Annotated in this window: 61 protein-coding genes and 1 pseudogene (2 of these 62 only partly in view); 21 read left to right on the top strand and 41 right to left on the bottom strand. The window is 64.3% G+C overall.

Annotation, left to right across the window (positions count from 1 at the left end; all coding sequences use genetic code 11):
• Together AB4118_RS21770 and AB4118_RS21765 are read right to left on the bottom strand one after the other, a co-directional pair.
• Nucleotides 1–225, bottom strand: the 5' end (the start) of a protein-coding gene (locus tag AB4118_RS21770) for a sensor histidine kinase (protein WP_441491747.1). It extends 1,134 nt beyond the left edge of the window; only the first 225 of its 1,359 coding nucleotides appear in the window; the start codon lies at nt 223–225; its stop codon lies beyond the left edge, outside the window.
• Nucleotides 222–902, bottom strand: coding sequence for a response regulator transcription factor (locus tag AB4118_RS21765; RefSeq protein WP_441491702.1), 681 nt, complete (start codon nt 900–902; stop codon nt 222–224). The genes AB4118_RS21770 and AB4118_RS21765 overlap by 4 nt, the downstream gene beginning before the upstream one ends.
• A gap of 341 nt (nt 903–1,243) precedes the next feature.
• On the opposite strand from AB4118_RS21765, the gene AB4118_RS21760 reads away from it, so the two are divergent.
• Nucleotides 1,244–1,834 carry a class I SAM-dependent methyltransferase gene (locus AB4118_RS21760; RefSeq protein WP_441491701.1) on the top strand — a complete coding sequence of 197 codons (591 nt, stop codon included), beginning with the start codon at nt 1,244–1,246 and terminating at the stop codon, nt 1,832–1,834.
• 76 nt (nt 1,835–1,910) lie between these two features.
• Here the strand turns inward: AB4118_RS21760 and AB4118_RS21755 are convergent, their stop codons facing one another.
• From AB4118_RS21755 to kdpF, 18 genes are all read right to left on the bottom strand, one after another.
• Nucleotides 1,911–2,783, bottom strand: a complete 873-nt coding sequence (locus AB4118_RS21755; protein WP_441491700.1) for a sulfurtransferase — start codon at nt 2,781–2,783, stop codon at nt 1,911–1,913.
• Nucleotides 2,780–3,217, bottom strand: a complete 438-nt coding sequence (locus tag AB4118_RS21750; RefSeq protein WP_441491699.1) for an OsmC family protein — start codon at nt 3,215–3,217, stop codon at nt 2,780–2,782. Before AB4118_RS21750 ends, AB4118_RS21755 begins: the two co-directional genes overlap by 4 nt.
• Nucleotides 3,218–3,287: 70 nt before the next feature.
• On the bottom strand, nt 3,288–4,334 hold the full coding sequence (locus AB4118_RS21745) for a sulfate/molybdate ABC transporter ATP-binding protein (protein ID WP_441491698.1): 1,047 nt from the start codon (nt 4,332–4,334) through the stop codon (nt 3,288–3,290).
• Nucleotides 4,335–4,346: 12 nt separating this feature from the next.
• Complete coding sequence (gene cysW, locus AB4118_RS21740) at nt 4,347–5,222, bottom strand: sulfate ABC transporter permease subunit CysW (protein ID WP_441491697.1); 876 nt, start codon at nt 5,220–5,222, stop codon at nt 4,347–4,349.
• Nucleotides 5,215–6,105, bottom strand: a complete 891-nt coding sequence (cysT, locus tag AB4118_RS21735; protein WP_441491696.1) for a sulfate ABC transporter permease subunit CysT — start codon at nt 6,103–6,105, stop codon at nt 5,215–5,217. Before cysT ends, cysW begins: the two co-directional genes overlap by 8 nt.
• Nucleotides 6,065–7,099, bottom strand: a complete 1,035-nt coding sequence (locus AB4118_RS21730) for a sulfate ABC transporter substrate-binding protein (RefSeq protein WP_441491695.1) — start codon at nt 7,097–7,099, stop codon at nt 6,065–6,067. The genes cysT and AB4118_RS21730 overlap by 41 nt, the downstream gene beginning before the upstream one ends.
• A gap of 251 nt (nt 7,100–7,350) precedes the next feature.
• Nucleotides 7,351–8,811 (bottom strand): siroheme synthase CysG, encoded by a 1,461-nt coding sequence (cysG, locus tag AB4118_RS21725; RefSeq protein WP_441491694.1) that lies wholly within the window; start codon nt 8,809–8,811, stop codon nt 7,351–7,353.
• Entirely contained in the window at nt 8,808–8,975 is a 168-nt protein-coding gene (locus AB4118_RS21720) for a hypothetical protein (RefSeq protein ID WP_176733396.1), read from the bottom strand. The genes cysG and AB4118_RS21720 overlap by 4 nt, the downstream gene beginning before the upstream one ends.
• A 75-nt stretch (nt 8,976–9,050) precedes the next feature.
• A complete protein-coding gene (locus AB4118_RS21715) occupies nt 9,051–9,560 on the bottom strand; it encodes a DUF934 domain-containing protein (RefSeq protein WP_441491693.1) in 510 nt (169 codons plus the stop codon).
• Nucleotides 9,547–11,217, bottom strand: coding sequence for a nitrite/sulfite reductase (locus AB4118_RS21710; RefSeq protein ID WP_441491692.1), 1,671 nt, complete (start codon nt 11,215–11,217; stop codon nt 9,547–9,549). The genes AB4118_RS21715 and AB4118_RS21710 overlap by 14 nt, the downstream gene beginning before the upstream one ends.
• Before the next feature lie 3 nt (nt 11,218–11,220).
• A complete protein-coding gene (locus AB4118_RS21705) occupies nt 11,221–11,577 on the bottom strand; it encodes a DUF2849 domain-containing protein (protein WP_441491691.1) in 357 nt (118 codons plus the stop codon).
• A complete protein-coding gene (locus AB4118_RS21700; RefSeq protein ID WP_441491690.1) occupies nt 11,577–11,891 on the bottom strand; it encodes a 2Fe-2S iron-sulfur cluster-binding protein in 315 nt (104 codons plus the stop codon). The genes AB4118_RS21705 and AB4118_RS21700 overlap by 1 nt, the downstream gene beginning before the upstream one ends.
• A gap of 178 nt (nt 11,892–12,069) precedes the next feature.
• On the bottom strand, nt 12,070–12,765 hold the full coding sequence (locus tag AB4118_RS21695) for a response regulator (RefSeq protein WP_441491689.1): 696 nt from the start codon (nt 12,763–12,765) through the stop codon (nt 12,070–12,072).
• Nucleotides 12,762–15,476, bottom strand: coding sequence for a DUF4118 domain-containing protein (locus AB4118_RS21690; RefSeq protein WP_441491688.1), 2,715 nt, complete (start codon nt 15,474–15,476; stop codon nt 12,762–12,764). The genes AB4118_RS21695 and AB4118_RS21690 overlap by 4 nt, the downstream gene beginning before the upstream one ends.
• A gap of 10 nt (nt 15,477–15,486) precedes the next feature.
• On the bottom strand, nt 15,487–16,080 hold the full coding sequence (kdpC, locus tag AB4118_RS21685; RefSeq protein WP_441491687.1) for a potassium-transporting ATPase subunit KdpC: 594 nt from the start codon (nt 16,078–16,080) through the stop codon (nt 15,487–15,489).
• 23 nt (nt 16,081–16,103) lie between these two features.
• On the bottom strand, nt 16,104–18,140 hold the full coding sequence (kdpB, locus tag AB4118_RS21680; RefSeq protein ID WP_441491686.1) for a potassium-transporting ATPase subunit KdpB: 2,037 nt from the start codon (nt 18,138–18,140) through the stop codon (nt 16,104–16,106).
• A gap of 20 nt (nt 18,141–18,160) precedes the next feature.
• A complete protein-coding gene (gene kdpA, locus AB4118_RS21675) occupies nt 18,161–19,870 on the bottom strand; it encodes a potassium-transporting ATPase subunit KdpA (RefSeq protein ID WP_441491685.1) in 1,710 nt (569 codons plus the stop codon).
• Between the two features lie 26 nt (nt 19,871–19,896).
• Nucleotides 19,897–19,983, bottom strand: coding sequence for a K(+)-transporting ATPase subunit F (kdpF, locus tag AB4118_RS21670; protein ID WP_069880828.1), 87 nt, complete (start codon nt 19,981–19,983; stop codon nt 19,897–19,899).
• A 261-nt stretch (nt 19,984–20,244) separates the two neighbouring features.
• Here kdpF and AB4118_RS21665 point away from each other — a divergent pair, with 261 nt between their 5' ends.
• Nucleotides 20,245–20,796, top strand: coding sequence for a flavin reductase family protein (locus AB4118_RS21665; protein ID WP_441491746.1), 552 nt, complete (start codon nt 20,245–20,247; stop codon nt 20,794–20,796).
• Nucleotides 20,797–20,842: 46 nt separating this feature from the next.
• Here the strand turns inward: AB4118_RS21665 and AB4118_RS21660 are convergent, their stop codons facing one another.
• From AB4118_RS21660 to AB4118_RS21605, 12 genes and pseudogenes are all read right to left on the bottom strand, one after another.
• A complete protein-coding gene (locus AB4118_RS21660) occupies nt 20,843–21,103 on the bottom strand; it encodes a hypothetical protein (protein ID WP_441491684.1) in 261 nt (86 codons plus the stop codon).
• Between the two features lie 115 nt (nt 21,104–21,218).
• Nucleotides 21,219–21,407 (bottom strand): annotated as a pseudogene (locus AB4118_RS21655) (helix-turn-helix domain-containing protein); the annotation flags it as partial.
• A 304-nt stretch (nt 21,408–21,711) separates the two neighbouring features.
• Entirely contained in the window at nt 21,712–22,191 is a 480-nt protein-coding gene (locus tag AB4118_RS21650) for a hypothetical protein (protein ID WP_441491683.1), read from the bottom strand.
• A 174-nt stretch (nt 22,192–22,365) separates the two neighbouring features.
• Nucleotides 22,366–23,199: a GNAT family N-acetyltransferase gene (locus AB4118_RS21645; RefSeq protein WP_441491682.1), complete on the bottom strand. Its 834-nt coding sequence runs from the start codon at nt 23,197–23,199 to the stop codon at nt 22,366–22,368.
• A gap of 110 nt (nt 23,200–23,309) precedes the next feature.
• A complete protein-coding gene (locus AB4118_RS21640) occupies nt 23,310–23,954 on the bottom strand; it encodes an amino acid ABC transporter permease (RefSeq protein WP_441491745.1) in 645 nt (214 codons plus the stop codon).
• The gene (locus AB4118_RS21635) at nt 23,951–24,619 is read right to left on the bottom strand and encodes an amino acid ABC transporter permease (RefSeq protein WP_441491681.1); all 669 of its coding nucleotides are present in this window, start codon (nt 24,617–24,619) and stop codon (nt 23,951–23,953) included. The genes AB4118_RS21640 and AB4118_RS21635 overlap by 4 nt, the downstream gene beginning before the upstream one ends.
• Before the next feature lie 3 nt (nt 24,620–24,622).
• Nucleotides 24,623–25,420, bottom strand: a complete 798-nt coding sequence (locus tag AB4118_RS21630; RefSeq protein ID WP_441491680.1) for a transporter substrate-binding domain-containing protein — start codon at nt 25,418–25,420, stop codon at nt 24,623–24,625.
• A gap of 24 nt (nt 25,421–25,444) precedes the next feature.
• Nucleotides 25,445–26,548 carry an ABC transporter ATP-binding protein gene (locus AB4118_RS21625; protein ID WP_441491679.1) on the bottom strand — a complete coding sequence of 368 codons (1,104 nt, stop codon included), beginning with the start codon at nt 26,546–26,548 and terminating at the stop codon, nt 25,445–25,447.
• A gap of 10 nt (nt 26,549–26,558) precedes the next feature.
• The gene (locus AB4118_RS21620) at nt 26,559–27,392 is read right to left on the bottom strand and encodes an ABC transporter permease (RefSeq protein ID WP_441491678.1); all 834 of its coding nucleotides are present in this window, start codon (nt 27,390–27,392) and stop codon (nt 26,559–26,561) included.
• Nucleotides 27,389–28,279, bottom strand: a complete 891-nt coding sequence (locus tag AB4118_RS21615; RefSeq protein WP_441491677.1) for an ABC transporter permease — start codon at nt 28,277–28,279, stop codon at nt 27,389–27,391. Before AB4118_RS21615 ends, AB4118_RS21620 begins: the two co-directional genes overlap by 4 nt.
• Nucleotides 28,280–28,284: 5 nt before the next feature.
• Nucleotides 28,285–29,352 (bottom strand): ABC transporter substrate-binding protein, encoded by a 1,068-nt coding sequence (locus tag AB4118_RS21610; RefSeq protein WP_441491676.1) that lies wholly within the window; start codon nt 29,350–29,352, stop codon nt 28,285–28,287.
• Nucleotides 29,353–29,522: 170 nt separating this feature from the next.
• Nucleotides 29,523–30,380 (bottom strand): LysR substrate-binding domain-containing protein, encoded by an 858-nt coding sequence (locus AB4118_RS21605; RefSeq protein ID WP_441491675.1) that lies wholly within the window; start codon nt 30,378–30,380, stop codon nt 29,523–29,525.
• A gap of 212 nt (nt 30,381–30,592) precedes the next feature.
• Between AB4118_RS21605 and speB the strand changes: the two genes are divergently transcribed.
• From speB to AB4118_RS21585, 4 genes are all read left to right on the top strand, one after another.
• Nucleotides 30,593–31,633, top strand: a complete 1,041-nt coding sequence (speB, locus tag AB4118_RS21600; RefSeq protein WP_441491674.1) for an agmatinase — start codon at nt 30,593–30,595, stop codon at nt 31,631–31,633.
• A gap of 339 nt (nt 31,634–31,972) precedes the next feature.
• Entirely contained in the window at nt 31,973–34,648 is a 2,676-nt protein-coding gene (gene acnA / locus AB4118_RS21595; protein ID WP_441491673.1) for an aconitate hydratase AcnA, read from the top strand.
• 44 nt (nt 34,649–34,692) lie between these two features.
• A complete protein-coding gene (locus AB4118_RS21590; RefSeq protein WP_441491672.1) occupies nt 34,693–35,661 on the top strand; it encodes a Bug family tripartite tricarboxylate transporter substrate binding protein in 969 nt (322 codons plus the stop codon).
• A 72-nt stretch (nt 35,662–35,733) separates the two neighbouring features.
• Entirely contained in the window at nt 35,734–36,636 is a 903-nt protein-coding gene (locus tag AB4118_RS21585) for a GntR family transcriptional regulator (RefSeq protein ID WP_441491671.1), read from the top strand.
• 50 nt (nt 36,637–36,686) lie between these two features.
• On the opposite strand, the gene AB4118_RS21580 is transcribed toward AB4118_RS21585, so the two are convergent.
• The 8 genes from AB4118_RS21580 to AB4118_RS21545 all read right to left on the bottom strand — a co-directional run bounded on the left by AB4118_RS21580 (nt 36,687) and on the right by AB4118_RS21545 (nt 44,156).
• Nucleotides 36,687–37,700 carry a Gfo/Idh/MocA family protein gene (locus tag AB4118_RS21580; RefSeq protein ID WP_441491670.1) on the bottom strand — a complete coding sequence of 338 codons (1,014 nt, stop codon included), beginning with the start codon at nt 37,698–37,700 and terminating at the stop codon, nt 36,687–36,689.
• Nucleotides 37,697–38,584: a sugar phosphate isomerase/epimerase family protein gene (locus AB4118_RS21575; protein WP_441491669.1), complete on the bottom strand. Its 888-nt coding sequence runs from the start codon at nt 38,582–38,584 to the stop codon at nt 37,697–37,699. Before AB4118_RS21575 ends, AB4118_RS21580 begins: the two co-directional genes overlap by 4 nt.
• Nucleotides 38,581–39,417 (bottom strand): carbohydrate ABC transporter permease, encoded by an 837-nt coding sequence (locus AB4118_RS21570; protein ID WP_441491668.1) that lies wholly within the window; start codon nt 39,415–39,417, stop codon nt 38,581–38,583. Before AB4118_RS21570 ends, AB4118_RS21575 begins: the two co-directional genes overlap by 4 nt.
• Nucleotides 39,414–40,319, bottom strand: coding sequence for a carbohydrate ABC transporter permease (locus AB4118_RS21565; RefSeq protein WP_441491667.1), 906 nt, complete (start codon nt 40,317–40,319; stop codon nt 39,414–39,416). The genes AB4118_RS21570 and AB4118_RS21565 overlap by 4 nt, the downstream gene beginning before the upstream one ends.
• 64 nt (nt 40,320–40,383) lie before the next feature.
• Nucleotides 40,384–41,604: an ABC transporter substrate-binding protein gene (locus AB4118_RS21560; RefSeq protein ID WP_441491666.1), complete on the bottom strand. Its 1,221-nt coding sequence runs from the start codon at nt 41,602–41,604 to the stop codon at nt 40,384–40,386.
• A complete protein-coding gene (locus AB4118_RS21555) occupies nt 41,577–42,563 on the bottom strand; it encodes an alpha/beta hydrolase (RefSeq protein ID WP_441491665.1) in 987 nt (328 codons plus the stop codon). Before AB4118_RS21555 ends, AB4118_RS21560 begins: the two co-directional genes overlap by 28 nt.
• A 14-nt stretch (nt 42,564–42,577) precedes the next feature.
• A complete protein-coding gene (locus AB4118_RS21550; protein WP_441491664.1) occupies nt 42,578–43,228 on the bottom strand; it encodes a GntR family transcriptional regulator in 651 nt (216 codons plus the stop codon).
• Nucleotides 43,229–43,499: 271 nt separating this feature from the next.
• Nucleotides 43,500–44,156 carry an NUDIX hydrolase gene (locus tag AB4118_RS21545; protein ID WP_441491663.1) on the bottom strand — a complete coding sequence of 219 codons (657 nt, stop codon included), beginning with the start codon at nt 44,154–44,156 and terminating at the stop codon, nt 43,500–43,502.
• A 355-nt stretch (nt 44,157–44,511) separates the two neighbouring features.
• Here AB4118_RS21545 and AB4118_RS21540 point away from each other — a divergent pair, with 355 nt between their 5' ends.
• The 7 genes from AB4118_RS21540 (at nt 44,512) to AB4118_RS21510 (ending at nt 49,179) form a co-directional block, all read left to right on the top strand.
• On the top strand, nt 44,512–45,858 hold the full coding sequence (locus AB4118_RS21540) for a tyrosine-type recombinase/integrase (protein WP_441491662.1): 1,347 nt from the start codon (nt 44,512–44,514) through the stop codon (nt 45,856–45,858).
• 496 nt (nt 45,859–46,354) lie between these two features.
• Nucleotides 46,355–46,570 carry a MerR family transcriptional regulator gene (locus AB4118_RS21535; RefSeq protein ID WP_441491661.1) on the top strand — a complete coding sequence of 72 codons (216 nt, stop codon included), beginning with the start codon at nt 46,355–46,357 and terminating at the stop codon, nt 46,568–46,570.
• 12 nt (nt 46,571–46,582) lie between these two features.
• Entirely contained in the window at nt 46,583–47,638 is a 1,056-nt protein-coding gene (locus tag AB4118_RS21530; RefSeq protein ID WP_441491660.1) for a hypothetical protein, read from the top strand.
• On the top strand, nt 47,635–47,841 hold the full coding sequence (locus AB4118_RS21525) for a hypothetical protein (protein WP_441491659.1): 207 nt from the start codon (nt 47,635–47,637) through the stop codon (nt 47,839–47,841). Before AB4118_RS21530 ends, AB4118_RS21525 begins: the two co-directional genes overlap by 4 nt.
• Complete coding sequence (locus AB4118_RS21520) at nt 47,838–48,503, top strand: hypothetical protein (protein WP_441491658.1); 666 nt, start codon at nt 47,838–47,840, stop codon at nt 48,501–48,503. Before AB4118_RS21525 ends, AB4118_RS21520 begins: the two co-directional genes overlap by 4 nt.
• A 54-nt stretch (nt 48,504–48,557) precedes the next feature.
• Complete coding sequence (locus AB4118_RS21515; protein WP_441491657.1) at nt 48,558–48,839, top strand: hypothetical protein; 282 nt, start codon at nt 48,558–48,560, stop codon at nt 48,837–48,839.
• 7 nt (nt 48,840–48,846) lie between these two features.
• Nucleotides 48,847–49,179 carry a hypothetical protein gene (locus AB4118_RS21510; protein WP_441491656.1) on the top strand — a complete coding sequence of 111 codons (333 nt, stop codon included), beginning with the start codon at nt 48,847–48,849 and terminating at the stop codon, nt 49,177–49,179.
• Nucleotides 49,180–49,453: 274 nt separating this feature from the next.
• Here AB4118_RS21510 and AB4118_RS21505 read toward each other — a convergent pair whose 3' ends face one another.
• A complete protein-coding gene (locus tag AB4118_RS21505) occupies nt 49,454–49,729 on the bottom strand; it encodes a hypothetical protein (RefSeq protein WP_441491655.1) in 276 nt (91 codons plus the stop codon).
• A gap of 943 nt (nt 49,730–50,672) precedes the next feature.
• Between AB4118_RS21505 and AB4118_RS21500 the strand changes: the two genes are divergently transcribed.
• The 8 genes from AB4118_RS21500 to AB4118_RS21465 form a co-directional block, all read left to right on the top strand.
• Nucleotides 50,673–50,975 (top strand): hypothetical protein, encoded by a 303-nt coding sequence (locus AB4118_RS21500; RefSeq protein WP_441491654.1) that lies wholly within the window; start codon nt 50,673–50,675, stop codon nt 50,973–50,975.
• A gap of 312 nt (nt 50,976–51,287) precedes the next feature.
• On the top strand, nt 51,288–51,593 hold the full coding sequence (locus tag AB4118_RS21495) for a hypothetical protein (RefSeq protein WP_441491653.1): 306 nt from the start codon (nt 51,288–51,290) through the stop codon (nt 51,591–51,593).
• Between the two features lie 62 nt (nt 51,594–51,655).
• Nucleotides 51,656–51,916: a hypothetical protein gene (locus AB4118_RS21490; RefSeq protein ID WP_441491652.1), complete on the top strand. Its 261-nt coding sequence runs from the start codon at nt 51,656–51,658 to the stop codon at nt 51,914–51,916.
• Nucleotides 51,917–51,949: 33 nt separating this feature from the next.
• Nucleotides 51,950–53,095, top strand: a complete 1,146-nt coding sequence (locus AB4118_RS21485; RefSeq protein ID WP_441491651.1) for a hypothetical protein — start codon at nt 51,950–51,952, stop codon at nt 53,093–53,095.
• A gap of 102 nt (nt 53,096–53,197) precedes the next feature.
• A complete protein-coding gene (locus AB4118_RS21480) occupies nt 53,198–53,407 on the top strand; it encodes a helix-turn-helix transcriptional regulator (protein WP_441491650.1) in 210 nt (69 codons plus the stop codon).
• 107 nt (nt 53,408–53,514) lie between these two features.
• Entirely contained in the window at nt 53,515–53,898 is a 384-nt protein-coding gene (locus tag AB4118_RS21475; protein WP_441491649.1) for a hypothetical protein, read from the top strand.
• Entirely contained in the window at nt 53,898–54,377 is a 480-nt protein-coding gene (locus AB4118_RS21470) for a hypothetical protein (protein ID WP_441491648.1), read from the top strand. The genes AB4118_RS21475 and AB4118_RS21470 overlap by 1 nt, the downstream gene beginning before the upstream one ends.
• Nucleotides 54,377–55,129, top strand: the 5' portion of a protein-coding gene (locus AB4118_RS21465; RefSeq protein ID WP_441491647.1) for a transglycosylase SLT domain-containing protein. The gene runs 2,640 nt beyond the window's last position; only the first 753 of its 3,393 coding nucleotides appear in the window; the start codon lies at nt 54,377–54,379; its stop codon lies off the right edge, out of view. The genes AB4118_RS21470 and AB4118_RS21465 overlap by 1 nt, the downstream gene beginning before the upstream one ends.

The raw sequence follows: 55,129 nt of genomic DNA, 5'->3' as shown, positions 1-55,129 counted from the left end.
CCGCATCCGGGTCAATTGGCGCGTGGGCCGCAGCACCAGCTTGCCAGTCGGCCCGCGCGCCACCGCGCCTCGCAGGGTCTCAATGGTGCTCTCGACCGATGAGAAGTCGAACAACGCCCCTGTGGCGAACAAGCCAGCGACGATCAGCATGATGGCGGCAGCCTGGAACGCCATGAGCCGCCCGATCAGCCGGCGCTTGAGGGAATACCCGCCATCCATCGTCAGGCGGTTTCGCGGATGAGGTAACCGACTCCGCGAATCCCATCGATCGTCGCGCCGGCATCGGCTTCCGCAAGCTTGCGGCGCAGGCGAGAGACATGGGTATCGAGCGCATTGGACTGGATCTCGTCATCCAGACCGAACACGGCCTCCATCAGGAAGGTTCGCAAGACCATTCGCCCCATCCGGCGCATCAGGGCTTCAAGCACCAGCAATTCGCGCCGCGGCATGGCGAGCATCTGGCCTGCCACACGGGTCTCGCGGTGCACGAAATCGAAGGAAAGGCGACCGATCCGCACCGTATCGGAGCGCATGCCGGCAGGCCGGCGCAGGAGTGCGCGCAGGCGCGCCAGAAGTTCCTCGAAGGCGAAGGGCTTGCCGAGATAGTCATCGGCTCCATGGTCAAGACCCGCGACCCGGTCGTTCAGGTCCCCACGCGCCGTCAGCATGAGGACCGGCACCGTGTCGCCCTTTGCCCGCAGCCTTCGGACCAGGTCCAGGCCGTCGCCATCGGGCAACTGGCGGTCAAGCAGCACTGCATCATAGATGCCGCAGCTTTCGCTCAGCATTGCCTCTGCATCCGCTCTGGTCGGCAGATGGTCCACGACCATGTCCTGACGGGTCAGCGCAGTGCGCAGGGCTGAAGCCATTGCCGGCTCATCCTCGACCAACAAGATGCGCAAGGCGGAATCTCCCGCTCCTCAGGGGTAACCGCCTATCGACTGCGGATTGCGCCAACCTTGCATGGAACGTCGGTCCCGACGTCGCCGGCGAGAGCTCATTCCGGCCTCATCGAGCCCCGCACGCCCCTGCGCCTCCGCATGACAGGCTGGCTCAACCCAGTCGTGGCATCGATGCCGACGGCGCCGCGAAACAGAGCGGTGCACTCATGGAAGCTCCGGGCCCGCTCAACCGTTGCGGTGACCGCCACTGGGATGGACTGCACATGTCATCGAGAATGCCACCCCGCGCCGGGCGAAGCCTCCGCGTTGCGCCTGAAGTCGCCTTCGGACGGAGGACCGGCATGCTGGCCTCCGACAACTGGTCTTTCTTCCGCGCCTGGATCGGCGCGCCGTTGCGTGTCGCTTCGGTGACGCCGTCGGGCACCGCCCTGGCGGATCTGATGACACAGGAGGTCACGCCGGAAACCGGGCCTGTCATTGAACTTGGACCTGGAACCGGCGCATTTACCCAGGCGCTCATCAGGCGAGGCGTGCCCGAGCACGACCTGACCCTCATCGAGTTCGGGCCCGATTTTGCGCGGCTGCTCGAAATGCGCTTTCCCGAGGCCCGTGTGCGCTGGATGGACGCTTCACGCCTTCGCGAAGCCGCTCTTTACGAAGCAGGAGGGGTTGGCGCCGTGATCAGCGGCCTTCCCGTGCTTTCCATGCCGCCACGAAAGGTCATCGCCATTCTCAGGGGCGCGTTTGGCTATTTGCGGCCGGGCGGCGCCTTCTATCAGGTCACCTATACGACGCGCTGCCCCATCCCGAAGCCAATCCTGGATCGCCTCGGCCTTCGTGCAACACGGATCGGCTCGACATTGCGCAACATCCCGCCGGCAGCAGTTTACCGGATTGCCCGGCATCGCCCCTCGCGGTCGAGTCTGGTCTGAAAAGGTCGAGCGACAACTGGCTTCAGGCAGGGCGCGAGCGGAGGCGCGCGTTAACGCGCGCCTCCGCTCTGCGTCATCAGGCCGCCTGACTATCCCTCGTTGCAACCGGGCGTTCGAGATCCTGCGTCCAGTCGGTCATCGAGCCGTCATAGAGCGACACCTCGTCGTTCCCCAGAAGTTCGGAAAGCACGAACCAGTTCAGCGCTGCAGTGTGGCCGGTGTTGCAATAGGAAATCGCAGGTCCGTTCGGCACGCTGGAAAACAGGGCCGACAGGTCGCCTGCAGGTTTCAGGCGACCGGTCGAGAGATCGAAGGCCTCTGCGTAGTCACGCGAAATCGCGCCTGGAATATGCCCGGCGCGCGTCGCTTCCGCAGCCTTCTCGCGGCCCTCGAAATAGCTCGCCGAACGGGCGTCGACCAGGGTCGCGAGCCTGCTCTTCGAGGCGACGAGGGCGGCATCGGCGGTGCTGCGCAGCCGCTGCTGCACGACGACGGGATAAGGCTCGGCCGGTCTTGGCGCGGATGGACCGGCTTCGATCGGTCGCGACGGGTCGGCGCTCCACGCCCGGAATCCGCCATCGAGAATGGCCTGCTGGCCATGGCCGATCAGCTTCAAGGTCCAGTAGACCCGCGCGGCTGCGGCGAAGTCGGTCGCGCTGACGCCTGCCGGTACGATGACGACATCGTCATGCGGCTTGATGCCGAGGCTGCCGACCAGCCCGGCCAGATGATCGAGCGGCGGCAGCATGCCCGGTGCATTGCCGACCTTGGCGCGCCAGCCGTCGGCGACGTAATTGGTGTGCACGGAGCCTGGGATATGTCCCGCCTCATAGGCCGCCTTTCCGCCACCATCGACCGATGAGCGGATGTCGAGAACGACGAGGTTGCTGTCGGCCAGGCGCGGGGCCAGGGCCTCAGGCGTGATCAGTCCGGAGAAGGTATCGCTCATTCCGCCGCCACCTGCTGCAGTTCATCGACAACTTCGAGCGCGTAGCTCATCTCGGCCGTCGCCCCGAGCATGATCGAGGCGGAGCAGTATTTTTCCTTCGACAATGTGACGGCGCGCTCGACCTTGGCTTGCGCCAGCCCGCGGCCGGTCACGCGATAAGAGAGATGGATCTTGGTGAAGACCTTCGGATCCTCAGTCGCGCGCTCGGCCTCGACTTCGACCTCGCACCCCGTGACGGCTTCGCGGCCCTTCTTGAGGATCGAGACGACATCGAAGCCGGTGCAGCCCGCGAGACCGATCAGCAGCATCTCCATCGGCCGGATGCCGATATTGCGCCCGCCATATTCCGGAGCGCCGTCCATGATGATGGCGTGGCCGCTGCCGGCCTCACCCATGAAGGCCATGCCCTCGACCCAGCTTGCCCGTGCTTTCATCGTCGTGTCCTCTCAAAGCCTGACTCGGCGAAAGACTTAAACGGTCGGCGGCGATGAGGCGAGGGTGGTGTCACGCCGCGGCGAACAGGCTGCCATGGGTGATCCGCAAGCGCACCCGTTCGCCGATGGCCGGTGCGACCTGGCTTGCGAGATCGACATCGATCCGCCGGATCAGGCCTTCAACGGCAATCTCGGCGCGCCGCAGCGGCCCGTTGCGGCGCAAATCCTCGACCACGCCGGGGAGGGCGAGCGGGGTATCGTCAACGATGCGCATATGCTGCGGCCGGACATAGAGCGAGGCCGCCCCGCCCTGGTTCTGCTGCAGTCCGCCGAGGACCGGCCGGTTGCCGAAGAAAGCCTGGCCGCCGACGACCTCGACAGGGAGCTTGTTGGCCTCGCCCAGGAATTCGCAGACGAAGGGCGTCGCTGGATGGTCATAGACGTCATCGGGCGAACCGACCTGCTCCAGCCGCCCGTCGTTCAGGATCGCGACGCGGTCTGCCAGCTCGAGGGCCTCTTCCTGGTCATGGGTGACGAAGAGGGTGGTGTGGCCGGTGCGCCTGTGAAGGTCGCGCAGCCAGCCGCGCAAATCCTTGCGGACCTTGGCATCGAGCGCTCCAAAGGGTTCGTCGAGCAGCAGCACGCGCGGCTCGATGGCGAGCGCGCGGGCAAGTGCGACGCGCTGGCGCTGTCCACCGGATAGTTGCGTCGGGAAGCGCCGCTCAAGCCCGCCGAGCTGGACGAGTTCGAGCAGTTCGCTGACGCGCCTGGAGATTTCGCTCGCGCTCGGCCTCTCGCTCCGCGGGCGGGCCTTGAGGCCGAAGGCAATGTTGGACGCGACATCCATATGCCTGAACAGCGCGTAGTGCTGGAAGACAAAGCCGATCCGCCGCTCGCGCAGGCTGAGCCGGCGCGTATCGGTTTCGTCGAACAGCACGCGGCCATCATCGGCCTGTTCGAGCCCTGCGATCAGCCGCAGCAGCGTGGTCTTGCCCGAGCCCGATGGGCCGAGCAGCGCGACGAGTTCGCCGGGCTGCACGTCGAGCGAAACGCCGCGGAGGGCGGCAAAATTCGAGAAGCTCTTCTGGACGCTCTCGATGGTTACGGCAACGGACATTGGTAGCCTCCGTCAATGGCGCGACTTGGCGGAGATCGCATCCGCGAAGTGCCATTCGAGATAGGTCTTGAGGGCGAGCGTCACCAGTGCCAGCCCGGCCAGCAACGAGGCGACGGCGAAGGCAGCGACGCTGTTGTATTCATTGTAGAGAATCTCGACATGCAGCGGCATCGTCGTGGTCAGCCCCCTGATCCGGCCGGACACGACCGTGACGGCGCCGAACTCGCCCATGGCGCGGGCGTTGCAGAGCAGCACGCCGTAGAACAGGCTCCACTTCACATTCGGCAGCGTGATGGTGAGGAAGGTGCGCCAGGGCGAGGCGCCCAGCGTCAGGGCCGCCTCTTCGTCGCTGGAGCCGAGCGCCTGCATGTGCGGAATCAACTCGCGCGCAACGAAGGGGAACGTGACGAAGATCGTCGCCAGCACCAGCCCGGGCAGCGCGAAGATGATCTCGATATCATGGGCCTTGAGCCAGGGCCCGAGAAAGCCCTGCGCGCCGAAGAGCAGAACATAGACGAGGCCCGAGATCACCGGAGAGACTGAGAAGGGCAGGTCGATGAAGCTGATCAGCAGGCTCTTTCCCCGGAACTCGAACTTGGCGATGGCCCAGGCGGCGGCGACGCCGACGACCAGATTGAAGGGCACCGCGATGGCGGCGACCCGCAGGGTCAGGCGAACGGCGCTCAGGGCATCCGGCTCCGTAATGCTCTCCAGGAAGAGCCCATATCCCTTCGCAAAGGCTTCGATGAAGACCGCGATCAGCGGCAGGAAGAGGAACAGCAGCAGAAAACCCAGTGCCAGGGTCAACAGCAGGGCGCGGATCCACAAGCCGTCGCGCAGCGCGCGGTCGGTCCTGTAGATGGCGGCCGGCAGCGGCGTGTCAGACATGACCCAGTCTCCCGCGGCTCCAGGACTGGATTCCATTGATCGCCAGGATCAGCGCGAAGGAGACGATCAGCATGATCGTCGCGACCACGGAGGCCCCGGCATAGTCGAACTGTTCCAGCCGGATCACGATCAGGAGCGGGGCGATCTCGGAGAACATCGGCACGTTGCCCGCGATGAAGATCACCGAGCCGTATTCGCCGACGGCACGGGCGAAGGCGAGGACGAAGCCGGTCAGCAACGCTGGCACGATACCGGGAAGGATGACCCTGAAAATGGTGCGCAACCGGCTGGCGCCGAGCAGTGCGGCGGCCTCCTCGATATCCGCATCGGCTTCCTCCAGCACTGGCTGCACGGTCCGCACCACGAAGGGCAGGCCGATGAAGACGAGCGCCACCATGACGCCGAGCGGGGTGTAGGCGACCTTGATGTTGTAGGGAGCCAGCAGGGCACCGATCCAGCCGTTCGGAGCGTAGATCGAGGCGAGGGCGATGCCTGCGACAGCGGTCGGCAGCGCGAAGGGCAGGTCGACCGCGGCATCGAGCAGCCGCCGGCCGGGGAAGCGGTAGCGCACCAGAACCCAGGCGATGATCAGCCCGAAGATGGCGTTGAGGATCGCGGAAAACAGGGCAGCGCCAAAGGACAGCTTCAAGGCAGCCTGGGTGCGGGCCGAGGTGATGATCGCCCAGATATCAGCGGGGCCAGCGCTTGCCGCCTTGAGGAAGAGTGCCGCGAGGGGGATGAGCACGATCAGCGACAAGGCGCTGATCGTGATGCCGAGCGACAACCCGAAACCGGGAAGGATGCTAGGCTGCCGCCAGGAGCTGGCCGTTACCGCCACGCGGTCACCGCGCCGGCTTGTAAAGCTGATCGAAGGTTCCGCCATCGGCGAAATGATCCTTCTGTGCCTTGGTCCAGCCACCGAAAACGGTGTCGATGGTGATCAGCTCAAGCTTGGGGAAACGCGCGAGGTCCTCAGCTGCCGCGGCCTCCGTATTGCGCGGCCGGTAGAAGTTCTTCGCGATGATGGCCTGTGCAGCCGGCGTATAGAGGAATTCGAGATAGGCCTGGGCTGCGGCACGCGTTCCCTTGGCATCGACATTGCCGTCGACGATCGTCACCGGCGGCTCTGCCAGGATCGAAAGCGAGGGCACGACGATGTCGAACTTGTCGGCGCCGAATTCCTGCAGCACGAGGAAGGCCTCGTTTTCCCATGACAGGAAGACGTCACCCTGGCCGCGCTGGGCGAAGGTCGTGGTCGAGCCGCGCGCGCCCGTGTCGAGCACCGGCACGTTCTTCAGCACGGCGGCGATATAGTCACGCACCTTCGCCTCGTCCTTGCCATAGGCCTTCTCGGCCCAGGCCCAGGCCGCGAGATAGTTCCAGCGTGCGCCACCCGAAGTCTTGGGGTTCGGGGTGATGACGCTGATGCCGGGCTTGGCGAGGTCGCCCCAGTCCTTGACGGCCTTGGGGTTGCCCTTGCGGGTCAGGAACACGATCGTCGAGGTGTAGGGAGAGGAGTTCTGGGGCAGGCGCTTTTGCCAGTCGAGCGGGATCTTCTTCGAGCGCTCGGCAACGGCGTCGATATCGCCCGCCAGCGCCAATGTCAGCACGTCGGCATTGAGCCCGTCGATCACGGTGCGGGCCTGGGCGCCCGAACCACCATGCGACTGGCGGATCGTCAGCTTCTGCCCCGTCTTCTTCTGCCACTCGGCGGTGAAGGCGGTGTTGATGGCGCGGTAGAGTTCGCGGGTCGGATCATAGGAGACGTTGAGCAACTCGCTCTGGGCGCGAGCGCCGCTGACGATACCGAAGCAGATGGAAAAGGCGCCGACGATCAGGGCTGCCTGGATTATCCGGCGAATGCGCTCTTGCGTCATGTCAGTGCTCCGTCGAAATCAATGCCGTCAGCTCATATGAGCGGGCAACCGTTCTGAATAACAAACAAAGCGTACTGAATTGGCGGTATTTCCTCAACCTACCGGTGCAGGTAGCCCCTTCCAAACTTTGCCCCGTCCGGAGAAAACGTCTCTCCTTTCAAGGCGTTCCAAGGCAGATGCGGCAATCGCGTCGTTCAGGCGAGGCCGGACACAAACCCGCATATCGGGCGTCCGCCGATTCGATCGGCCGGTCAGGCGCTGCGCAGAGTCTGCAGATCGAGCGCCTCGGCTGCAACACCTTCGAGCGCGCGTCCGATCAGCACAAGCAGCGGCCCTTTGGGCGGCAGCTCGCCAAGCCGCTCCGGCAGGGTGGCGATCGTTGCGCGCAAACGCGCTTCGCCGGGCTGCGTCGCGGCGACCACTGCGATCGCCGGCGTCTCGGGGGCGAGACCAGCGGCAATCGCCTGCTCGCGGAAGGCGGCCAGGGTGTTCCGCGCCATATAGATCACGGTCGTCGCATGAGGATCGGCAAGAGCTCGCCAGTCGAGATCCTCGGGCAGCGTCCCCGTGCGGGCATGGCCGGTCACGAACTGCAACCGCCTGGCATGGTCGCGGTGGGTCAGGGAGAGGCCGAGTGATGCCGCCGCCCCCTGAGCCGCCGAGATGCCGGGCACCATGACGACGGGAATACCGGCCCGGGCGCAGGCTTCGATCTCCTCGCCGGCGCGGCCGAAAATGCCGGGATCGCCGCCCTTCAGCCGCACGACATGCTTGCCGTGGCTCGCGAGCGAAACGATCAGCGTGTTGATGTCGTCCTGCTTGACGGAGGGACCATAGCCGGTCTTGCCGACCAGCATGCGTTTGGCCTCCCGGCGGGCGAATTCCAGCACGCCCGCGGAGACGAGGTCGTCATAGAGGATGATGTCGGCGCTCTGCAGCGCGCGGATCGCCTTCAGGGTCAGCAATTCCGGATCGCCGGGGCCAGCGCCGACGAGCGTGACCCTGCCGATGCCCTGATGGCCGCTCTCGAGACGGTCGAGTTCGGTAAAGAGCTCCGCTTCGTCGTGGGATTGCGGCGCGCGTTCCGGTTCCGCCATGGCGCGGCGGGTGAATTTCTCCCAGAAGGCACGACGCAGCGCGAAGGGCAGGTCGCGGGCCTGAACTGCAGGCCGCCACTCCTTGGCGGCCTGCGCCCAGTCCTTGAGACCGGCGGGAAGCAGGGCTTCGATCTTGGTACGGATGGTCTGGCCAAAAACGGGCGAGGCGCCGTCGGTCGAGATCGCGACGATCAGCGGGGACCGATTCACGACCGACCCAAAGGCGAAGTCACAGAATTCCGGCTTGTCGACGACGTTGACCGGCACGCCGGCCTGCCGTGCGGCGGCCGCGAAGGCGTGTGCCTCCTCGTCCTCTTCGATCTCGCCGATGGCCAGCGCCGCGCCATCGAAGTCGCCCGGCTGCCAGTGGCGGCTGTACAGGGTGATCCCGGCAGCAGGCGGGTCAGCGACGAGACTGTCGAACAGGTCCGTCTCCACACCCGCAAGAATGAGGAGATCGGCTCCAGACGCCGCGAGCAGCTCGGCCTTCCAGAGCGCACCTTCGCCCGTGCCCGCCAGCAAGACCTTGCGCCCGTCCAGCTTGTGGAACAGCGGCAACGTTGCCAGCCGCTCGATGCGGCGCGCAGTCGTCGGTTCGGGCGCTCTTTGCGTCATCGCGTGGTTTCTGCCGCCTTCAGGTCGACCGGCCGATCCGGTGCGCCAGCCGGCGGCATCAACAACCAGAATCCGGCAAGCGCAAGGATGATAAGCCGAAAGCAAATATCGAACCAGCGTTCATAGGGGCGAGGCGGAATCGCGCGCAACAGGTCGCCGTCCATGCAGTCCTCCCTCAAATCCTCACCCTCGCGGGCGCGCTGGCAGCCTGCCTCGCTCTGCGAGAACCTGGCCATGAATCAACCTGCCGCAGCGCGGGCCGCGCGCCGCTGGTCGAGAATGTTGCGGCCGTCGCCGTAGCCGCGCTGATAGCCATGGCTGATCCGGCCGGCCGCGCTCAGCCATTGATCGACCGGCTGGCGCGCTGCACTGGTCTCCGGCAGTTCGATCTCGTCGAAGCCGCATGAGAGCGCATAGGCGAACTGGTCGGCGATCAAGGGGCCGCTGGCGCGCAGGGTTCCGGTGAAGCCGTGGTTGCGAATGAGCTTGGCCAGGCTGAAGCCGCGCCCGTCCGAGAAGGCCGGGAAGGCAACGCTCACCAGCGAGAGCTGCCGGAGGACAAGCTTGAGTTCGGCGATCCGGATATGATTGGGCACGCTCACGCCGATGCGCTGGTCACGGGCTTTCTGCCGCAGCGCGTCCGGCAAAGCCTCCCAGTCGACGAGGGCATGCGAGAGGTTGTCGATGGCAGCCCCTTCGCTGCGCGTCCAGACATCCGTCTTGGTGCCGGAGCGATCAAGCAACAGCATGGGCGGTCTCCTGGAAAGCGGCTTTGAAAGGTCCAAGGCCGAGCCGGCGGACGGCATCGATAAAGCTCTCGTTCGCCTGGCGCGTCTCGACATAGACATTGACGATGCGTTCGATCGCATCGGGCACGTCCTCGGCGGCAAGGCCTGGGCCCAGAATCTCGCCGATGGCCGCGTTCTCGGTTGCGTCGCCACCGAGCGTGATCTGGTAGGATTCGATGCCGCGCTTCTCCAGGCCGAGAATGCCGATATGGCCGACATGGTGGTGGCCGCAGGCATTGATGCAGCCGGAGATCTTGATGTTCAGCTCTCCGATCTGGCGCTGACGCTCGGCATCCGCGAAGCGATGCTGGATGGCCTGGGCGATCGGGATCGAGCGCGCTGTCGCCAGCGCGCAATAATCGAGCCCGGGGCAGGAGATGATGTCGGTGATCATCCCGACATTGGCGGAGGCCAGGCCCGCTTCGCCGAGTTTCTGCCAGATCGCAAAGAGATCGCGTTGGCGCACATGCGGCAGGACGAGGTTCTGCGCATGGGTGACGCGCAGTTCGTCATGCGAATACTGCTCGGCCAGGTCGGCGACGAGCCGCATCTGCTTAGAGGTCGCGTCGCCCGGCGCCTGGCCTATCGGCTTCAGCGAAATGGTCAGCGCTGCATAGCCAGGGGCCTTGTGCGGAGCTGTGTTGACCTCCACCCAGCGCGCGAAGGCCGGATTGGTGGCCTTGGTCGCTTCCAGCACGCGGCTGACGGCGGGCAGGGCCTCGTAGGTTGGCGGAGCGAAATAGGCGGCGATGCGTGCGACTTCCGCCGGGTCGGCATTGACGGAGGGACCGTCGAGCCGTGCGAACTCCTCCTCGACGCGCCGCGTGAATTCCTCGGCGCCAATCTCGTGGACCAGGATCTTGACCCGAGCCTTGTACTTGTTGTCGCGGCGGCCTTCGAGATTATAGACCCGCATGATCGCCTCGAGATAGGCGAGGAGGTCGGCCTTGGGCAGATAGTCGCGCACCACCTTGCCGATCATCGGCGTGCGGCCGAGACCGCCGCCGACACTGACCTCATAGGAGATGGCATTGGTGTCCGGGTGCCGCCGCAGGCGCAGGCCGATGTCATGCGCCTTGATCACGGCCCGGTCATGCTCGGCCCCTGTCACCGCGATCTTGAACTTGCGCGGCAGGTAGCTGAACTCGGGATGCAGGCTCGACCATTGCCGGATCAGTTCGGCGGTCGGGCGCGGGTCCTCGATCTCGTCCTGCGCGACGCCGGCGAAATGATCGGCCGTGACATTGCGGATGCAGTTGCCCGAGGTCTGGATGCAATGCATCTCGACCTCGGCAAGGAGATCCAGGATCTCCGGGATGTCACGCAGTTTCGGCCAGTTGAACTGCAGGTTCTGGCGCGTGGTGAAATGGCCATAGCCGCGGTCATAGCGTTCGCCGATCAGGGCGAGCTGGCGCAATTGGCGCGAAGACAGCGTGCCGTAAGGCACCGCAATGCGCAGCATATAGGCGTGGAGCTGCAGGTAGACACCGTTCTTCAGCCGCAGCGGCTTGAACTCGTCCTCGGTCAGCGAACCATTGAGCCGGCGGCCGACCTGATCCCGGAACTGGGCGACCCGCTCGCGGACGAAGCGCGCATCGAATTCATCGTAGCGATACATGTCTCAGGCCCTCCGCTCGGCTGCGATACCGTCCCCGGCCTGCTTGCCGAGATCGGGACGGTTGCTCGGTCCGAGCGTCTTCATGCGTTCGCGATAATGCCGTGGCACCGGCCCGCCGGCCTCGATCGCGACATCGACGAGGTAGGCATCGACGACATGCTGGGCTGCGAATTCGCTGACGGCATAGGCCTCCAGCCGCGCCGCTGCCGCATCGTCGGCTGCGACCAGCGCAAGCGCGGGATCGCGCGTCCAGGCGAGCGCACCGGCGGCAGCAACCGAAGCGAAAACGACATCGCCATCAAGCAGATCATTGGCGAGAAGGATTGCCGGAAGAGGCGGGCGCTTGGGGGCAGCGGCCATCACGCAGCCTCCGCCAGGGTCAGCGTCAGGCCGTCGAGATCATCGGACCAGATGATCTGGCACGAGAGCCGGGAGGTCCGTTCAATCAGCGGCAGCGTATCGAGTGCGTCGATCTCGTCCTCGCGCGGCTCGGGCAGGCGCTCGGCCCATTCCGGCGAGACGATGACATGGCAGGTGGCGCAATCGCAGGAACCGCCGCAGACGCCTTCGATCCCGACGCGATAGTCGCGCAGGATTTCCATGACCCGCCAGCCTTCGACGGCCTCGAGTTCATGCGGCTGACCCTGCCGGTCGATGACGTTGAGAATGGCCACCTTCAGCGCTCACCTTGTTCGCTATTCCGAACATCTCAAATACGGCAGCGCAGCGGTGGGTTCAATTCACGTCTGGTAGCGTGTTTTTTCTTATTCCCGTTGAAAAGGAGGATATTTGTCTTTGCCGCAGCTGCAGAAGGGGCGGGGGCGAAATAATCCTCTCACCGCCAAGATGACGCTAGACCAGTCCGCCGAGCCGGTAACCGACGCCGGGTTCGGTCTCGATCAGCTTCGGGCTCGTCGGGTCCTGCTCGAGCTTCTGGCGGAGCTGACCGACGAAGACGCGGAGATACTGCACATCGTGCTCATGTGCCGGCCCCCAGACGGCAGTGAGGATCTGGCGATGGGTCAGTACCCGGCCATTGCCGCCGGCGAGCGAGGCGAGCAGGTCATATTCCTTTGGTGACAGCTTCACATGCGTACCGTCGCGGCTGACGCGTCGATTGACGAGATCGATCTCGACGGCGCCCGAGCGGATCACCGCGTCCGCACCCTGACGCTCGATGCGGTGACGCAGCGCCACGCGCAGCCGTGCCAGCAATTCGCCGACCCCGAACGGCTTTTCGACATAGTCATCGGCACCGGCATCGAGCGCATCGATCTTCTCGGTCTCGCGATCCCGCGCCGAGAGGATGATCACCGGGCCGTCATAAAAGGCCCGCGCCTTGGCCAGCGCCTCCTTGCCGTCCATGTCGGGCAGACCGAGATCGAGCACCACCGCATCCGGCGGCTTTCGTGCAAGCTCGCGCAGGCCGGCTGCGGCGTCATCGGCGCGAACCGGCTCGTAACCGGCGGCATCGAGCGCCGGAGCCAGGAAGCGATGGATCTGAGGTTCGTCGTCGATGACGAGGATACGAGGGCGAAAGGCTGTCATGTCGTGACTCCGGGCGCGCTGTCCTTGCGCAAGCTGATCAGGATGCGGGTGCCGCCGGGTGTTCCGTCCGGACGGTCCTGGATCGGGCTCGCGGCTGCGATCCGCCCGCCCATCGCCTCGACGAAGCCCTTGGAGATGGCGAGGCCGAGGCCGGCGCCCTTGCCGCGTTCCCCGCCACGGTCGGTCGATTCCTCGAGCCTGCGGAACTTCTCGAAGACGCGTTCCAGCTCGGCAGTGGGGATACCGCGACCTTCATCCTCGATCGAGATCACGACATTGCCCCTGTCCTCATAGGCCGCCGTCTCGATCAGCGAACCGTCCTCGCTATAGGTGATGGCATTTTCCAGGATGTTGACCAGAGCCTGCTCGAGCAGGCCGGGGTCGGCCCGTACGGCCGAAAGCGCAGCGGGAAAATCGCGCTGGACGCGGCGGTGATCGAGGCGGCGCGAGACGCGCTCGATCGCAGCCGCGATCACGTCGCGCACATCCGTCCAGTCGCGGCGCGTCACCAGCGCTCCGCCTTCCAGCCGCGACATGTCGAGCAGATCGCCGACATAACGATTGAGCCTTTCGGCCTCCTCGCGGATCGAGAGCAGCAGGTCGTCGCGCACCGCGGGCTCGACCGTCTTGCCGAAGTCGATCAGCGTCGTCGCCGATCCGAGCACCGTCGCCAGCGGCGTGCGCAGATCATGGCTGACGGAGTTGAGCAGCGCCGAGCGCAGCCGATCACTGCGGCGGAGCGCCTCGGCATCGACGGCCGCGGCGGCCAGTTCGGCCCGCTCCAGCGCGATAGCCCCCTGATCGAGCAGCGCCAGCGCGAAGCGTTCGTTCTCGGCATCGAGCAGCGCTTGCGGTTCGAATCCGACGACGCCCGAGCGCGAGCGCACGCCCTGCAGCGCGCGGAATGTCCAGGCAGCATTGGGCAAGGTGCCGGTGCCGGCGCCGGCAGGCTCGCCGCGCGTCCAGGTCCAGCGCGCCGCGGTCATGTCTGCTGTGCTGAGCGCCTCGAGCGCAGGCGCTCCGGCCGCCGCGGCGATTTCCTCGCCATGCGGCAGGAAGACGACGATTTTGCCGGACGTCGCGGCCGAAAGCTGCTCGGCCAGGATCGTGGCTGCATCCTCCTTGCGCGCGGCTCCCGACAGCCGCCGGCTCGCGGCGAGCAATGCGGTGATCGCCGAGGCTCGTCGCGCCGTCGCCCTGGCCTGATCCCGGACCCGCCCCGTCAGGCCACCCGTCGTCATCGCCACCGCGAAGAAGACGAGGAATGTCAGGACATCCGCTGGATGGCCGATCCAGAAGCTCAGCAGCGGCTCGAGGAAGAAGAAATTATAGGCAACCGCGGCGAAGGCTGCGGCCGTGACGGCTGGCCAGAGACCGAATGCGAGTCCCGATATCAGCACGCTGACCATGAACAGCATGGCGAGATTGGCATTCTCGACACGGTTCTGGATCATCTCCCCGATAAGGATCGTGCCACCGACCAGCGCAGCGGAGGCGAGGTGGCCGCCCCATTGCAGCGCGCGCTTCGGAACTGGGGACGACGGGACGGCAGGCCCGGACGCGCTCTCGGTGATGATGTGCAGCGCCGCGCCGTTCTGTGCCTCGAGCAGGGCTGGCGCCAGCGACCGGTGGAACCAGGCGCGCCAGCCCCGGCGGTGCGACTTGCCGACGACGATCTGGGTGACGTTGTTGCGCCTGGCATAGTCCAGCACGGTGGCGACGAGATCGTCGCCTGTCAGCACGACATTGGCTGCGCCGAGCTGTTCTGCGAGCTTGAGCGCTTCCGACAGGCTGCGGCCGCGAGCGGAATCCGGCTCGACGCGGTTCGGCCGCTCGACATGCGCCACCGTCCAGGGCGCGTCCATCATCATGTCGGAGAGGCGCCGTCCCGCGCGCACCAGCGAACTCGCCATGGCGTCCGGCCCGATCAGGACCAGGATGCGCTCGCCGGCCGCCCAAGGGCCTTCGACGCCGGCACGCTTCATCGCCTGGCTGAGCTGGTCGTCGACGGTCTGGGCGGCCCGGCGCAAGGCCAGTTCGCGCAGCGCCGTCAGGTTCTCGGGCTTGAAGAAATTGTCGGCGGCGAGCCGCGCCGTCTCGGGCAGATAGACTTTGCCCTCTGCCATGCGCTGGCGCAGTTCGGTCGGGGTGATATCGATCAGCTCGATCTCGTCCGCCCGGCTGAGGACGCTGTCCGGCACCGTTTCACGCTGGCGCACGCCGGTGATCTTCCAGACCACGTCGACGAGGCTCTCCAGATGCTGGACGTTCAGCGTCGTCCAGATGTCGATACCGGATTCGAGCAGTTCCTCGACATCCTGCCAGCGTTTCGGGTGGCGGCTGCCGGGAGCGTTGGAATGGGCATATTCGTCGACGAGCAGGAGGCGCGGTTTGACGGCCAGCGCCGCATCGAGGTCGAACTCCAGCAATGTCCGGCCGCGATGCTCGATCGGTCGGCGCGCCATGACCTCGAGCCCGTCGAGCAGGGCCTCGGTCTCCCGCCTCCCATGGGTCTCGACCACGCCGACAAGGACCTCGCCATGCTCGGCCTGGGCGCGGCGGCCCTGGGACAGCATCTCGTAGGTCTTGCCGACGCCTGGAGCCATGCCCAGAAAAATCTTGAGCCGGCCGCGTTTGCGGCCGGCCTGCGCCAGAAGGGCATCGGGATCGGGGCGTCCCTGCTCCCGGAATCTGGTCTCGTCTGCAGTCATAACTCTGGGCTCATGGCGCCTTAGCTTGCGGCTTCGGATAACGCGCGTCGAGGGCGAGATTCGCGGTCAGCACGTTTACACGCGAGCGACCGAGAAAGCCGAAGGTCGGCTCCAGCGTGTTCGCTGCGATGATCGCCGCAACCTCGTCCGGGGCGATGCCGCGGGTTTTGGCGATGCGAGCGACCTGGCGGGCCGCGTTCTCCGGCGAGATATGGGGATCCAGACCCGAAGCGGAAGCGGTAACCGCATCGGCCGGGAGGGAACTCTTCCCGTCCGCCTCCCGCAGCGCGTCGGCATCGGCCTTGATCCGCGCAGCGAGGTCCTCGTTCAAGGGGCCTAAATTCGAGCCCGACGAACCGGCGGCATCATAACCGTCCTTGCCGGCGGCGGAGGGGCGAGGACGCAGATAGGCGTCGCCCTTGAAGTTCTGGCCGATCCACTGCGAACCGACGATCTCGCCTTGGGTATTGCGGATCAGAGAACCGCCGGCCTGGGACGGGAAGGCCGCGCCGGCGATACCGGTCACGCCGAGCGGATAGGCGAGGCCGAGGAGGAGGGTGAAGAACACCATCGAGGCGATGGCGGGACGAAGATGGGACAACATGGTGGTGCTCCTTGTCCGCGGCGTCAGGCGAGCTTCAGGGCTGTGACGATTATGTCGATCAGCTTGATGCCGACGAAGGGCGCGATCAGCCCGCCGATGCCATAGAGGGTGAGGTTGCGCGAAAGCAGCTTGGCGGCGCCGATGGCGCGATAGCGCACGCCGCGCAGGGCCAGCGGGATCAACGCGATGATGACCAGCGCGTTGAAGATCACGGCAGAGAGGATGGCGCTGTGCGGGCTCGTGAGCCCCATGACGTTGAGGGCGCCCAAGGCCGGCAGCGCGGCCACGAACAGGGCCGGGATGATCGCGAAATATTTGGCGACGTCGTTGGCGATCGAGAAGGTGGTCAGTGCTCCACGCGTGATCAGGAGCTGCTTGCCGACCTCGACGATCTCCAGGACCTTGGTCGGATCGCTGTCGAGATCGACCATATTGCCAGCCTCGCGGGCGGCCTGCGCACCGGTCTGCATGGCGACACCGACATCGGCCTGCGCGAGCGCCGGGGCGTCATTGGCGCCGTCGCCGCACATCGCGACGAGACGGCCCTTGGCCTGCTCGGTGCGGATCATGCGCAGCTTGTCTTCCGGCGTTGCCTCGGCGAGAAAATCGTCGACGCCGGCTTCGGAGGCGATGGCCGCAGCGGTAACGGGATTGTCGCCGGTTATCATCACGGTGCGCACACCCATGCGGCGAAGATCGGCGAAGCGATCCTTGACGCCAGGCTTCACCACATCCTTGAGGTGGATGACGCCAACCAGCGCACCGTTCTCGCTGACCGCGAGCGGCGTACCGCCCGAGCGGGCGATGCGGTCGACCGCGTGGCGCATCTCGGTCGGAACCTGGCCGTCGCGCAGATCGAGCATGGTCAGCACGGCATCGACAGCGCCCTTGCGCCAGGACTGCCCGTTATCGTCGAGGCCCGACTGACGCGTCGTCGCGCTGAACGCGATCGCGGTCGCATGGTCCGGAATGCTGGCGGTAATGCCTTGCTCCCGCGCCAGCTCGACGATCGAGCGGCCCTCGGGGGTCTCGTCGGCGAGAGAGGCCATGAGCGCGGCGCGCAGCGCATTGTCCGGGCGAACGCCCGGCGCCGGGATGACCTCGACCGCCATGCGGTTGCCGAAGGTGATCGTGCCGGTCTTGTCGAGCAGCAGCGTGTCGATGTCGCCCGCGGCTTCGACTGCGCGCCCGGAGGTCGCGAGCACGTTGACCTTGAGCAGCCGGTCCATGCCCGCGATGCCGACCGCGCTGAGCAATCCGCCGATCGTGGTCGGGATCAGCGTGACGAAGAGCGCACCGAGCACCATGGGATCGAGCGAGATGCCCGAGAAGGCACCAAGGCCGGTCAGCGTGACGACGGCCACCAGGAAGACCAGCGTCAGGCCGGCGAGCAGCACGGCAAGCGCGAGCTCGTTGGGTGTCTTGCGCCTGTCGGCGCCTTCCACCATCGCGATCATGCGATCGAGGAAGGAGGAGCCCGGCTGCGACGTGACCTTCATCTTGATCCAGTCGGAGACCACCGTGGTGCCACCGGTGACGGCCGAGCGGTCGCCGCCGCTCTCCCGGATCACCGGAGCGGACTCGCCGGTGATCGCGGCCTCGTTGACCGACGCGACACCCTCGACGATCTCGCCATCGGCCGGGATCACATCGCCGGCCTCGACCAGCACGAGATCGCCCGGAACGAGCTTGTGGGCCGGGGTCGGGATCATCGCATTCCGCTCAGGGTCGATGATCAGCTTGGCCTTGGTGGTGACGCGGGCGGCACGAAGCGAATCCGCCGCCGCCTTGCCACGCCCCTCGGCAATGCTCTCGGCAAAATTGGCGAAGAGCACGGTGAGCCAGAGCCAGGCCGCGATCTGGATCGAAAATCCGGCAGGAGCGCCGGTGGAAAGGGCGACCGCGGCGGAAACCGTCGCGAGCGCCGCGACGACCTCCGTGGCCAGGATCACGGGATTTCCGGTGAGCTTGCGCGGGTCGAGCTTGACGAAGGCGCTCTTCAACGCCGTCAGCACGACGCCCTGATCGAAGCTGGAGGATTTGACGAAGGACATACTCATGGAAGCTTTCCTTTGTCGGCTCAACGAGCCGCCGCAAGCACCTGGAAGTGCTCGACGATTGGTCCGAGCGCGAGCGCCGGGAAGAATTGCAGGCCACCCAGGATCAGGATGATGCCGATCAGCAGGCCGACGAAGAGCGGGCTGTCAGAAGGCAAAGTGCCGGCGGTGGGCTGGAGTTTCGGCTTGGCCGCGATGGCGCCCGCGATGGCGAGCACCGGAATGGCATAGGCGAAGCGGCCGAGCAGCATCGCGATGCCGAGCGTGGTGTTCCACCAGGGCGCATTGGCGGTCAGGCCGGCATAGGCCGAGCCGTTGTTTCCCGTCGCCGAGGAGTAGGCGTAGAGGATTTCGGTCAGACCGCGCGGCCCCTTGTTGAGCAGTCCCTCGAGCGCGACCGGCAGCACCGCAGCGATTGCGGAGAAGCCGAGGATCGAGAGAGGCAGGATGAGCACCGCCAGCATCGCGAACTTGATCTCACGTGCCTCCACCTTCTTGCCGAGATATTCCGGTGTGCGCCCGACCATCAGGCCGGCGACGAAGACCGCGAGCAGCGCCATCACCACCATGCCGTAAAGGCCGGAACCGACGCCGCCGGGCAGAATCTCGCCGAGCTGCATCAGGAACATCGCAACGCCGCCTCCGAGCGGCATGTAGCTGCCATGCATGGAATTGACCGAGCCGTTCGAGGCACCCGTGGTCTGGGCGGCCCACATGGCCGACGTGGCGGCGCCGAAGCGGACTTCCTTGCCTTCCATGTTGGCGGAGGCATCGGGGATGCCAGCGGCGATCATTGCCGGCTGCGGCGTCAGCGTCTCGGACGCGTAGATGGCCGAGGCCGCGACGCCGACGAGGATCGCCATGACCGCAATCAGCGCGCGCGCCTCGCGGCGTGCACCGGCGACACGGCCAAAGGCGATGACCGTGCCGAAGGCGAGCGCGTTCAGTGAAACCACCTCGATCAGGTTGGTCAGCGGAGTCGGATTCTCGAGCGGGTGCGCCGAGTTGACGTTGAAGATGCCGCCGCCATTGGTGCCCCATTGCTTGATGGCTTCCTGGCTCGCGGTCGGGAACAGCGAGATCACCTGCTTCGCGCCTTCGACGGTCGAAGCCTCGACATTGGCGAGCAGTGTCTGCGGCACACCGGCCGCGACCAGCGCGAGGGCCGTGACGATGGACAGCGGAAGCAGGACGTAGAGGACCGAACGGGTCAGATCGACCCAGAAATTGCCGAGGCCCTCGCCGCGATCCGTCGCGAAGGCGCGCGACAATGCAGCGGCGACCGCGAGGCCAGCGCCGGCCGAGACGAAATTCTGCACGGTGAGCCCAGCCATCTGGCTGAGATTGCTCATCGTTGTCTCGCCGCCATAGGACTGCCAGTTCGTGTTGGTGACGAAGCTGACGGCGGTGTTGAAGGCGAGGTGCGGCGACAGCCCGTCAAAGCCTTGCGGATTGAGCGGCAGCACGCCCTGAAGGCGCAGCAGCCCGTAGAGCAGCGCAAACCCGGCGGCGCTGAAGGCAATCAGCGCGCCGGCATAGCCGAACCACCCTTGCTGCCGGCTGCGGTCGACGCCGAAGGCTGCATAGGCCACGGCTTCGACCGGTTTCAGCACCGGATCGAGCCAGGTTCGTTCGCCCGCCCAGACGCGAGCCATGAAGATTCCAAGTGGCCAACCCACGGCCACAGTCAGCGCGATCGTGAAAACGATCTCGGCCCAGCCCCGCCAGTCCATGCGAGGTCTCCTTTATGAAAGCTGTGTCAGAAGCGGTCGGGGCGCAGCAGCGCAGCGACCATGTAGACCGCGAGCCCAAGCGCCGCGGCCCCGTAAAGCCAGGTGAGCGCCATGGTCGTCAGACCTTGCGCAACTGCGCAGCATAGGCCGCGAAGAGCCCGAAGGCTCCGAGCCCGAGCGCAATGAAGACGATGTCGGCCATGGCCAATCTCCAGTCAGGTTAGACCGGAGATGTGGTGCCTGGGGCAGTAAGGGGTCGAGGGGAAAGGCAGGGGAGAGGCATAAGGGTTCCATAAAGATCGCCTGCAGCAACGATCTTTCGCTGGTCACTGGCGTTGGGCCTTGCAGGGGCCCGCGGAGCGATGGTCATGACCATTCAGGAGATGCCGGCATCAAAGGCCTATCGCCTGCTTGAGGCCGGACCGATCGTTCTCGTCACGACATCGGACGAGGGGCGGCCGAACGTCATGACCATGGGTTTCCACATGGTGATGCAGCATGCGCCACCGTTGATCGGCTGCATCATCGGCCCGTGGGATCACAGCTACAAGGCGCTGCGCGCGAGCGGCGAGTGCGTGATAGCGATCCCGACCGTCGACCTAGCCAGGAAGGCGGTCGATATCGGCAATTGCTCGGGCGGTGAGATCGACAAGTTCAAGCGCTTCCGGCTCACTGCCAGGCCCGCGAAGGACGTCACGGCGCCGTTGATCGGCCAATGCCTCGCCAATATCGAGTGCCGCGTTGCCGATCGGAGTATGATCGAGCGCTACAATCTCTTCATTCTCGAAGCCGTGCGGATCTGGGTTGACCCGGAACGGAAGGAACGCCGGACCCTGCATCATCGCGGCGACGGTACCTTTGCGGTCGATGGCAAGATCATCGACCTGCGCGAGCGCATGGTGCTGTGGAAGCAGTTCCAGGGCTAGGCCCAACGCACGCCGCGCCGCGTGTGCAGGGGGCTCGAAGCAGCACTCACCAGAACAAGGGGCGTCCCCCATAGGGATAATAGCCCCACCCGGGCCCTCCTGCTTGTTCGAAGCGATAGAGGCGTGCAGCCGAGCGTGCCAAATCGACGTCGAGCAGGCATTTGGCAAATGCGTCGGTGCCTGACCGGAAGCCATAGGATCGGCAACGCACTTCGTCGGCGCTACGCTGTTCTGCCGCAGTGATGGTTTGGCAGGCAGCGAGGCCGCCGGAGATCAACACCATGGCGAGTAACGAGGCTCTCTTCATGATGCGGCTCCTACGCAGGCAACGGCTTGACAGCTTTTGCCGCATTGATGGCCAAGATATGGCTAGATGGGCTGCCGCGCCAATGCGAGCAGCCCATTTATCGCCGCAAAATCCCTCAATGCGCGGATTGGCCGGCCTCTGGAATCTCGTAGCCGTCAGAGGCATAGGCGCCCAGCTTATTGCGGAGCGTTCTGATCGATATGCAAAGCATGGCGGCTGCATGGGTGCGATTGCCGCCGGTTTCCTTCAAGGTAGCGAGGATCAGATCGCGCTCGACATCTGCGACAGGTCGTCCGACGAGATGTTCGGCACCGTTCTCAGGGTCGAAAGCCTGCATGTCATCTTCCCTTTGTGAGCCCCCAGCTCCAACTCAGAAGACGATCCAAAAGGGGGCGAAAAGGGTTAATGAGAGGTAAATGACCATCGCAATCACGCGATCTTCTGCAATGATGCTGCCGTGGACCGGGCACCAATCCAGGGAAGCTGGCGGCGCCGGGGCGGCCTGGTTGCGATGAACTCAAGACTTCATGTTCTGATCGCGCAAAAGCGCGCTTCTACATGGAAACAGTTGGCAAAATGGCGGCGGCCTGGGCCGCCGCCAGATTGGGTCAGCTCTTGAGCTTGGCGTTGCACTGGCTCCAGTAGCCGCCGCCCTTCTCGATCCATTTCAGGGTGCCGTTGGCGTTGGCGGTTTTGTTGGCATTGTATTGATCCGCGCAGGTCTTCAGCCGAGCCTTGCCGGGCGACTCATCCGAGTATTTCTGCGCGACGGTCTTGGGGAACACTGCCGCCTTTGCCCGCGCAGGAGCGGCGGTCGGCTTGGCTCCGGGCGTTGTCGGCGCGGCAGCTGGAGCCGGAGCTACGGGAGCATCCTGGACAGCTGCGGCCGCATCGCTCTCTGCGGCATCGTCATCACCGCACTGAGCCTTGCGGAAATCGTTCCACTTCTGGCCCTTCAGAGTATTCGCCTTCTTGGCGTCCTGATATTTCGTACTGCATTCCTTCATCGTCAGTGCCTGGGACGGTGAGGAAAAGACGGTCGCGAGCACGAATGCCGACGCGGCTGCCAGGATCACTTGTCTAGCCATGGTCTGGTCTCCCAATGCCCGGCCACTGCCGGCGTGGAGATGGCACTCTATTTTCGCGGTTCAGGCAAGCGTCGAGGGTAAGATCCTGCGACCGCGCAGCCGCAGGCCCTTTGCCTGGCGCAAGGTCGAGACCGGTTTCGCCGATATCGCCGCCGCGCTCGCAGTGCGGTGCGCCTATCCGAGCTCCAGGGTGGTCACGCCGAACAGCTCGGGCGCCAGAGGAAACGGTGTGCCCAGATACATTCGCGTCGTCTCGAAACCAGGCCGAAGGCCGGCACCGACCAACGTGTCGATGAACCGCTGCCGCGCGGCTGGAACGTCGATATGGAGATCACCTTCGGCAGAAGAACCCAGATTCTGCACCAGCGCGGTGGCCGTCGCGTCGTCGACTGCTGTGAGCGCACCGATCTTCCAGCCCGAGCGGCACTTGCGCATCACGCCGTACCCGGTGACCGCGCCATCCGAGATTGCGACGCGCGCATGATGCGGGGGCATGAGCCAGTGCGTCAGGAAGGTTTCCCGCGTCTCCGGAAAGCTCCTGCGATCAAAGGCCATGATCTCGCGCAGGAGATCCGGGGTGACGCCGTCCACCGTCCGGCTATCAGCCAGGCCGCGCGCAAAAGTGCCTCCGAAACGAATGGTTCGGTAAGCGGGCGCAAAGCCCTTTCGTCGGTAATTCTCGAATTGCTCGTCGACCCCATCGAGCCCGATTATGCGCCCATCGAGCCGCGCCATGCCTGCGTTCCAGACGGCCTTGCCATGGCCTTGGCCGCGCATGTCCGCGCGGCAGATGTAGAGGCCGATGAACCCATAGGTCGTTCCATAGGCAACCGCCGAGATGCCGGCGACCATCTCGCCATCGACGAAGCCGCCGATGAAACCCTCAGGGTCGGTCGCACGGAACGCGGCCGCGTCATTGAGTCCGGGATTCCAGCCCTCCGCGGCAGCCCAGTCCATGAGTTGCTCGACTTCGAGCATCTCGAGCTTGCGAATGATGCGCTCGCTCATCTCGCTGGAAGCCTTTGCGGCGTAGGGATCCACATGGGTCAGATCTAACGCTTCGCGCTCGGCATTGCATAGACACCGCGCTCCGAGGGCGTCAGCCAGGCTGTCGTTGTTCAGGCCGGGGCGTGAGCCTTCAGATGGCGGGCGTAGCGGGTGAGCGGCAGACAGAGGACGAAATAGATCAATGCAACCAGGCCGTAGACGGTGAGAGGCTCAAAGGTCGCGTTGGAGATGGCGTTGGAGGTTCGCATCAACTCGTCGAAACCGATGATCGAGGTCAGCGCCGTGCTTTTGACGAGCTGCACGAGATAGCCGACCACGGGCGCCCGTGTGATCGCAAAGGCCTGAGGCAGGATCACCAGCCGCATCTGATGGGGATAGTGCAGGCCGAGGCTCTTGGCGGCATCCCATTGGCCCTTCGGCAGGGCCTCGACCCCGCCGCGCCAGATCTCCGCGAGATAGGCGCTGGCGCAAAGGGTCAGGGCGACGACGGCAGCGGACCAGGGTTCGATGCGGAAACCGATCAGCGGAAGCCCGAAGAAGACCAGGAACAGCTGCATCAGCAGGGGCGTGCCCTGGAAGAGCCCGATATAGAGATCGGCGACATGACGCAGCCAGTGACGGGATGAGACCCGCGCCAGCAGGATCGCCATCCCCACCACGCCACCGCCGATGAAAGCGACAATCGAGAGCAGGACCGTCCAGCGTGTCGCGAGCAGCAGGTTGCGCAGGATGTCCCAGAAGGTGAAGTCCATCAGGATGCCCCCCCGATCAGGAATTTCCGTCCGGAGAGGCCGAGGATGCGGCGCAACCCAATGCTCAACGCCAGATAGACCATGGTGACGACGAAATAGGTCTCGAAGGCGCGGAAGCTGCGCGCCTGCAGCATGTCCGCCTCATAGGTCAGTTCGCGCACCGAGATCTGCGACACCGCCGCGGATTCGAGCATCATGATGATGACCTGGCTCTGCAACGCCGGGAAAATCACCTTCAGCGCCTGCGGCAGGACAATCTTGACGAAGACCAGCGCGGGTCGCAGCCCAAGGGCGCAGCCCGCCTCCCTCTGACCGTTGGGCACGGCATCCAGCCCCGCGGCGACGATCTCGGTGCCATAGGCCGAGAGGTTGATCGTCATCGCGAGGATTGCTGCGACTGCAGGATCAAGCCGCAGGCCAAGGCTGGGCAGGCCGAAGAAGATGAAGAACAGCTGGACCAGAAACGGCGTGTTCCGGATCAGCTCGACATAGCTGCCGACCATGCCGCGCAGCCAGGGAGAGCGGCTGCGCACCGCCGCTGCCCCCAACACGCTGCAGACTGTACCGAGCACGGTCGTGACGGCGATCAACCCCACCGTCGCCATCGCGCCGCGCGCGATGGGTTCAGAGGCCTGGCTCAGCCAGTCGAAGTTGAGGCTGTAGGCCAAGCTTCAGAGATCCTTGGGATCAAGCGGCTTGCCGAGCCACTTGAGCGAGGCCTTGTTCAGCGTGCCGTCGGCAAGCAGCTTGGCGACAATCTCGTTGAGTGCCTGCTTGAGACGCGGCTCGTCCTTGTTCAGCGCGATATGGTCCGGCGACGTCATCAGCTGGAATTTCTGCTCTGGCTTCAACGTGGTCTGGCGCGAGAGCACCTGGGCGCCGACATCGTTGCCGACGACCATCAGCTGCGCCTGGCCCGAGATGAAGGCCTGGATGACGGAGTTGTAGCTGTCGAAGCGCTTGATGTCGGCGGAGGGCGGCGCTGCCTCGGTGAGCGAGGTGTCTTCCAGCGTGCCGCGGCTCACCGCGATCGACTTGCCGGCGAGGTCTGCCTTGCCTTCGACCTTTACGGCCTGCGGTCCGATGACGGCGATGTAGTAAGGGGCGTAGGCGGCGGTAAAATCGATGACCTTCTCGCGTTCGGCGCTGTGGCCGACGCTGAGCAGGATGTCGACGCGACGCTCGGTCAGATACGGGATGCGGTTCTGGCCGGTTACGTTGACCAGGTTGAGCTTCACCTTCAGCGCGTTGGCTATGGTCTCGGCGATGTCGATGTCATAGCCCTTGAGGCTCATATCGGCGCTGGCCGATGAGAAGGGCGGAAAATCCGCGAAGACACCGACCTTCAGGGTGCCTGCCTTCGTGATGTCGTCGAGAGCGTCGGCGCGAACCGGGGCCGCCGCAAGGCCGATGCCGGCCAGCAGGCTGAGTGCCAGCAGCGATGTCTTGATCGAGGAGGTCGTGGTCATATCGTTCATCCTTCCCTGAGAACGCTAAAGTGAGGCGGCAAGTCCGGTCGCGTTGCCGGACGGCATGGTGATGCAGGCATCGACGGGAAAGCCGATCGTCACGGCCTGACCTGGGCCGAGACCGTCGCCGACACGGTTGGCTTGCATCACGAGAATCTGCTCGCCGCTGGCCGTCTCGACCAGGATCTGGCGGGTAGAGCCGAGCAGGGCGACATTGAGGATCCGACCCTTCGCACTGTTGGCCATTCCAGCCGGATCAGCGTCGGCGGCGGTGGACAGGATGATGTTCTCGGGGCGGACACAGATGTCGATTGCGTCCGATGGGCAGTCCGGCACGGTGAGCGACAGGCCCGATCGGCTCAGGGCCCGGGCGAGGCCGGTTTCGCGCCGCGTCACCTGGGCTTCGATCCAGTTGGTGCGCCCCATGAAATCGGCGGCGAAGCGCGAGCCTGGGCGACCATAGACGTCTGACGGGGCGCCGACCTGGACGATACGGCCCGCCTGCATCAGGAAGACGCGTTCACCTAGGCTCATCGCCTCTTCCTGGTCATGGGTGACAACCATCGCCGTCGAATTGACGGCGGCCAGAACCTGCTTGAGTTCGGCGCGCAGATCCTGACGCAGTTTGGCGTCGAGCGCCGAAAGCGGTTCGTCGAGCAGGATGAGCCCTGGCCGCGTGGCAAGGGCGCGGGCGAGGGCGACGCGCTGCTGCTGGCCTCCGCTGAGCTGATGCGGCCGGCGGCTGCCGAAACCCTGCAACCTCACGAGCGCCAGCATCGCCTCGACACGATCGGGAATCTCGCGCCTGTCAGTGCCGCGGTGGCGCAGTCCGTAGGCAATGTTCTCCGCAACGGTCATGTGCGGGAACAGGGCATAGTGCTGGAACAGCAGCCCGACATTGCGCTCATAGGGCTTGAGCGCAGTGACGTCGCGCCCCCCGATGCTGACCGTGCCGTGGTCGGGCCGTTCGAAGCCGGCAATGACCCGCAGGATGCTGGTCTTGCCGCAGCCGCTCGGCCCGAGCAGGGCAACGGTTTCGCCGGCGGCGATCGAGAAGGAAACGTCATCGACGGCCGTAACGGCACCGAAGCGACGGCTGACTTTGTGAAATTCGACGGCGTTGCTCACGGTTTGACCCCTATGAACGAAACAGCCCCTGGCCCAACAGGCGGTCGAAACCGACGAAGCGCTCCAGAACGATGATGAGGACGGCGCTGATCGCCATCAGGAGAACGGCAGCGGCTGCGATCGTGAGATCGAAGGACGCGCGCATGTTGCTGACGAGGGCGACCGGCAAGGTGTAGGTCGACGGGTCCGTCAGGAACATGCTGACTGCAACGTCGTCCAACGACACGGCGAAGGCGAAGACTGCGCCTGTGATCATACCGCTCCGGATCAGGGGCAGGGTGATGTTCCAGAAGGCCTGGCGTTCCGTCGCGCCAAGGACCAGCGCCGCTTCTGTCAGGCGCCTGTCCCGGCCGGTCAGGCTGGCGAGCACGGTGCGCACGACATAGGGCAGGGTGATCACGATATGGCCGCAGAGCAATCTGGTGAAGCCGTCGACGATGCCGATGCGCGACAGAAACAGCAGCAAGGCGAAGCCGATCACCACCGCCGGCACGATGAGCGGCGAAAGGAACGCGGCCATCAGCAGCGAGCGACCGTGAAAATTACTGCGATCGAGCGCGACCGCGCCGGCCGTGCCGACCAGCACATCGACCGCTGTCGTGAGGACGGCGATCTTGAGGCTGGTCGCCAGGCCGGTGGTGACGTAGTCGAGCGAAACCAGCTTCTCGAACCAGCGCATGGACAGCGCCGGCGGCGGCAACGGGCCAAGAAAGCTGCGGGCGTCGAAGGCGAGCAGGCAGGTGACCAGAAGCGGCGTCACCAGGAAGGCGAGCACCAGAACCAGCATCGCGATCATCGCGCCACCGAGGAGCCGGTCGCCAAGGCGCCTTGTGGTACCGGTCATGTGCGCGAGCCCCTACGACGCTGCACCAGCGAAACCAGAGACAGCACGAACAGCGTGATGACGAGCATCACGATCGAGACCGCGGCGCCGCTGGGATAGTTCGCGACATCGCTGAAGCGCGTGTAGATCGTGTTCGAGAGAAACAATACGCGCCCCTTTCCGAGCACCATCGGAATGACGAAGGCGCTGATCGAAAAGGTCATGGCGATCAGGAATGCCGATACCAGCCCGGGCAGGGCCAGCGGAACGGTGATGCCGAGATGCGCCTTCCAGGCCGGAGCGCCCAGCGATTGCGCCGCATCGCAGAAGCGAGGATCGATATTCTGGATCGTTCCCAGAAGGGTCAGCGTGCACATCGGCACGACCGCATGGAGCAGGCCGGCCGCGACCAGGGTTTCAGTGTACCAGCGGCTTGTCGGCGAAATCCCGAGCGCGAGAAGCAGTGGGCGCGCAACCCCTACCGAGCCGAAGGCCAGTTCCAGCGCGTAGGTGCGCACCAGCATGCTGAGCAGGACCAGCATCACCAGAAGGCCGATGCAGGCAGCGCGCTGGCGCGGCGAAAACCGCCGCACGATGCAATAGGCCAGTGGAAACGCCGCCAGCAGTCCAACAAGCGATGCCGCTGCGCTCAGCTTGAAGGTTTCGTAGAGAACGCCGGCGAATGACGGCGTCGCGAGCTCGCGATAATTCTCCAACGTCAGAGGCGCATCGACGGCCGAGCCGACCCGGCCCGGCACATATTGCTTGAGGCTTTCCAGCACGAGCCCGACCAGGGGGAGTGCAAAGATGACGAACAGCAGCAGCAAGCCCGGTGCGAGCAAGAAGAGCGTCGTGCGGGGCGGCGCAGGGATCGCGAGCGGTGCGTGTTGGACTGGGATAGCGGTCATGGCACTCACAGCAGTGGCGCGATGTCGGACTCCCAACGCTTGGCCCAGGCATCCTTCTGGCCGAGCACGACCTTGTAGTCCGGCACATGCACGAAACTCTCGAACTCCTTCGGCGTGAAGGAGAGATGAGCCAGCTCCGGCGGGATGGCAGCCTTGCTATTCAGCGGCGCTTCGCCAGCCACCTTTGCGTAGAGCGTGCTCATTTCGGGGCTGATCGCAAAATTGATGAAATCGCAGGTCGCCTTGCGGTTCGGCCGGTTCTTCATGACGGCAAAGCCGCTCTGGTAGAGGAAGGTCGCCATGCCGGCCTGTTTGGTCAGGCGGGTGATCTTGAAGTTCTTGGCGACGGCAGCCCAGCTCGGTTCGGCGAAGAAGCCGACTGAGGTCTCGCCGGAGGTGAAAGAGTTGGTGAAATCGACGTCGGTCACGGCAATGCGGCCGATATTGCCGGACTTCGCCAGGTCCCTCATCAGCTTCCAGCCCGGCTCCATATTGGACTCGTTGCCGCCGCCCTGCAGGGCCAGGGCGACGATCTGCAGCATCATGCTCTGGGTCGGTCCGGGCCAGCAGATCGCGCCCTTGAGGCGCTTGTCGAAGAGATCGTCCACCTTGCTGATGGCGAAGGGGGCAGTGTCGGTTCGGTAGCCGAAATACATGCCGCCGATGGCGCGAGGTACCGCTTTCACATTGCCTTTGGCGTCCCTCATCATGATCTTTTCCGGGATATCGGCCAGATTGGGGACGTCGGCCGCCGTGATGGTCTCGACCCAATCCTCGGTGATCATGCTGTTGAAGGAGCCCTCCCAGCCGGCTATGTAGTCGTAGTCGACCCTGGGCCAACCCGCCTTGATCTTGGGGAGGATCGCTCCGGCTCCGCCCTGATGCAGGACCCAGTTGAACTGGGCGGCGGTTTGCCTGGCGGCGACCTGCTTCATCGCCTCGACGACGTCGCCGCCCCATTCGACAGCCGTGAGGCCGCTCGCAGTCTGGGCCCCGGCCACATGCGGCCAGGCGAGCCCTGCGGCGCCGCTCGCGCCTATCAGGGACAAAAGATGTCGGCGTGTCATCGTCATGGTGTCAGGTCCTTCGCGCCAGAGGGTCGAGGGGCCACAGGCTGTGCCGATCGTGCGGGACGATCAGGCTCCCGAGCCGTTCAGAGGCACGATTGCACTCGCAAGCAGGGCGCGGCGGTACGGCGAAAATGCTTGTCCGGCTATAAGCGGGCGTGAATGCCGGAACCGGTTCAGGGGCGGCGCAGGTCGCTCTGCTGTGCGATGAAGTCCGAGAGGTAGCGCGCTTCGCCTGGCGCGCCGGTCCGGGAATAGAGCCCGATGCTGACCTCGACCGGCTCAGGCAGCCCGGCGGCATGGTCGAGCACCCGGCAATCCTCCGGGATCGTTGCCGCGATCATCGGGCCGATGCCGATCCCGACGCGCACGGCGGTCGCCATGGCAACGAGCGTAGAGGCTTCGCAGACGATCTTCCACTGCAGGTCATGCCCCGACAGCGCGGCCAGCGCAGGTGTGCGCCACGGGCAGGATTCCTCGAACATGATGATCGGCAAGGGCGAACTCGTCGAGATCACCATGTCCGAGCGCACGACCCAGAGCAGCCGGTCCGACCAGACCAGGGTTGGCTTGCGGTTGAGCCGTGTCGTGTCACAGACTGCGATGTCGAGCTTCTCGTTCTCGAACATCGCGGCAAGGCGCTTGTTGGGCTCGACGATGATATCGATGTCGACCTTGGGGTTCTGGTCGCGAAAGGCTTTCAGGATTTCAATCAGACGCGTCGCGGCGAAATCCTCGACGACCCCGAGCCGGACCCGCCCTTCGATCATCTTGCCGTTGAGGCGTTTTCCGATCTCGCTGTTGAGCCTCAGGATTTCGCGGGCATAGGGCGTGAGCAGGACTCCATTATTGGTCAGCTCAAGCCCCTTCGACGAGCGCTCGAACAGGTCGCTGCCCAGCAGTTCTTCAAGCTTGCGAATCTGCATGCTGACCGCCGCCTGAGTGCGGTTCAGCGACAAGGCGGCACCATTGACCGTTCCGACTTCAGCGACGGTCAGGAAGGCGCGCAGCAGATAAGGGTCCAGTTCCAGCATCGCGCCCGCACCATATCATCGAAGCTGGTTCTACGCAGCCATACCGGCTGGCCTGCAGCCGCCTGACCCGAGCGTCGTCCGCCCGCCGCCGGGAGGAGGCAAAGGGGGCGCTATTCAGTTTCGCTTATAGGGCCGCGTGCCTTTTCGCCGTTCCGGCCGCCTCGTTCTTTTGCCAGCCTTCCGGGCTTCCGCATCATTCCCTGCAGGTTGCCATGCCCTTCGACAATGCCGCCCTCGACCGCTTGCGCCAGCGCTACGCTTCGGCCGGCGGTGGCGAGATGTACGATCCTCATTTCAAGGCCGTCGCGGACACTATTTTTCAGGGCGCGGACCGGCGCAAATGGCCGTTTGCCGATCCGGCAACTTTCCTCGACGCTCCCTTTCTGGCGGACGGGCTCTCGGCTGAAAAACTGGCCGGGCTCGACGTCGCATTGATTGGCGTGCCGATGGATCTGGGCGTGACCAACCGTGCCGGCGCCCGGCTTGGGCCCCGCGCTGTCCGCGCCGTCGAGCGCATCGGACCGTATGAGCATGTGCTGCGCGTTGCGCCGCTCGGCAGATTACGCGTCGCCGATGTCGGAGATATCGCGCTCAGCAGTCGATACAGTCTGGCTGATTGCCATGCAGACATCGAAGCCTGCTATCGCATGATCGGCGAAACCGCGACGATTCCGCTCTCGGTTGGCGGCGATCATTCGATCACCGGCTCGATCCTGAAGGGACTGGGCGCCAAGCGCCCGGTCGGCATGATCCATATCGACGCGCATTGCGACACCGCCGGGCCCTATGAAGGCTCGAAATTCCATCACGGTGGCCCGTTCCGGGAGGCGGTCCTGGCCGGCGTGCTCGATCCCACGCGGACGATCCAGATCGGTATTCGGGGCGGCGGCGAATATCTCTGGGAGTTCTCCTTCGATTCCGGAATGACCGTGATCCATGCCGAGGAGGTCGGGACCATGGGGCTGCAGGCGGTAATCGAGAAGGCCAAGGCCGTCGTCGGTTCCGGACCCGTCTATGTCTCCTTCGACGTCGACAGCCTGGACCCGGGCTTCGCCCCTGGTACTGGCACGCCCGAGGTGGGAGGGCTCCTGCCGCGCGAAGTGCTGGAGATCCTGCGTGGCGTCGCAGGCGTCGACATCATCGGCGGCGATGTCGTCGAAGTCGCTCCACAATACGATCCAACCACCAATACCGCGCAAGTGGCGGCGCAGGTTCTGTTCCAGTTGCTCTGCCTCGTGGCCTGCAAGAAGTGATCCTGCCCGAGCGGGATCCCAGCACAGATCAATTCTCCGGCTGTCGCCTTCCGCCTTTCAGCGATCCCGGACCCTTGGTTCAGCTTGCCTGATCTGTCCGGGACCGATGTCCGAGCGCCCCGTGAGGAAGCGATGGCTTCACAGGGCGCCTGATGCGTCCGGCACGGAAACGGTGGCGGCGATTGCCGCTGTAACCCTGCAGGCCGTCACCGCCAGCGACCCGGCGATAATCTATGGCTGTTGCGTCCGTAGCAGCGCCCGCAATGCCAGGGCGTTCAGGGAAGGTCGAGGCACCATCGGTGATATTGCATTTATAGTCGTCAATATTCATAATGAGGCATGATTCCAAACCCATCCTCGATTTCCAGGACAAGCCGCCTTGCCGGCCGTGACTATGTAGTTGCGGACTTGCAGGCGACGATGGGGACCGACCTCCTGCGCCTGCCGCATGTCCTGCGCATTCTCGCCGAGAACGTCGTTCGCCAGCCCATGGGAGCGGACGAGCGCAATGCCGCATTGCAGGGCGTTCGCGGCTGGCTCGCGGGCGGACGCTCGGATGGCGAGATCGCCTTTCAGCCAGGTCGTGTTCTCATGCATGACACGACATGCACGCCTGCGCTGGTCGATGTCGCCGCCATGCGCGACTCGATCGCCGAAGGCGGCGGTGATCCCAGGCGGCTCAGCCCGGTCCTGTCGGTCGACGTCTCGGTCGACCATTCGCTGGGCGTCGATCTTTCGGCGTCGCCGGACGCGATGCGCGTCAATCTCGAACGGGAATACAAGCGAAACGGCGAGCGCTATCGCTTTCTCAAATGGTCCACGCTGGCCCTTGACGGCGTCCGGGTGCATCCGCCCGGCACCGGCATCATGCACACGATCAATCTGGAGCAACTCGCGACGGTCGTGACGACCCAAACCGTCGACGGTCGACTCTGGGCCGTCCCGGACACACTGATCGGCACCGACAGCCACACTCCGATGATCAATGGCATCGGTGTCCTCGGCTGGGGCGTTGGCGGGCTCGAGGCCGAGAGCGTGATGTTCGGCATGCCGGTGATGATGCGCATCCCCGAGGTGATCGGCGTGCGCCTGATCAACCGCCTGCGTGAAGGCGTCAGTGCCACGGATCTTGCGCTGACCGTGACGCAACGGCTGCGTGCGCAGGGCGTCGCCGGCGCATTCGTCGAGTTCTTCGGGCCAGGAGCCGCGACGCTGTCGGGAGGTGAGCGCGCTGTCATCGCCAATATGGCGCCGGAATTCGGTGCCTCGACCGGATATTTTCCGATCGATGAAGCGACGCTGGCCTATCTCGCTCAGACGGGGCGCAAACCCGATCATATCGCGTTCGTCTCTGATTACGCTCGGTCTCAGGCGCTGTGGTTCGACCCGCAGGCGCAACCACGCTTTACTGAGATCGTTGAGATCGATCTGGCGGCGATCTCGATCAGCCTCGCCGGCCCCCGACGGCCGCAGGATCTGGTCGCGCCGGATGAGGTGGTTCCCGCGCTCGAGGCGATGCCGCAGGCGAAGACGCCCGCGCCCGCGGCCGGATTGCCACGCTTTCCCGTCGCGATTGCCGCGATCACAAGCTGCACCAATACGTCCGATCCGCGATTGCTGGTGGCCGCCGGCCTGGTGGCGCGCAAGGCACGCCAGCTCGGCCTCAAGCCCCCCGCCTGGGTCAAGACATCACTCGCCCCCGGCTCACCCGCGGCGGAGCGCTATCTTCGGCGTGCCGGCCTGCTCGAGGATCTCGAAGCGCTCGGCTTCGGGATCGTTGGTTACGGCTGCACAACCTGCATCGGGAATTCCGGCCCACTTCGTCCTGCAATGGATGAAGCCGCTCGCGCGGGCACAGTCCTTCCTGTTGCTGTCCTGTCCGGCAACCGCAACTTTCCCGGCCGCGTCCATGGCCAGATCGATGCCGGCTTCCTGGCCTCTCCGGCGCTGGTCGTCGCCTATGCGGTGGCGGGAGATGCCGATCGCAACATCACCAAGGGCACTCTCGCGACCACGGCCGCGGGAACCTCTGTCGACCTGGCAGCACTGTGGCCGAGCGGGGCCGAGATCGATTCCGCCTTTGCGCGAGCGCTTGATCCCGTCGATTTCGCACGGGCGTTTGCGCAGGCCTCTGCGAGCAGGAGCTGGAAGGAACTCGATGCTCCGGCGAGTGCGGGTTTCCCCTGGGATCCGTCATCGACCTATCTGCGCCCGCCACCCTTCGCCCGCGCAGATCAGCCAGGCCGGCTCGGCCATTACAGCGCCCACCCCCTGATCGTGCTCGGTGACGACATCACGACCGACCATATTTCGCCCGCAGGCCAGATCCCGTCTGAGAGCGAGGCCGCGCAATGGCTGATCGCACAGGGCGAAGATGCCCAGGACCTCAACGTCTATGCCTCGCGGCGCGGCAATTGGGAGGTCATGCTGCGCGGCCTCTTTACCAACCGCACGGTCGTCAACCGTCTCGCGCCACGCATCGCGCCCGGCTCGACCATCCATGTTCCGAGCGGCGAGACCCTGCCGCTCTGGCGAGTGGCCGAGCGCTATCGCCAGTCAGGCGAGGCGATGGTCGTCGTCGCGGGTGAGCGGTACGGCACCGGTTCATCGCGCGACTGGGCGGCCAAGGGTCTCGGCCTGCTCGGTGTCGCGGCCGTTCTGGCCGAGAGTTTCGAGCGCATCCACCGGTCCAACCTGATCGGGATGGGCATTTTGCCGCTGTCGCTCTCGGCCGGGGAGGGCGTGGAAGCGCTGGCGCTTGCGCCAGGCGACATGATCGAGATCGAAGCCATGCCGCGCGCCATCCTTCCGCGCTGCGAGGTTCCGGCAAGGCTCCATCGCAAGGCCGGGCATACCCAACCGCTCGTTCTGCGCGCCGCCGTCGAAACAGCACTTGAATGCGCGACGCTACGCGCGGGCGGCATCATCCCGTTGATCCTCGGGCGCCACGCGACGGCACCCGCCAAGCCCTTCACCGTCAGCGGCGAAGAGTTGCCCAGCCAAACGCGGGCGTAACCGGCGCAAACGCGCCCAATCCAACACGATCGGGGAGGATCAAGATGACCATCGGCAGAATTTTCGCAGCGGGCCTGCTTGCCGCGATGGCGATGACGCCAGAACTGGCAACGGCCCAGACGCCGCTGCAGGAACTCAAGATCATCGCACCCGCCGGGCCAGGCGGTGGTTGGGATGGCGCCGCCCGCTCGATCCAGCAGGTGCTGACCGAGACGAAGGCGGTCCGCGGCGTCCAGGTCACGAATGTCACCGGTGCCGGCGGCACGATCGGGCTTGCCCAGTTCATCAACGGCGCCAAGGGCGATCCGAACCAGCTCCTGGTCAACGGCATCACCATGGTCGGGGCGATCCTGACCAACAAGTCGCCGGTCACGCTGGACCAGGTGACGCCGCTTGCGCGTCTCACCGGCGATCCGCTGGTCATCGTCGTTCCCGAGACGTCTCCACACAAGTCGATGAAGGACTTCCTCGCCGCGATCACAGCTGACGTCGCTCGCGTGACCTGGGCCGGCGGATCCGCGGGAGGCGCCGACCATATTCTTGCTGCGCTCGTAACGAAGGTGGCCGGCGCTGATGCCGGCAAGGTCAACTATGTCGCATTCTCCGGTGGCGGGGAGGCACTCGCGGCCATGCTCGGGGGCCGTGTCACGGCTGGCGTTTCCGGCTATGGCGAATTCGAGGGCCAGATCAAGGCCGGCAAGCTGCGCGCGCTGGCCATTTCCTCGGGCAAGCGGCTGGACGGTATCGATGTGCCGACGCTGAAGGAACTCGGCTACGATGTCGAGGTGGTCAACTGGCGAGCGGTCATGGCTGCGCCGGGCATCAACGCCGAACAGAAGGCTCAGTTGACGAAGCTCTTCGATACGATGGTTGCGAGCGGCGAGTGGAAAGCGCTGCTGAAGGCGCGCGGCTGGGACGACTATTATCTTGCCGGGGAGCCCTTCGCAGCCTTCCTCAGGGAAGAGCAGGTTCGGGTCGGTGACATCCTGCGCACGATCGGTCTGGTGAAATAGGCACCTTGCCGGCGAGACGTGTCATCGCCTAGAGCCACTGTCGGGGGCGCTCGCGCCGGCAGGGCTGGGACGATGGCAGGCAGTGGGAGACGAGACCTGGCGATCCCGCTCGCAGCTCGGATTCTCGATCAGATCCGAGAGGGGCATCTGGGCGCCGGGACACATCTGCGCTCACAGGATATCGCGACGCGTTTCGGCGTGTCGCGCTTTCCCGTCGGTCAGGCCTTGCAACTGCTTGCCGACAAGGGCGTCCTGAGCCACGAGCACAATCGCGGCTATTTTGTCGCTCAGGGGACGCCTCCCTCCGGCGAAGCCCTTGGCCTCGCCGAGCCGGACGGCGTGACGAAGGCCTATTTCCGCATCGCCGATGACCATCTGCGCGGCCGGTTGTCCGAACACGTCACCGAGTCCGATCTCAGGGACAGCTACGGACTGACCCGTGCCGAACTCAATGCAGTCCTAACGCGGATCAGCCAGGAGGGCTGGGCCGAGCGCCGCGCCGGCTATGGCTGGAGCTTCACGCCGGTTCTCACCACCCCGGAGAGCCTCGAGCAGACCTACCGTCTGCGGCTGGCGCTGGAGCCTGCCGCCTTGCTCGAACCCGGCTATCATCTTGCGCCCGAGAGCATCGCTGCTTGCAGGGCTGCCGAGCGGAGGCTCCTCGAAGGGGCGATCGAGACAGACAGCGCGGACGCGCTCCACGAACGCGGTGTCCGCTTCCACGAGGCGATCGTCGCCGGCTCCGGAAATCCGTTCTTTCTGGAGACGATCCGACGGATCAACCGCATCCGCCGGCTGCTGTCCTATCGTTCGATGCTCGACCGCAAACGCTATCGGAGGCAATGCGAGGAGCATCTCGCCATTCTCGATAGCCTGGCCGCCGGCCGCCAGGAGGAGGCGGCCGAGAGGCTGCGGCAACATCTCGGCCACACGATCGAGAACCTATCCAGCATCCGGCCGCTCCTCGCCCCCTAGCAGGCTCCCAGGCGCAGAGGCGCAGCGTCCAGAAGGGGGCGCAAACAGACTCAACGCTCGGCGACGACCTGTTCGAGCAACGCCATGGCGGCAGCGCCATCGGCCGCGTTCGGTGCGGTCGTCGGCTCGCCGCGTGCCGCACGAACGAAGTCGCCGAGAAGCGCGTGATAGCCCTTGTGGTCCTCGTTGGCGGCGGCCGTCAGATTCGGCTCCCAGACCAGGGTGTCTTCACCGTCGATCAGGCTGGCCTCGGCCCGTGAGACCTTGAAGGGGGGCGCCCTGAAATAGCGCACCTCATGAACATTGCGGACCTCGACGCGGGTATGGTCGCCCATCACCTGCCACCATTCCATCGGCGTTCCGCGCGACTGATGCGTGCCCAAGACCAGGGTGCCGATGCCGCCATTGGCAAAGCGGAAATCGACATGGAGCAGCAGCTTGCCCGGCGCCAGTTCGTGCCGCCTCGCGCTCACGCTCGCGACTTCGCCCATCAGGTGCGGCACGAGGTCGAAATAATGCACGCAATGATGCAGGTAAAAGCCGGAATAATCCGGATCCCCGGCGAAATAGGTCGGCGCGGTCATGTACTCGCCGAGAAAACTCGCCGTTGCGCCGAACTCCGTCGTGCGGATGACGTTGGCGGCAATGCGGTTGGCCGTCGAATAGCGCTTCATGAAGCCGAGCACGACCGGCACCTTGCGGCTCGCGGCGGCTTCGGCCAGTTCGGCCGCTTGTCGCGCCGTCGGCGCCGGCGGCTTCTCGATGAAGAGCGGCAAGCCGCGCGCGATCGCTGCCAATCCGATCTCGTGATGCAGGGCAGGACCGACAGCGAGGCCGACCGCGTCGAGATCGCCACGGGACAGGAGACTGCGCCAGTCGCGCAGGCGACCAGTTTCGGGGACGCCGTATTGCCGGCCGGTCGTATTCAGCCGCGCATCATCCGTGTCGCAGAGCGCGGTGATCTCGACATCATGCCGCGTCAGCTGCGGCAGCAGCATCTCGTTGGCGTGGACGCCGCAGCCGATCCAGCCGACCCGAAGCCCACCTGTCCTTGAACCGGTCATGCCGTCCTCCCGGCGAATGCGAGTGCAGCCTTCAGGAAGGCGATGCTGGCGGCCAGCGGTTCGTCTTCGTTCTCGCTGGGCGCGCGCCACTGGGCCAGGGGAGTGCCGGCTCGCTCGTCGCGGCGTCGGAACGGCTCGAGCACGATCGGCCCGCGATAGGCGACGTCGCGCAATGCACGGGCGATCGCCGGCCAGTCGAGATGGCCGGAGCCGACGAAGCCGCGATTGTTCTCGTTGGCCTGGAAATGCAGGAGTTTCGATCCTGCCTGCCGGATGGCATCGGTGAGATCGAACTCCTCCATGTTCATGTGGAAGGTATCGAGCATCACGCCGACGGTGGGATTGTTCACGCGCTCGACGATTTCGAGCGCGTGACGGGTTGTATTGCAGATATCGGTCTCGAAGCGGTTGAGCGGCTCGACGCCGAACTGGATGCCGGCGTCGGCGGCGCGCTTCCCAGCCTGCGAGAGGCCGACGACGATCGCATCGATGCGGCGCTTGCGCTCTTCGTCGTCGACGGGGGAGGGAGCTCGGCCTGCGAAGACGAGAGGGGCGCCATAGAGCGGCCCCCCGACGATGGCTGCGCCGAGGGCTGCGGCCACATCGACGCATGTTTCGAGATAGGTGACGCCCGCGTGGTGGGCGCCGGCATCGGCGCTGGCGAGGTCGCGGTTGAGGTTGACCCGGGCAGCGAGCACGCAGGAGAGGCCGGCATCGGCGATGGCGGCGCGGGTCTCGCCCAGATCGAGTTCACCCGGCTCCGGTACCAGCAACTCGACGACATCGGCTCCGGCCCGCTTCATCCGCTGGAAGCAGCCGAAATGCTCGCGCGTGAACGGCCGCGCATAGAACATCGAGATAACCCCGATCGGATTTGTCGTCATGATTTCACCGCACCGGCTGTGAGCCCGCCCACGAGCCGCCTTTGCACCAGAAGGAAGAGGAAGGTGACCGGCAGCGCGATCAGCGTGCCGCCGGCCGTGAGAAGGCCCCACTGGATGGTGAACTCGCCGATGAAGAGCTGGAGCGCGACCGTGACGGTGCGCACCGCCTGGCCCGAGAGCATCATTGCGAAGAGGTATTCGTTCCAGGAGGTGATGAAGATGTAGATGCCGGCCGTGACGACGCCGGGCATCAACAGGGGCAGGATGATGAGGCGGATGGTCTGCAGGCGGCTGGCGCCGTCGATCATCGCCGCTTCGTCGAGATCCTTGGGGATCGCATTGAAATAGCTCGTCAGCATCCAGATCGCGAAGGGAATCGAGAAGGTCGAATGACCGAGAATGACGCCGAGATAGGTGTCGATCAGCCCGAGCCGGCGCATCATCAGGAAGAGCGGGATGATGAGCAGCACGACCGGGAACATGTTGATGACGAGGAAGCCGGTCAGAAGGCCCCTGCGTCCGGAGAAGCGGAAGCGCGAGAAGGCATAGGCCGCGGGGATGCTGACGCCGAGGCCAAGTACGCTGGCGCCGACTGCAATGATCAGGCTGTTGCCCAGGCTGCCGGCAAAGCTCGTGCGGGCGATCAGATCGCGGTAATGCTCGAGTGTCGCCTCTCGTGGCCAGTAGTGGAGCGGCCAGGCGGAAAGCTCCGCCTGCGGCTTCAGCGAGGTCAGGATCATCCAGACATAGGGGCCGAGCGCGAACAGGACGATGAGGAGGACGGGAAGCTCCACCTCCAGAATCCGCCGGCTTCGGGTGCGTCGTTCGATCATGTCTCGATGCCCCGGGCCGCCCGCCTGACATAGAGATAGACCACACCCAGCAGCATCGCCGTGAGGATCAATGCCAGCGCCGCGCCATAGCCGAATTCCATGCTGCTCGACGCGCGCAGGAAGGCGTAGAGCGGCAGGGTATGGGTGGCGTAGCCTGGTCCGCCGCCGGTCATGACCAGGATGACGTCGAGCGAATTCGCCACCCAGATCGTGCGCAGCAGCAGTGCGGTTGCGATGACATCGGCGATCGAGGGCAGGGTGACGTAGAAGAGCTGCTGTCGGGCGGTGGCGCCGTCGATCTCGGCTGCCTCATAGAGTTCGGCCGGCACCGTCTGCAGGCCGGCCAGAATGGTGACGGCGAAGAAGGGGAAGCCCTGCCAGATCAGCGCCAGCATGATGGCGTAGAGTGCGGTATCGGGCCGGGCCAGCCAGGCGATCGGCGCTGCGATCAGGCCGAGCCGCATCGCGATGTCGTTGATGACGCCGAGATTGAAGTCGTACATCCAGGTCCACATCAACCCGATGATGACGCTTGGCAGCGCCCAGGGAATGATGACGAGCGAGCGCGCCAGTCCGCGCCACCAGAAGCTCTGGTTGAGCAGGAGGGCGGCCGCGAGCCCGAGCAGGAATTGCAGTCCGACAACGCCAGTGATCCAGATGAAGGATTGGCCCAGCGAGATCCAGAAAACCTCGTCTCGCGCGATCCTGGAGAAATTGCCCAGTCCGACGAAGCGGGCGTTGTCGGGATCGTAGAGCAGGTAGTCCTGCAGGCTGAGCCAGGCCGTCTGCGCGACGGGAATCAGGACGACGCCCGCCGTGACCAGGATCGCCGGCAGCAGGAACCAGAAGGGCGTCAGGCTGCGGCCGAGAGGCTGCCTGTGCGCGAGGGTGAGCGACGTCACGTTTCAAACCTGTCGAAGCGAGGGCTGGAGGCGGCAGCCGGATGCCCGTCTGCCGCCAATCCCGTCAGCCGTGAAAATGCTGCTCGATCGCACGCATCATCTCGTCAGGCTGGATCTGGCCGAGCAGCGCCCTTTGCATGTTGGCCGGCCAGATCCGGGCGATGAAATCCGGCGTCTTGGGCGAATCCGGCAACGAGGCCGCAAATGGCAGCGAGGCCGCGCTCGCATCGACGAAGCGCTTGGGGTGCAGCGTCCAGTCCTTCGCCGCCGACGTCGCGATCGGCAACTGCCCGGTGAACTTGTTCAGCACGACGTTGTTCTCGGCCGTGGAGAGGAAGGCGCACCATTTGAAGGCTGCCTCCCTGGCCTTGCTGGCGGCGAAGACGGCGTTGGACTCGTCGCCGAAATAGGTCCAGCCCTTGCCGTCCGGGCCTCGCGGGACCGGTACAGCCGAAACCTTGTCGCCGAGCACGCCGACGATCTCGTTGGCCGAGCCGACATGGTGGATGGTCATGGCGGTCCGGCCAGCCTTGAAGGTATCGACGATCTGCCGGAAGCTGTCGGTCGGTGCCGAGGCCGGCACCACCTTGTCCTTGACGGTGAGGTCCACGAACCAGCGGTTGGCTGCGAGCGCCTTGTCGCTGACCATTCCGCCCTTCTCGAAACTGGCGCCGCCGCCGAGCACGAACGGCCCCCAGTGGTCGAAGCCACCTGCGCCGCCACGCAAGCCGAAGCCCGAGACATYGCCCTTCGTGAGAGCCTTGGCCGCCGCACGGAATTCATCGAAGGTTGCCGGCGGTTTCAGCCCCGCCTGCGCGAACAGGTCCTGCCGATAATAGAGATAGAGCACGACATATTGCAGAGGCAGGTAATATTGCTTGCCGTCGGCGCCCCTGTTGATCTTCCAGATGTTGTCCGCAATGTCGCTGCGCCCGGCCCAGCCGGCGATCAGGTCATCGATCGGGGAGAGCGCCTTCATCTGCTGGAAGCGCGCAGCCCAGGACAACCGCACCATCGCGCAGTCGGGTCCGTTGCCGGCGACGAGGGCGGCGAAGAGCCGGGTCTGGTAGTCGTTACCACCGCCCCAGGGGATGCTCTCGGCCTGGACCTTGATGCCGGGATTCGCGGCCTCGAACTTGGCGATGAGTTCGGCCGGCGAATGCTGCGGGTTGTCGAAATGGTACCACCAGCGCACCGTTGTGGTGCCTTGGGCGATGGCGGGGCGGGCGAGGGGGCTGGCGAGAGCGCTGGCGCCCGCTAATTTGATGAAAGTCCTGCGTTCCATGGTTGGCTTCCTCCGGTTTTTTTATCGTTGAGGTGGTTGGCAATGTGGCGGCCGCCAGCGGTGATCATGTCGGCAGCGGCAGCGAGTTCCCTGCTCATGCGCAGGCAGCCATGCACGACGCCGGGAACGTGATCGAAACGGAAGGGCACGCCGGCCTCGCCCAGGCGCTGGGCCAGCCGGATGGTGTCGTCGCGCAGCGGATCGAGCCCCGCGGCGGAGAGATAAAGCGGCGGCAGGCCGGCAAGCGCAGCCCGGCCAGGCGCGGCCAGGCTCAGCGTCTCGTCCGGCTCGTCGCCGAGGAAATTGTTCCAGTACCAGCGCATGTTCGCGCTGGTGAGCAGGTAGTCGCCGCCACCGAAGGCCGCATGGCTCGCCGTCGAGAAGTCGGGTTCGTAGCAGCCGTAGAACAGCGCGGCGGCCGATAGCGGCGGCAGGCCCTCATCGCGCCGGCGCAGCAGTGCTGCCAGCGCCAGATTGGCGCCGGCGGAATCGCCCGCGATCGCGATCCGCTCCGCCGGTATGGGCGTGCCCAGGCCGCCGCGCTCGACGAAGGCGACGCTGGCCAGGAGATCGTCGAGCGGCGCCGGGAACGGGTGTTCCGGAGCGAGCCTGTAATCAACGCCCAGCACGGCGCAGCCCGCTGCCACCGCGAGATTGCGCATCGTTCCGTCATGGGTCTCGATCGAACCGAAGGTCCAGCCGCCGCCATGCGCATAGACGATGACGGACGCTGCCTGCGCGCCTTCAGGCCGGTAAAGCCGCGCACGCATCGCGCCGGCATCCGTGGGAATGACCAGATCGCTCGCCGGGATGGCCGGAGCGCCATCGCTCCACGGCAATGTTGCGGCATCGACCGTTGCACGTGCTTCGGCAATCGGTGCGGAGCGGAAATCGAAGGCGGGGCCGGCGCGGAGCCGTTCCAGAAGCACCTGCATCTGCGGATCGATCCAGGTCGTCATTCGCGGGCTCTTCATTAGGCGGTTCCGTCACGCAGGACGATCGTGTCGATATGCTCCGCCATGGCCGATGACAGGCCTTCGCCATCGCGGGCCTCGAGCAAGGCGTGCAGCAAGCGGTGGCGTGTCGCGGTCTCGGTCAGCGGGCGGCGATGCCCCGGAGCCCACAGTTTCGAGCGGTGCGAATGCAGGGTGCAGCGGGTCAGGATCTGCTCGAGCGCGTCCAGTCCCGACAGGCGGAAGATCGTCAGGTGGAAAGCCATGTCGAGGATGATCAGGGCATATTCGTCGCCGGCTGCGGCGACGGCATCCATGTCGGCCTGTATGGCGTATAGCCGCTCCAGGCTGTCGCGCTCGACATGATGCACCGCCCGCAAGGCGCCACGGATCTCGATCCGGCGGCGCAGAGCCAGAATTTCCTCCGCCTCCTCCGGATCAAGCCTGGTCACCATCGTGCCGCGATGCCCGGAGCGGGTCACGAGCCCGTCCTCCTGCAGGCGCAGGAGCGCCTCGCGGATCGTGCCCTGGCTGCAACCATGCTCGCGCGCCATGCCGAGCTCGGTGAGAGCGCTCTCGGGACGCAACTCATTCAGCATGATCTGCCGCTTCAACGACTCGTAGACGACGTCACGAGGCCTTCGAATCTGGTTCGGAATGAGCACGTTCATCAATATCGATAATGATATCGATATTCGACATGTCAAGTCAGTTTGCGGGGGCTTGCTCGGACCTCGATCTCACGGCGCACTGTTGCAGCGGCGGTCAGGGGATGTATCGGCCTCGACGAAAACGACTCAGATCAGCGCTGGACAGCCGCGAGGTAGTCCAATCGTCGGTGGCGGTGGACAAAGCGGCGCGCGTCCAGGCGCTCATTCTCGACGCTTGCCAATAATGAATTCCGCCTGCTTCGGCGCCAGCATTGCTAGCGGATACTCAAACTCAGAGGGCTGACTTGGGAGAACCAAGCGCGAGATGCCCAGAGACAGAAAGGGCGAGCAGCAGGGAGGATACGTGTTGCGAATGCTTGAGAATTCCATCGTGTAGCCGATCTAGGATCTCCCGCACGGGCATAAGATGAACGCTCATCCCCTCTTCGCTGGCGTCCAGTTTCCGGCTCCCCGTCAACTCTGCCCCCATTGCAAGATAGACGTGGACCCTGTTCGATTGGGTGGCTGGGTTGGCGAAGAGCGAAGAAACGAGGCGCAACTCCGTCGCGCGATAGCCGGTCTCCTCCTCGAGTTCACGTGCAGCTGATCGCCCCGGGTCGAGATCGCCTTCGTCCATCGTCCCTCCTGGCAGCTCCAGGAAAGTATCCGCCGCGCCGTGCCTGTACTGGCGGACCAAAACAATCTCGTCGCAGGGAGTGATCGCGACCGTTTGAACCCAATCGGGATAAGTAAGTACGTAGTAGGGCGAGACCCTGTGCCCTGTCGGCGTCAGGCACTCATCCGCCCTGACGTCGATCCAGCGATCTTTCAGCAATGTCCTGGAAGAGAGGGTACGCCATTTCATGTCCATAGTTTTAGCTATACCCAGCACGCCATGGCGCGCCAAGGCGGCGGTGTCGCCCGCAGTGACTCTCAATGCGATCGTCACATTAGAATCGAGGCGGCGAGAGCTAGCCGCTCAATCGCTGAGTGAATGGACCTGCAGAACCCGCGGCAGCGGCAAATCGACATCACCATATGCTTGGCCCCGCCGAGGCGGAACGAAATGCGGTCAATCCGCTTTATCTATTTGATATAGTGGAGTTTTTGGTGAGCGGGGAGGGGATCGAACCCTCGACCACATGATTAAAAGTCACCTACCATGGCGCGACAAGAGGTGTCGGGAAGCGACAGAACTGCCAATTTCCCCCGAAAAATAAGCATGACCACATGACTTTTGCGGCATAGACTGACATAGAATGACATAAGATTGCTTCCCAATGCTTCCCAACCGGACGCGCTGAATGATCCTCACTGATCAGTCTGTTACCAAGCTGATGATCCCCGCCGGCAAGTCGGAGTTCATCGTTTTCGATGATCGCGAACCAGGCTTCGGAGTGAGACTCCGAGCAGGCGGAAAACGGGTTTGGATTTGCCAGTATCGCGCGGCCGGGAAGCAGCGCCGGGTCACAATCGCGCCGGTGTCAGCATTGACTGTCGCGAAGGCGCGCGAGCGGGCGAAAGCTGTCCGGGCTACCGTGACGCTTGGGGCAGATCCGCAGGGCGAACGCCTGGCGGAGAAGGAGCGGTCGAAGACGACGCTGCTGCATATCGTCGAAAGCCATCTCCAGCATTTGGAGCGACGTGTAAAAGCGGCTGCGATGAAGCCGGCGTCCTTTGAGGCGACGGAGCGCTATTTGCGAAACCATTGGGCTCCTCTTCACCACACGCCCGCCCATGCGTTGACGCGGCGGCACATCGCGGAACGGCTTACCGCGATCGCGACAGCGAACGGCCCGATCGCCGCGAACCGTGCTCGCGCCGCTCTTTCCTCGCTCTATACATGGGCGATGAAGGAAGGGCTGCTGGAGACCCTGCAGGCCAATCCTGTCGCCTTCACGAACAAGCCCGCCGACGAACGCCATCGCGACCGCGTACTGTCGCATGCAGAGTTGCGCGAGATCTGGCAGCTTGCTGGAGACGGCGACTTCGGCAGGATCGTCCGCTTGTTGATGCTCACGGCACAGCGGCGTGATGAGGTCTCGAACCTCGCACGATCCGAAGTAACAATCGACAAGGCCCTATGGAGCATTCCAGCGCTGAGGACGAAGAACGGGATCATGCACGACGTGCCGCTGGCGCAGGCTGCGCTCGACATCATCCAGAGCGTGCCGGAACCCGAGGTGTGCGAAGGGGAGCCTCGCCGCGATCTTTTCTTCGGAGCCGGGAAGGGCGGGTTCTCCGGGTGGAGTCGATCCAAGGCGGACCTTGATGAGCGCATTTCTAGTGGCCGGGCGAAGGCAGCAGAAGCCGCGAACGTCGAACCGGTTGAGATGCCCCACTGGACATTGCACGACCTGCGGCGGACCGCAGACACCCTCATGAACGAGGAGCTCGGGGTTCAGCCGCATGTCACCGAGTCCATCTTGAACCACGTCAGTAGCCAGGAATCAGGCAAGAAGGGCGTGGCCAAGGTTTACAACCGATCAAAGTACGCGACCGAGAAGCGGGCCGCCTTGAATGCCTGGGCGAGCCATTTGCTCACGATCGTCAACCACGCAAAGGCTGCTGAGCAACTGTCCCTGCATGCAAGTAATGTCGTTACTCCTAGTTTCGAGCCGACGACGCAGCTCGATGCTTGCAGCAGGTAAGCATCGAAGTTTCTAAACGTAATCATCAGGTTGAGACAGAAATGAGCGCGCTCCATATATTTCTCGCGCCAATATCGAAGCGAGCTTGACGAACCCGACAGCGAAGAACGCGCGATCGGTCGGCCGGGAGAGCCTGCCGCTATTGCTCGGGGCGCTGGGGCTCGAAATTGCGGCGATGCCTGCTGCAAGCACGAATAGAAAATTACGAGCGAATATAAAAGCATACGACGAGGATGCGTCTGGACGAGGCCGAAAGTTCCGAGCCGATCGTGCCCGCAAAGGCGGCCAAGCGCGGGCTCAGCGAATGACAGAGGCTCAGCGCCGGCAATCCGCCCGCAAAGCCGCCCGCGCCCGCTGGGCCAAGCACCGCAAGGAGAGGGTGGCGAACTAACTCTTTGAAATCACAAATCTTGTTTGCCTGGCGTGGTGTGTGCGGTGCCGACAAACCACGCCAGTGTCAGTCTCTGTCTCGATCCACTGAGACAGGGAGCAGATTATGAACCTCGTGCCCTCCGCCAAGCCGCGTCGCGACCGCGGCATGACGTTCCGGGAATTCTCCGACCGTTTCGATATCAGCGAACGCACGACCAGCCGCCTCGTTGCGGCTGGCAAGGTCCGCGCCATTCAGATCTCCCCGCGCCGGAAGGTGATCATGGAGTCCGAGTTCGAACGGATCGCCCGTGAAGGCATTAACCAGCAAGCGAGCGCCTGAGGCTGCTAGCCGATGCTCACTCTCACGCCCCAACAGGAGATTGATGCCGACGCCAGCGACAAGGCTGGCACGGGTGACTTCTTCTGCATGGATCGGCGGACCTTCCTTGAGGTCGCGGCGCTCGGGGTCGCAGAGATGGCCGTGTTTATCGTCATCTCCCGTGGTGCCGGTCATCCCAATCGCCCCTGCCGATGGGGTGTTACGGCTATCGAAGAGAGGACAGGCCTCCGTTGGATGAGGGCAAAGCAGGTACTTGATGGCCTGATCGCATCGGGGATTATCCAGAGGACGAACGAGGCCAAGCGCCAGGCCGCGGGGGTCTATCGGATCGCGCCCTGGCATGATCCCGAGACCGGGGAGGTCGGTGCGGGCGATCTCCTCTATCTGCCGAATAGCTTTGTCCAAGGTGTCGATCGAGAAACACCGCCACTGAAGCTGCTGCGTCAAGGCGCGCGCGCATCGCTGCTACGCGCCGCCGTTCTGGCCTACGGCGAACAGAACCTCGAGCTCTTCAGCGGCATCGACTGGCGGGCGAACCATGGTTACCGCGCACGGAAATACCGGATCGCCAAGCGCTATTCAGCCGGCGCTCACGAAGCCATCGTGTTTGAGGAGGATGAACAGTCGCCCGCTAGCACGTCCTGGGCATTTATCGAACGCCTAGGGTACGGAAGGGAAAAGACAAAAGCCGCGGGTCAGAATTTCTGGTCTGACGCGCAGACCTTACTGGATCTTGGGCTGCTGACGATTGTTCCTCATCTCGTCGAGAGCGAGGATTCGGAAATCCTCCATCCAATCGACCCCCTCGCGGGTGTCGATGTCGAGATGCGATTAGCGGCCGCGTCGACGATCGCTGCTGAACTGCTCTTGCCCGAGGGCCTGGCGCGGGGGCTGACTTCTCAAGGCAAACTCTTGGCCGTGGTGCCGAGGCACATGGCGAACGTGGCCTGTGTCGGCATCGCTCGCCTACGGTACCGTGCCCAAACGGCCATGACGTCCCGATGGCTTGCCCGGCTCAATCAGGATTTCGATCGCTGGTCGGCCCACTATCGAGGGCTGACGCCATGACACGCAACGAACGTGTTCAGCATCAGCGCCAGCGCGTCCTTGATCAGCTTCTGCGTGACGCCAATCAAGTCGCGTACGCGCACCAGCTCCGCACCGAGCTCGCAATCATCTCCGGCCGCATGCCGCCGGAAATCCAGTTCGTCATCACCAATCCCGAAACCCCGCGGCGGGAGAGCCGTAAACCGAAAGGACAGCACCGATGAAGGCACTGACGAAAACCGAGCGGGAAGCCCTGCTCACCGAACTCGACGAGTTCAACACTCGGCTGGTGGCAAAGCGCCGGGAGCGCGACGAGATCACCGGCAAGAAAGCGGCAATCGCCCGCGATGTCGTCACGGGAAAGGCCGGTGCGAAGACGGCTGCGCTGGAGCTCGACGACACGGAACGAGATCTTGCCATCGAGATCGGAGCTCTCGAAACGGCCATCGCGGACTCGCAGCAGCATTGGGACGACGACGCTCCACACCGCGATCGAGAGCACAAGGAAGCGCGGCGACAGACCGCTCGGGAGCGTGCGCTCGAAGTGCTCAAGGCCTCCGATGAAGCCGATGAGGCTCTGCGGGCGTTCGTCGCGGCGCTGGAGAAGCGTCACGCTGCAGCCGACGCCTTCCGCACGTTCATCGATCTGACTGACAATCGTTCGGTCCAGCAAGTCAGCGGCATCGTCGGTACGGCCTTGGCCGCTGCCGGTATCAGGAAGTTCGACACGACGTTCCAGCTCATCCCCGGCGGCTGCGGTTCAATCGCCGAGCATGATGCTCAGACACTCGGCGCCGTCCTACCGGATAATCACCCAGCCGTGCGGTCCAATCGCAAGCGGCAGGAGGCGGCCCATGCCGAATACCTCCGCCAGCGAGGCCTCTGATCTGGTCGCCTCTTGCCCCGGCCCAGCGCCGGGGCTTCCTCTTGAGGATAGCTCATGAGCCTCGCCACTATCGAGCGTGAGATCGACCAGGCTGAGGCCGCATGGATCGAGCATGTCCGCGATCTTCAGACCGCGTGCCTTCTCGTCTCAATCGTGCTCGCAGATGCCAACCGCAACAAAACGCGGCGGCTGAAAGTGCTCCGCATGGCGCGGAACCGGATCAAGGCCCTTATCCGGATTCACGAGACATGGCTCGCCGAGCTTGAACGGATGCGAGCCGACTATTCGTCAGGCCTAATCCGCACCGACGACGATCCCGAGCCGCTTTATCATTGAGGCCGTCATGCGAATGCCGCGCGCCAAGCTCTGCACGTTGCGCCAATACGTCGATGACGACGGGCGATCGCATTTTCGTGGCTGGCTCGGCTCGGCGCAAATCGTGATCTATCGATCCGATGCCGAGCCTGAATACGGCGCCCGCGCGATGTGGGACTGCTTCATCGAGGAGAGGGCGCCGAAGCCGCCGGGAGCTACAGCAGCAGTAACGACAAGACCCGCCGCTGCCTCGCCCTCTCCACGCCGCTCCAAATCCGTCAGAAAGCCGAGCCGCGCCCATCCGATGAAGGGTGACCGCCCGGCGACGCATCCCACCTTCGACGACGAGATCGGCTTTTAGACCTGGCGTTCAGGATAGTTGGGATCCCAGTCGCAGGTAACTTCTCGATCGACGTCACGGACGAAGGAGCCCACGCCGACCGTTACATGGGCCGAGGAGAATCCTCCTTGATCTGTGCGTCCGCGCGAAACGTACTTCAAAGAGGCACCGTTTCGCTCGATCACCTTCCGAACCTGCATTGTGGTTGTGACATAGCACTTCCCAACCTGGACGCTGCGCTCGCTGACCGGCACATCAATCTCCTTTTTAGGACTTCACCCGACGGTTCAAATTCTCAGTAGAGGCTGCCGCCACGGCGTCCGGCCTGCCCGCTGTAAGGATTGTAGTTGCCGCGCGTGCCGTAGTTGTCCGACGTCGTGTTGTTCGGATTGGTGCGATAGTGACCGCCGACGGATGAGCCGTCAGAGCGCGAGTACGGCTGCACGTAATTGCTGTTCGAGTTCGAGCCGGTTCCATACCCGTAGTTGCTCGAGCCCCGCGATCCGTTCCCGTACTGCGCAAACGCAGGTGTTGCAGCGACGATTAGCGCCGCGGCCAAAATCAATTTCATGATGCCCCCCCGAGCGGCCCGCATTTTAATCTGTGTGCTTCGGCCGCCGGTCGATCCTGCGTCGCCCTCATATCGATGGCAAGATGTGATCGCCCGACAGCATGTAGACATAAAGGCTCAATCGCGCGCGTCGACATAAAGGCCTGACATGCAGACATAAAGGGAGCGTCGACATAAAGGGACGTTCGCGAATGTCGACATAAAGGAGAGATAAAGGAGGAATAAAAGAGACATAAACGGTCCTCCTGATGTCACGTACTATCAGCGCTCAGTCGCCGCGCAGGCTGGTCGTTCCGACCGATTTTCGATCGATCGACGAACTCGCTGAAATGCTTTCGCTTTCATCGTCTCACGCGTGCGCGAGGACTGGCCGTCGCAATGGCTAGCCGATGGACACCACAACGATCAGCCGCATTGCCCCACGACGCGCCGATGATGGTACTGAACAGCACGGAATGAGGTGGTTCAGGCGCGCAAGTGAGCGCCCAGGTATTCGCGCCGCTGGCCGCAGCATGGGATCGATCGCCAGGCTGATGACGCGTCGGAGCCGACTTCGAGCTTTAAAACGCATGCTGCGGCCGTCCACGTGATTGGTCATCAGGTGGTCGATCAGCAATATCAATGATTTATCTGCGATGGGAAGCAAAAGCCTCGATTTGGGAAGCAGGGCACCTTGCCGATCAGTCATCCTGGCCGCTGGTGGCGCCCCCGCGAGCGCTTCGTTTCGCTCCGAGGGCACCCCCTCAATCTCAGACGCGCGAGTGACGGGGGCGGGGGAGGGAAAATCGGCGCGCCATCGTAGACGTCCTACCGCGCCTACGCGACTGACCCGCTGGAATATTGAGGTTTCCAGTTTATTTTTAGCCGGGTTATTTGAAGCCTTTACCTCCTACGCTGTTGTGCCATGAATTGCGGAAGAGATCGCCGTTGGGGGGCACGCGAGATGGAAACTTCAAAAATCGTCAACCGCGTCAAGCGGAGAAAAACGTCGCCGGGGCACTACGAAAACTTGAAGCGCAATGGCGCCCCGAGTTCGTGGTCGGTGAAAGGTAAGGGATCCACGACGACCTATCTCGCAGGAGGTGGCACGCGGGTTACCCACAATTTGGGGAACGGTCAGTCCAAAGTGGTTGTTTCCAAGCCCGACTATTTGAAGAAGAAGCGCGGGCGAAAGAAAACTCCCGAGATGCCCATGTGGCTCGGCCTGCCTATTCTCGCTGCAATCGCTTGGGCCCTGCTTCGCTGACGATATGAAGTCCGACCGTAGGCTTCACACGCGGCTTGAGCCGAGTTGCCTGTATCCGGACGACACAGAACTTGCACTGCTGATTTTGGGCCCCAGGCGGGCACAACTGTGGCCGGAGATCGCAATGATCGAGGAGCGCCACGGCTTCCCGCGCGTGGACCCGCTCTATGGTGGACGGTCCTGGCTCGACATCGTCGCCTTCTACGAACGGCGACGGCAGCGTGACACGACGAGCTTGGCCGCGGTCGAGCCGGACGAAACGCGTGGGGAGACATTCCGTCCTCGGGGACAGCGTTCACGAGGGGGGCGCGCGTGACGAGGAAACGATCGCAGTTCCCGCAACCATCCTGTCTTTTCCCCGATGAAAAGGAGCTCGGCCATCTCCTGCTCGGCAAGGACCGGGCGCATATGTGGCCGGCGATAGCGAAGGCCGAGGAGAAAGCCGGCCTACCGCGGGTCAGCCTCCAATACGGCGGCCGCTATTTCCCAGCGGTGCGCCAGTTCTTTGATCGGCGCTATGGCGTGCACGACGAGGAGATGCCGTTCGAGGACGAGCGGGCGAAGGAAAATTGGGAGCGCGCTCCGACGCCCCGCAGGAGACGGCCGCCTAGCTCCTAGCCGGACGTGTGCGGTGCGTGATTTGCGACGCCCGGTGACAGTGGTGACGAAAGGCAGTCACCATGACAGCACCACCCAATTCCGCAGACGTCTCCGATGGATGCGATCTGATCATTGAGCGCGCAATCGAGAAGATGGCGCGCAACGTTGGGGCGAACCCCGACATAATCTTGAATCGCCTCCTGACGTTTGCCGGAGCCCATCTTTGCCTCCTCGTCGGATCGAGCGAAGCGGCAAACCTATTTCGCCAGGCGGCGATCAAAATCGAAGCCGGTCACTTTCAAATATTGGCCGGCGGCGAGCCCGCCGGTGGCCTGCACTAAACCCGATAAGCAACCTCCTGAAAGGATTGATGGATGACGAAGGCGGCGCGGATCGCGAGGTTAGAATTTGACGTGCTCGCCAGCCTGCCGGCGGCCAACGATCTGATTTCCCTGCCGGCGATCAGAAGGCGTCTGCGCGTGGGGCCCGATCTCCTCGACTTCGGGACTTTTTCAGACATGACGGCGGCAATGAACGCCGCGCTCGTGGCTGCAACAGCCGAGGGTTGGCGCCGTGTTTTCGTCCCGCGCGGAGTCTGGGTCCAGAATTCGGCTCCCAACGTGCTCGATCGCGGAATGCTCTATGAAGGCGAGGATCGCTCTTCGACAGTCGTCAGCGTGAACCACGCCGGTTCCGGCTTTTACTTCACCGGCCAAAACGGCGGCGGCGGCGGCGTCCGAAATCTGTTCATCCAAGTTCCGGGCTCAATCAGTCCTTTCGCGGCGGTACGTGCGGAGGGCCATGCGAACGGCTATGCACCGGACGGGCTTGAGATCGACAACCTCTGGATCACCTACCAATCGACGGGCCGGTGGTCATATGGATTGTTTCTCGACGGCGCCCCCCGCGGCGCTCCGATCGTGTTCGGCACGCTCTCGGTTGCACCCGGATCCAACGTACTCACCGCATCAGGAGCGAGCTACGGAAATAACCAATTCGCCAATGGTAGGGTCCAGGTACGCTTCACGAGCGGCGCGGCGGTAGGGCAGACACGTCTAATTACAGCCAATACCAGCAATACCATTACGATGGCGAGCTCGCTTAGTCCGAATGCGGCGGCGGGTGACGCTTTCGTGGTCGAAACCGTCCTTTATGGTCTGCGCGACTGTCATATCAGTAAGGTCATTACCTTCGGCACGACGACCGATGCGCTAATGATCCGCAACGTGCGCGGATCATCGTTCAGCACGATTCTGTGCAACGGTGTCGGCGGTACGTCGAAAATATCCCTTATCGGCAATTCGTCTGGCGCAAGCGAGCGGAACGACGGTATCGATTTTCTCGGCGCTGTGTTCGGCCAACTTCTAATCAACAACACGAATGCTTTTAACGGCTTCTGCACGCCTCAGGGCGGCATCAATCACGGCGGCGGCATCACGAACTCGTCGCTGCTGATTGCGACCGCCTACAAGTCGGCGGGACCGAGCTCGCCGCCGATTGCTGGTCTCGATTTGCCGTAGGCGCGGCGATCAGTCGAAAGCGTGCCGGAGTGTCAACGGCCCGACCTGTGCGGTGCGCCGATTGTGACTCTTGGCGACACTCGTGACGAATTGGAGGTCACGATGCTGCTCGCCGACGACGCACGACCACATCTGAGAGAATCCGAGGCCGCCGCAGCACTCGGTGTAAAGCCAACTGCCCTGCGCAAGATGCGAGAGCGCGGGCAGGGGCCGGCCTTCTTCAAGATCAATCGGTCGGTCCGCTATGACCCCACTGACATCGCCGCATACGTCGGACGGCGCCGCGTAGCCCCTGGCGGGGGGCGCGAATGAGCCGGGACCTGACGATTGACCAGAAGGCGCGGAAGTTGACTGCGCGGGTAACGGATGGCGGCCGAACCGTTCTGTCCATTCCCAAGGTCCAACGCTTTCTCGATCACATGCTGCTCGGCGAGAAGATCACGGACGCGGCCCTGGCCGCCGGGCTTCGTGCCAATAGGGCCCGGCGCTTGATGGCCGATCCCGCGGTTCGCCGGGAGCTCCTGCGCCGGTGCGAAGCGCTCGCGGAGGGCGAGAAGCCGAGAAACCAGCTGCTGATGAAGACTATTCGCGATCGCGGCCTTCAGGACGGCGCAACAGCGGCGCAGCAGAAGGTGTCCCTGGAGGCGGTTCGCCTCATGTCGGGGGAGGCCGAGAAGTCTGGCATCACCATCAACGGCGGTCAGAACGTGATCGCGGGCTACGTGATCGACCTCAGAGGCGAGGTTGAAGGCCCGCGCCAGATCCGACCGCATTCGCCCTCGCGCGAGGCGGAGGACGTCTGATGGGCCAGAGCTCAATGGCTCTAGCCGGAGCCGGCCTTTCCATCGCAGGGGGCGTTAGCGAGGGGATCGCGAAGAAAACTGGTTCCCAGATTCAGGCGGCAAAGCTGAAGCAGGCGGCCGATGCCGGGCGCGTGCGGGCAGTCCAGACCGACGCCGCCTTCCGAGAAGAGCTCGCCGATGTCCAGTCCACGATGAGCGCCATTCGCTCATCGCAGGGTGTCCAGTTCGACTCGCCTACCTCGTTCGCGCTGTTCGACGCGGCAGAGGAGAAGAGCCGGCGGGCACGAATGATCGCGGTTTCCAACGAGCGGATGAAAGCGCTTGGGCTCGAAGGAGATGCTGCGGCAACGCTGTTGGCAGCTCGGAATGCGCGGGCGACCGCAATGTTGAAATCCGCTCCCGACATCCTGTCCGGTCTGGGTAAGGCCAGTAGCATCGGAAGCGATCTGAAATCCGCATATGCATGGTTGGCAGGCTGATGGTCGACATTCTCGAAGCTTCAGGCGCAAACAAACCCAAGATTGGCCTCGCCGCCATTCCCACCAGCACGATATCGGCTGACGAGATCGCACGGCCCGGCATCGAAATGGGCCAGGCGTTGCGCGGTGTCGGAAAGGCATTTGACGCTTTCGCCGACAAGCTCGACCTTGCGTCGGTGCCGGAAGCGCAGGCGGCCGGCTTGGCGGCTGTGGGGCGCGACGCGAACGGTGAACCCACCCTCGAGCAGCGCCCGTTTGCGATATCGGGTGCAGATCGCGCCTTCAATGCGGCGGCCAGACAGGGGTTTGTCTCACGATGGCAGACGGAAGCCGCGCGAGGCATACAAGAACTCGCCGCCAAGCACCCAAACGACCCCGCCGCGTTTGATGCCGCGGCAAAGACGTACATCGCCGGTCTCGGAAAGAGCGCTAAGGAGCTGCGGCCGCTTGTGCTGGATGAAGCTCAGAAGCTTCAGCAGCAGCACTACCTGACGATCCAAAACCGTGCCGTTGCGCTTGATCGCGAGAACGCCAGGATCGCCGTCACGACGCAGATCGAGGACAATCAGAACACCCTCTTCGCTCTGGCACGAAAGGGCGGCATGAGCACGCCCGAGGTGGCGGAGGCCCTGGCGCGCAATCGAACCCTTTACGAGGAGCTCGGGAAGAACCCGGCATACGGCTATCCCGCAGCCCGGGTGAAGAGCGAGATTGAACGCGTTCAGTCCCAGGCGATCGGCGAGAGCATCGTC

This window comes from Allobosea sp. 2RAB26 (assembly GCF_052115465.1).
Classification (GTDB): domain Bacteria; phylum Pseudomonadota; class Alphaproteobacteria; order Rhizobiales; family Beijerinckiaceae; genus Allobosea.
Note: the sequence above shows the minus strand (reverse complement) of the source record. Positions and strands in the feature narration are given on the sequence as shown.

Excerpts from the sequence above, each read along its gene's own strand:
- AB4118_RS21760 (WP_441491701.1), top strand. The coding sequence starts at position 1,244 with ATGCTGGCCTCCGACAACTGGTCTTTCTTCCGCGCCTGGATCGGCGCG.
- AB4118_RS21755 (WP_441491700.1), bottom strand. The coding sequence starts at position 2,783 with ATGAGCGATACCTTCTCCGGACTGATCACGCCTGAGGCCCTGGCCCCG.
- AB4118_RS21750 (WP_441491699.1), bottom strand. The coding sequence starts at position 3,217 with ATGAAAGCACGGGCAAGCTGGGTCGAGGGCATGGCCTTCATGGGTGAG.
- AB4118_RS21745 (WP_441491698.1), bottom strand. The coding sequence starts at position 4,334 with ATGTCCGTTGCCGTAACCATCGAGAGCGTCCAGAAGAGCTTCTCGAAT.
- cysW (WP_441491697.1), bottom strand. The coding sequence starts at position 5,222 with ATGTCTGACACGCCGCTGCCGGCCGCCATCTACAGGACCGACCGCGCG.
- cysT (WP_441491696.1), bottom strand. The coding sequence starts at position 6,105 with ATGGCGGAACCTTCGATCAGCTTTACAAGCCGGCGCGGTGACCGCGTG.
- AB4118_RS21730 (WP_441491695.1), bottom strand. The coding sequence starts at position 7,099 with ATGACGCAAGAGCGCATTCGCCGGATAATCCAGGCAGCCCTGATCGTC.
- cysG (WP_441491694.1), bottom strand. The coding sequence starts at position 8,811 with ATGACGCAAAGAGCGCCCGAACCGACGACTGCGCGCCGCATCGAGCGG.
- AB4118_RS21720 (WP_176733396.1), bottom strand. The coding sequence starts at position 8,975 with ATGGACGGCGACCTGTTGCGCGCGATTCCGCCTCGCCCCTATGAACGC.
- AB4118_RS21715 (WP_441491693.1), bottom strand. The coding sequence starts at position 9,560 with ATGCTGTTGCTTGATCGCTCCGGCACCAAGACGGATGTCTGGACGCGC.
- AB4118_RS21710 (WP_441491692.1), bottom strand. The coding sequence starts at position 11,217 with ATGTATCGCTACGATGAATTCGATGCGCGCTTCGTCCGCGAGCGGGTC.
- AB4118_RS21705 (WP_441491691.1), bottom strand. The coding sequence starts at position 11,577 with ATGGCCGCTGCCCCCAAGCGCCCGCCTCTTCCGGCAATCCTTCTCGCC.
- AB4118_RS21695 (WP_441491689.1), bottom strand. The coding sequence starts at position 12,765 with ATGACAGCCTTTCGCCCTCGTATCCTCGTCATCGACGACGAACCTCAG.
- AB4118_RS21690 (WP_441491688.1), bottom strand. The coding sequence starts at position 15,476 with ATGACTGCAGACGAGACCAGATTCCGGGAGCAGGGACGCCCCGATCCC.
- kdpC (WP_441491687.1), bottom strand. The coding sequence starts at position 16,080 with ATGTTGTCCCATCTTCGTCCCGCCATCGCCTCGATGGTGTTCTTCACC.
- kdpB (WP_441491686.1), bottom strand. The coding sequence starts at position 18,140 with ATGAGTATGTCCTTCGTCAAATCCTCCAGCTTCGATCAGGGCGTCGTG.
- kdpA (WP_441491685.1), bottom strand. The coding sequence starts at position 19,870 with ATGGACTGGCGGGGCTGGGCCGAGATCGTTTTCACGATCGCGCTGACT.
- kdpF (WP_069880828.1), bottom strand. The coding sequence starts at position 19,983 with ATGGCGCTCACCTGGCTTTACGGGGCCGCGGCGCTTGGGCTCGCGGTC.
- AB4118_RS21660 (WP_441491684.1), bottom strand. The coding sequence starts at position 21,103 with ATGAAGAGAGCCTCGTTACTCGCCATGGTGTTGATCTCCGGCGGCCTC.
- AB4118_RS21650 (WP_441491683.1), bottom strand. The coding sequence starts at position 22,191 with ATGGCTAGACAAGTGATCCTGGCAGCCGCGTCGGCATTCGTGCTCGCG.
- AB4118_RS21645 (WP_441491682.1), bottom strand. The coding sequence starts at position 23,199 with ATGAGCGAGCGCATCATTCGCAAGCTCGAGATGCTCGAAGTCGAGCAA.
- AB4118_RS21630 (WP_441491680.1), bottom strand. The coding sequence starts at position 25,420 with ATGACCACGACCTCCTCGATCAAGACATCGCTGCTGGCACTCAGCCTG.
- AB4118_RS21620 (WP_441491678.1), bottom strand. The coding sequence starts at position 27,392 with ATGACCGGTACCACAAGGCGCCTTGGCGACCGGCTCCTCGGTGGCGCG.
- AB4118_RS21615 (WP_441491677.1), bottom strand. The coding sequence starts at position 28,279 with ATGACCGCTATCCCAGTCCAACACGCACCGCTCGCGATCCCTGCGCCG.
- AB4118_RS21610 (WP_441491676.1), bottom strand. The coding sequence starts at position 29,352 with ATGACGATGACACGCCGACATCTTTTGTCCCTGATAGGCGCGAGCGGC.
- AB4118_RS21605 (WP_441491675.1), bottom strand. The coding sequence starts at position 30,380 with ATGCTGGAACTGGACCCTTATCTGCTGCGCGCCTTCCTGACCGTCGCT.
- speB (WP_441491674.1), top strand. The coding sequence starts at position 30,593 with ATGCCCTTCGACAATGCCGCCCTCGACCGCTTGCGCCAGCGCTACGCT.
- acnA (WP_441491673.1), top strand. The coding sequence starts at position 31,973 with ATGATTCCAAACCCATCCTCGATTTCCAGGACAAGCCGCCTTGCCGGC.
- AB4118_RS21590 (WP_441491672.1), top strand. The coding sequence starts at position 34,693 with ATGACCATCGGCAGAATTTTCGCAGCGGGCCTGCTTGCCGCGATGGCG.
- AB4118_RS21585 (WP_441491671.1), top strand. The coding sequence starts at position 35,734 with ATGGCAGGCAGTGGGAGACGAGACCTGGCGATCCCGCTCGCAGCTCGG.
- AB4118_RS21580 (WP_441491670.1), bottom strand. The coding sequence starts at position 37,700 with ATGACCGGTTCAAGGACAGGTGGGCTTCGGGTCGGCTGGATCGGCTGC.
- AB4118_RS21575 (WP_441491669.1), bottom strand. The coding sequence starts at position 38,584 with ATGACGACAAATCCGATCGGGGTTATCTCGATGTTCTATGCGCGGCCG.
- AB4118_RS21570 (WP_441491668.1), bottom strand. The coding sequence starts at position 39,417 with ATGATCGAACGACGCACCCGAAGCCGGCGGATTCTGGAGGTGGAGCTT.
- AB4118_RS21555 (WP_441491665.1), bottom strand. The coding sequence starts at position 42,563 with ATGACGACCTGGATCGATCCGCAGATGCAGGTGCTTCTGGAACGGCTC.
- AB4118_RS21550 (WP_441491664.1), bottom strand. The coding sequence starts at position 43,228 with ATGAACGTGCTCATTCCGAACCAGATTCGAAGGCCTCGTGACGTCGTC.
- AB4118_RS21540 (WP_441491662.1), top strand. The coding sequence starts at position 44,512 with ATGATCCTCACTGATCAGTCTGTTACCAAGCTGATGATCCCCGCCGGC.
- AB4118_RS21535 (WP_441491661.1), top strand. The coding sequence starts at position 46,355 with ATGAACCTCGTGCCCTCCGCCAAGCCGCGTCGCGACCGCGGCATGACG.
- AB4118_RS21530 (WP_441491660.1), top strand. The coding sequence starts at position 46,583 with ATGCTCACTCTCACGCCCCAACAGGAGATTGATGCCGACGCCAGCGAC.
- AB4118_RS21525 (WP_441491659.1), top strand. The coding sequence starts at position 47,635 with ATGACACGCAACGAACGTGTTCAGCATCAGCGCCAGCGCGTCCTTGAT.
- AB4118_RS21520 (WP_441491658.1), top strand. The coding sequence starts at position 47,838 with ATGAAGGCACTGACGAAAACCGAGCGGGAAGCCCTGCTCACCGAACTC.
- AB4118_RS21515 (WP_441491657.1), top strand. The coding sequence starts at position 48,558 with ATGAGCCTCGCCACTATCGAGCGTGAGATCGACCAGGCTGAGGCCGCA.
- AB4118_RS21510 (WP_441491656.1), top strand. The coding sequence starts at position 48,847 with ATGCGAATGCCGCGCGCCAAGCTCTGCACGTTGCGCCAATACGTCGAT.
- AB4118_RS21505 (WP_441491655.1), bottom strand. The coding sequence starts at position 49,729 with ATGAAATTGATTTTGGCCGCGGCGCTAATCGTCGCTGCAACACCTGCG.
- AB4118_RS21500 (WP_441491654.1), top strand. The coding sequence starts at position 50,673 with ATGGAAACTTCAAAAATCGTCAACCGCGTCAAGCGGAGAAAAACGTCG.
- AB4118_RS21490 (WP_441491652.1), top strand. The coding sequence starts at position 51,656 with ATGACAGCACCACCCAATTCCGCAGACGTCTCCGATGGATGCGATCTG.
- AB4118_RS21485 (WP_441491651.1), top strand. The coding sequence starts at position 51,950 with ATGACGAAGGCGGCGCGGATCGCGAGGTTAGAATTTGACGTGCTCGCC.
- AB4118_RS21480 (WP_441491650.1), top strand. The coding sequence starts at position 53,198 with ATGCTGCTCGCCGACGACGCACGACCACATCTGAGAGAATCCGAGGCC.
- AB4118_RS21475 (WP_441491649.1), top strand. The coding sequence starts at position 53,515 with ATGCTGCTCGGCGAGAAGATCACGGACGCGGCCCTGGCCGCCGGGCTT.
- AB4118_RS21470 (WP_441491648.1), top strand. The coding sequence starts at position 53,898 with ATGGGCCAGAGCTCAATGGCTCTAGCCGGAGCCGGCCTTTCCATCGCA.